Below are 57,671 nucleotides of genomic sequence, written 5' to 3' on the forward strand. Positions count from 1 at the left end.
ACCGGCGCCGTCGATGATCGTGGTGTTGTCCTTGTCGATCACGATGCGCTTGGCCGAGCCGAGGTCGGTGAGGACCGCGTTCTCGAGCTTGAAGCCGACTTCGTCGGAGATGACCTGGCCCTTGGTGAGCGTCGCGATGTCCTGCAGCATCGCCTTGCGGCGATCACCGAAGCCCGGCGCCTTGACGGCGACGATGCGGAGCGTGCCACGGAGCTTGTTCACGACGAGCGTGGCCAGCGCCTCGCCCTCGACGTCTTCGGCGATGATGAGCAGGGGCTTGCCGAGCTGCGCCACCTTCTCGAGGACCGGGAGGAGGTCCTTCATGGCCGAGATCTTCTTGTCGTGGATGAGGATAAGCGCGTTCTCGAGAACGGCTTCCATCTTCTCCGGATCGGTGACGAAGTACGGCGAGAGGTAGCCGCGATCGAACTGCATGCCGTCCACCGTCTCCAGCGTCGTCTCGAGCCCCTTGGCCTCTTCGACGGTGATCACGCCGTCCTTGCCGACCTTCTCCATCGCTTCCGCGATGAGGTTGCCGATCTCGGGGTCGTTGTTGGCCGAGATGGTGCCGACCTGCGCGATTTCCTTCTTGCCCGTGGTGGGCACGGAGATCTTCTTGAGCTCCTCGACGATCTGGGCGACGGCCTTGTCGATGCCGCGCTTGAGCGCCATCGGGTTGGAGCCGGCGGTGACGTTCTTGAGGCCCTCACGGAAGATCGCCTGCGCGAGCACCGTGGCGGTGGTGGTGCCGTCACCGGCGAGGTCGGAGGTCTTGGTCGCGACTTCCTTCACCATCTGCGCGCCCATGTTCTCGATGGGATCGGCGAGTTCGATTTCCTTCGCGACGGTCACGCCGTCCTTGGTGACCGTGGGCGCGCCGAACTTCTTGTCGATGACGACGTTACGGCCCTTGGGGCCGAGGGTGACCTTCACCGCTTCGGCCAGCTGATCGACGCCGCGCTTGAGTGCCGCGCGCGCCTCAACGTTGAAATGGAGTTCCTTGGCTGCCATGGTAGCTGAATGGAGTTAGGGTGCGGTTCAGTTGATCACGGCGAGAATATCGGACTCGCGCAGGATGAGGAGCTGCTCGCCCTCGATCGTCACTTCGGTGCCGCTGTACTTGCCGTACAGCACCTTGTCACCGACCTTGACGTCCATCGGCACACGGGCGTCCTTCTCGAAACGGCCCGGGCCAACGGCAACGATGTTGCCCTGCTGGGGCTTTTCCTTCGCGGTATCGGGGATGTACAGCCCACCGCGCATCTGCTCCGCCTCTTCGAGCGGCTTCACGACAACGCGATCCGCGAGCGGCGCGACCTTGGACATACGGATTGATCTCCTGCGAACAGGGTCAGGGGAACGAACAGGACGAATTGCATTAGCACTCATTCGAGACGAGTGCTAACGGAAGGAAACCTAGGCGACGCCGAGTCGCGCGTCAAGGGGGGCGATGGCCACCTAAACCCATGAATTGCAAGCGCTTAGCAACTTGCCAGTTAGGCAGGCTGACCGCCAAGGTGGCAAGCGCCGGCCCGTACGGTTGGCCACAATGGCAGGTCTTTTGGTTCAGTCGGCGAAGATCAGGGAGCCGCTCTGACACCGTTGGTCGGAGCCATCGTCGCCACGGATGCAGAGGCCCCCGGTCGCGGCAATCCCCGTGACCGTGCCCGCCGCGGGGGCCGTCACGCGGCGCCCCACCGCCGCATCGCGCGCCTTCCATGCCGCCAATTCGGCCGCCGAGAGGGGACCGATAGCGGACGCGGCGCGGCGCAGCGCCGGCGCCACCGCCTCCAGCAACGCCTCGCGCGACACATCCGGACGCACGGCGATCGTCGCGGGAAGATCCGCCGGCACCCGCCGATTGATGCCGACGCCGATCGCGACCCAATCGGGGCGCGCTCCGCGCCAGCGCGCTTCAATGAGCACCCCGGCCAGCTTCCGGCGCTCGACCAGCAGGTCATTGGGCCACTTGAGCGAGATGCGACCGTCCACGCACGACGCGAGCGCCGTGGCCAGTTCGAGTCCGACACGCAACGCCAGCACCTCCACCGCGCCACTGTCGGTGGGCCGCTCGATGAGGGTGCACCACAACCCCGCATCGGGTTCGGATATCCACGACTTGCCACCCCGACCACGACCCGCCGCCTGCGACGCCGCCACCACGAGCGTCCCCGCGGGCGCGCCCTCCGCGGCGAGGGCGTGCGCCACGTCCATCGTGGAGGTGACCTGCCCGTGGAACTCGAGGCGCGCCAGGCCAAGGCGCGCCGCCAGCGAGGGCGCGGGAGCGGTCACGCGCGCATCAGGCGCCGCGCGTCGCCAGCGTGTAGAACACCACGCCCGCCAGCAGCACGCGATAGAGGGCGAAGATGCCGAAGCTGTGCTTGCTCACGTATCGCAGCAGTACCGTGATGGCGAGCCAGCTGCTCACGGCCGCCGCGATCACACCGTAGAAAAGCGGCACCGACACCCCATCGGTTCTGAACGCCTCGGGGGCCTCCTTCACGACGGCGGCCAGGGTGATGGGCATGCTCATGAGGAAGCTGAAGCGCGCCGCACTCGGCCGGTCGAGATGCAGCAGGCGTCCGGCGGTGATGGTTGACCCCGAGCGCGAGACACCCGGTACCAGCGCCAACACCTGCGCGCATCCCACGATGATGGCATCACGCATGGTGATCTCCTCGATGTTGCGCGCGCGGACACTCCACTTGTCGATGGCCCAGAGCAGGATGCCCAGCACGATGAGCGTCGTGCCAATGATGTACGGCGAGCGGAAGGTGGTCTTGGCGAGATCGTTGAGCAACAGCCCGCCGATCCCGGCAGGGATGGTGGCGACGATGAGATACAGCAGGCGGCGCTCGTGCGCGGTCTCGATGCGCCGCGTGCGCGCGATGCGGAACGCGCTGCGGGTCATGTCGATCCACTCGACCCGGAAGTACCACATGAGCGCCATGAGCGTACCAAGGTGCAAGGCCACATCGAATGACAGCCCGGGATCCTTCCAGCCAAGCAGATAGGGGGTCAGCGCAAGATGTGCCGAACTGGACACGGGGAGCAGTTCGGTCACGCCCTGCACGAGACCGAGCACGATGGCCTGAAAGATCGTCACGAGGGAACGGAAAGGGTGGGAAGCGGCGCCACGCCGCCATCGGTGTCCGGACCGGCAGTCGCCGGTGCCGTCCCGACAGTGCGTTCGTAGAGCGCTTCGTACTGCGCCACGATCGCCGCCTCACTGAAGCGCGTCCGCGCGTCAGCAGCAGCGGCGGAACTCATGGCCTGCCATCGCACGGGATCGGCAAGCAACTGGATGCCCGCCTGCGCCATGCTCTCGACGTCCCCCACGGGGAAGAGAAACCCGGTTTCCCCGTGTCGGACGACCTCGGGGAGGCCGCCGGCGTGCGCACCGATCACCGGCACGCCGGTGGCCAGGGCCTCGAGGGCACTGAGGCCGAACGACTCCTTGTCGCTGGTGAGGAGAAACAGATGCGCCCCGGCGAGCAACGGAGCGATCGTGTCGATCTTGCCGAGGAAGTGGACGTGCTCGCTCACCCCCAGCTCCCGGGCCTCGGCCTCGGCCTCCACGCGCTCGGGACCGTCGCCGACCATGATGAGCACCGACGGGACGTCCCGGTCGATCCGCGCGAAGGTGCGCACGATGTCGCGCACGCGCTTGACGGGCCGGAAGTTGGAGATGTGCATGATGACCTTCCGCCCCCGCGTGACATCCGCGGGGATGGGAAACACGTGGCGCGAACGGTCGTACAGCGAAGGATCGATGAAATTGGGAATGACCTCGACCTGACAGCCGACGCAACCGAACGCCCGATACGTCTCATCGCGCAGGTACTCGGACACGGCCGTGACCGCGTGCGACTTCTCGATCGAGAACTTCGTGATGGAGAAGAACGACCGTTCCTGTCCCACGATGGTGATGTCGGTCCCGTGCAGCGTGGTCACCACCTTCACGTCTCGCCCTTCCTCTCGCAGCATGGACCGGGCAATCCACGCGCTGGTGGCGTGCGGAATGGCGTAATGGCAATGCAACACATCGAGCTGATGATCGCGCACCACTTCGTGCATGCGCACGGCCAGGGCGAGGTCGTACGGCGGATACTCGAACAACGGGTACCGCCCCACGTCCACCTCGTGGAAGTAGACGCGGGGCAGGAAGCTGGGGAGACGGAACGGCTGCGCGTACGTGATGAAGTGCACCTCGTGCCCGCGAGCGGCGAGGGCAATCCCGAGTTCGGTGGCCAGCGCCCCCGATCCGCCATACGTGGGATAGCAGGTAATGCCGATCTTCATGCGTTCACTCCCGAGAGCGGAGGAATCCCATCCCACCACGCCAGCACCTGATCGAGGGCTTCGTGGTGTGTGGGGTTCACGTGGGTCACGGAGGCGGCGGGCAACTGATGCCGGAACCAGGTACGCTGCCGCTTGGCATACTGCCGCGTCTCGATGACCACCCGGGCCACGGCGGCGTCGAGCGTGCATCGTCCTTCCACGGCATCCCGCACCGCCCCGTAGCCACTGGCCTTCCAGGCCGGTGCGTCAGGGGGGATCTGCTCCCGCAAGTGGACGATTTCCTCGACGAAGCCGTTGGCGATCATGTCGTGTACCCGACGCGTGATGCGGTCCGCGAGCACGGGCCCGGGATCCACGACAAGGTAACGGGCGGGTCGCGCCGCGGGCTCACTCCGCCCGAGGTGCGCACTCAGGCGGGTGCCCTCGAGGAGGGCCGTCTCGATGGCGCGCAGCCACTGCGTACGCCCCAGATGCGCCCGGGAGGGATCGAGCCGCGTGCACCATCGCTGCAGCTCCGGGGCCGGCAGCGCCGCCAGAAACGGCTCGAGCTGCGCCCGGCGCGCGGCATCGAGCGCCGGCACGGCGTCGAGCGGGTGCACGAGCGCGCGCACGTAGAGCCCCGTGCCGCCAACGATCACCGGCCGCCTGCCGGCGTCGAGGCTGGCGCGACACCACTGGGCGGCCTGCGCCGCCCACTGTCGGGCGGAGTACCGCTCGGCGGGCTCGGCGATGTCGATGCCGAAGTGCGGCACACGCCGCCGTTCGTCGGCCGACGGTTTGGCCGTCCCGATGTCGAAGCCGCGATACAGCTGCCGGGAGTCGGCGCTCACGATGGTCAGGCCACGGGCCTCGGCGAGTTGCATGGCCAGCGCGCTCTTCCCCGCCGCCGTGGGCCCCACGATACACGCCACCGGAGACGCGAGTGCCGGCTCCGCCGTGTCGGGCGGCGCGGTGGTCACCGTTGCCTCACTTGCGGCCGAAGCGGCGATCGAGTTCATCCCACGACAGACGGACGATGGTACTCCGGCCGTGCACATCGTGCGCGGCCAACCGGGTTTCCGCGAGCGCGATGTAGAGCGCCCGCATTTCGCCGGGAGACAGCGTGTCGCCGGCCTTGACGGCCGCCTTGCACGCGAACGTGGCCGCCAGCCGTTCGTGACGCGCCTGCGTGCTGGGGGCCCGATCCCCGGTCATCGCCGCGAGGGTGTCACGGAGGCAGCGCTCGGCATCGAAGCGCGGATGCGGCATGGGCACGGCGTTCACGAGCAGGGTATGGCCGCCGAAGTGCTCGATCTCGAAGCCGAGCTTCACGAACAGGTCGCGGCTGCTCTCGAACGCCTCCGACTCGGCGGGGGCAAGGTGCAGCGTCATTGGGAAGAGCAGACGCTGCGACGGTGCCTCGCCGCGTTCGAGCACCCCCAGGAACTGCTCGTAGAGCACGCGCTCGTGCGCCGAATGCTGGTCGATGAGAATGACGCCATCGTCGTGTTCGAACATGAGATACGTCCGCCGCAGCTGCAGCAACGGCGGCACGACCATGGGCTCGTGGGGCGTGGCCACGTGGGCGTCGCCCTCGAGCGGTGCCGGCGCGGGCGCGCCCACGCCGCCCACTTCCTCCGCGAGCGATTCCCAGGGCGGTGTGTCGAAGGCGGGGGCCGCCGCCGCGTCGTGTGGTGCGAAGAGGCCATCCAGCGCCTTCGGCGTGCGCAAGGTGGCCGGCTCAATTGCCACGGGGGCGCTGCGCCATGCCGTCGACGTTGCCCCGGTCGGCGACCAGGTGCGCCAGCCACCGATATCGGCCGAGGCCTCGAACACGCCGAGCGCGCGCCGCACGGCCTGTTCGACCGCCCGTTCGATGGGCCAGCGATCGCGGAACCGGACCTCGGCCTTGGCCGGGTGCACGTTCACGTCCACATCGGCCCCCGGCACATGCACCATCAGGACCAGTGACGGCCGCACGCCCGCCGGCAGTGTGGACTTGTAGGCCGCTTCCGCCGCCCGTACCAGGCCGAAATCGCGCACCAATCGGCCGTTCACGATCAGCAGCACGCGCCGGGAGGCCGTGCCCACATCTGCCGGTCGTTCCACGAGGCCGGTCACGTGCACCGGGCCCTGCACGTCGTCGACATCGACGAAGCGTTCCAGCTCGCGCGCGCCCCAGAGCGCGGCCAGCCGGGCACGCAGGGTGGGCACCGCCGGCAGATCGAGCGCCACCTTGCCGTCGTGGCGCAGCACGAAGTGCACATCGCGACGCAGTGTGGCAATGGCGTGCATGGCGTCGAGAATCGCACGCCATTCACTGCGCGCGCTGCGCAGGAATTTCTGCCGAGCCGGCGTATTGAAGAACAGGCGGTGCACCGACACCGTAGTGCCACGGCGTCGCGCGGCGGCACGCGTTTCCTGCAATGCACCACCGGCCACGCGCACGAGGGTGCCGGCGCCATCCTCAGGGGCGGTCTCGATCTGCAACTCGGAAACCGACGCAATCGCCGGCAGCGCCTCGCCACGAAAACCGAAACTGCGCACCCCGACCAGTTGCTCGGCAGAGGAGATCTTGGACGTGGCATGACGCGAAAGGGCGAGCACCGCGTCGGTGGTGTCCATGCCGGAGCCATCGTCGGCAATGCGGATGAGCGCACGACCGCCGTCCTCGACGGTCACATCGACCGTGGTGGCGCCGGCGTCGAGCGCGTTCTCCACCAACTCCTTGACCACCGATGCCGGACGTTCGACCACCTCGCCAGCGGCGATCTGGTCGGCAACAGCACTTGGCAGAACGGCGATTCGCGACATCCCGAAGTCTATCGGGTGGCGGAACGGTCCACGAGCGGGGCGAGACGGGCCGCGGGGATCCACCCGGTGCGGTCGTCGGCAAGCGCCACGCTGGACCAGCCCTCCTGACTGGTCAGCAGGCGAACGACATCGCCCGTGGAGACGCCACCCATCGTTGCCGCCTCGAAACCGGGGGCCGTACGCAGCGTCTCGGGACGACGCACCACGGCCAGCGCCGAGGCGTCGAGGGCCCGGTGCCCCCACCACGCGGTTGCTCCCGCCGCCAGCGCTGCAGCCACCAGCACGGTGGCGAGTGACGACTGCCAGGTGCCGCCACGGTCCGTGCGCCATACCCATGCCAACAGCAACCAGCCGGCGCACCATGACACCAGCGCCATGAGAGCCAACGGTACCACCGGGATCATGGGAATGTCGGCGAGGCCGTTGCGTGCGCCGCTCGGCAATAACGACAACGCGCCCTGGATATCGGCGGCAAGCGGATCGAGCCGGGCCGCACGCTGCCAGGCGATGACGGCCGACACGGTATCGCTGGCCGCCCATGCTGCTGCGCCCCAATTGACCAGCAGGTCGACATCACCCGGGCACGTGGCTACGGCACCGGCGAACCGTTCGGCGGCGCTGCTGAAGCGTCGCGCCTGGTACGCGGCGGTTCCCTCGCCCACCAGGAGATCGAGTACCGAAGGGGCCGCCCCGCGCGCCGCGTCGCCCGCGGGGCGCTCACACGCGGCCGAGGGCGGTGATGACGCCGGCACCGGCTCCTGTGCCCCGGCCGGGAGCGGTTTCCAGAGTGCCGCCGGCGCGAGGATGAGGGCGACGCCCACGAGACGTCGCCCGCGACGGGCCAGGAGGCGCGTGCGGCCATGTGTCACGGCTTCCTCGTGGACGCGTTCGAGCAATCGGGCGGCGCGTGATTCGAGCGATGACGGCGCGGCATCGGTGTGCCCGTGAGGCGCGAAGCCCGCCACCGCCAGGTCGTCGAGCAGCTGCAGCAGCTCGCGCGTCGTGGCGCGCGTCACGCCACGGCGGCGCACGATGCGTTCGACATCAGCCGGCGTGACGAGATCGGCCACGGGTGCCTGCAGGCGTGCGGCGAGCTGCCCCAGCACCGTGCGACGGGTGCGGCGGGCCACGCCGGCCGCACTGTGGTCGTCCGGTTGTGCCTCGCGCTTGCGGGCAGTGCCGGGTGCTGGCGCCAACGCGGCCCGTCGCCGGCGCGCCCGCTGCCAGCGCATCACGAAGGCCGGCAGCGGCGCCAGCACGAACAACGCCAGCAGCACCATGCGCCACCCGGCGGTCACGGTGTCAAGGGTGACGGGGGTGCGATGCCGCCAGGGACGCAACGCCGTCTGTTCACCGTCCTCGACCGTGGCGTTCTCGGCCAGATCTCCCGCGGCGACGCGCACGTCGGCGGGGCGCGTCTCCGCCACGAGATACGCTTCGCGATAGGGATCGAAGTACGGATAGCGCACCACGGGCAGCGTGACCGGCCCATCGCGCGTGGGGGTGAGCAGGTAGTCGAACTCCTTCACGCCGCGCACGAGCGTCCCCGTCGTATCGACCCGCACACGTTCACTGCCCCGCACCACCGTGGCCCAGGAGAGTTCGAGGGCCGGCGCGGGCAGCAGGCGCACGTTCCCCACGCCTTCGAGCCGCACCGTAAAGAGAAGCGGGTCACCCACCCGCACGGCGCTGCTGTCGAATCGCGCCGTGGCACTCAGCACACCGACGGCGCCGGTGAAGTCGGTGGGGCGGCCCTCGGTGGGCAGCGGCCGCACCACGACGTGCGCACTCTCGGCGCGCACCACGTAGCGGTCTTCCCGGCTGAAATAGCTCGGCGATTGCGGCAGGCTGTACGTGAGCTGCGGCGCGGGGACCTGCAGCAGCCCTGCGGTCACGGCGAAGAGCGCGCGCTGAAAGACATGCGCCTCGTACGCGAGCCCGCCGCCGTAGCTGCGGGCGGCGACCCGCCTCGGCGTGCCGAGCTCAAAGGCCAGCATCCCGCGCAGCTCCGGCGGCAGAAACTCCGGATTGCGGCGCAAGCGGCTGCGCGCATCGTCGCTGAGCAGCACGGCCACCTGGTAGGTGACCTGTTGCCCCACGTAGACGGAATCGGGGAAAACGGCCGCGTGAAAGTCGATGGGGCGATTGCCGGTGCTCCGAATGCGATTCACGATGGCCGTGGGCGAGGGCGCGGGCTGCGCCGCGCTCACCGCGGGCCACATGGTACACGTCAGCAGCGCGAGCACCCGCCGCGCCCGCTGCCAGAATACGGGGCTCACCAGTCCTTCCCACCGGGAGGGACGCGTCCCTGCCGTTGCTTGCGTCCCTGCACGTCCTTCTCTTCCCGTGCCGCGCTGTTGAGCAACGCATCAGCCTGCCGCTGGTCGAGCCCGCCGTCGGACTGTGGCTCCTGCTGCTGGTCGTTGTTCTGGTTGTTGCCACCGCCGCCCCCGCCCCCACCGCCTCCGCTCTGCGGCGGCTGCTTGCGAAGCGCCAACTCGTAATTCCACTTCGCGTCGGCGTACCCGGGCCGTTCGGTGAGGAACGCGCGATAGGCGGCGCGCGCGGCAGCCAATTGCTGGTCCGCGTCGGGATTGTCCGGCAGGCGTCCCTGCTTGAGTGCGGCCAGCCCGGCGTTGAATCGCGCGCGGGCGCGCACGTCGCCCTCGCTGTTCTTGCGCACCGCGTCCAGAAGCGCCTGCGCTTCCGCCAGCGAGTCGGCGCCGAGCACGGCCGAACCCAGGTTGTACAAGGTACGCGCGGAGCTGTCACCTTGGGCGACCAGGGCACGATAGGCCGCCACGGCTTCCGCGACGCGCCCCTCGGCGAACAGGGCGGCAGGATCCGGTTCGCGGCTGCAGGCCACGCCGACAGAGGGGATGAGGGCGAGGAGCATGAGGGTGCTTACCGGCGCCCCCGCTGGCTGCCGCGCCGGGTGACGGCGGGGCATGACGAGCCGCCACGTGTCCCAGCACAGCAGCAGCAACGCCGGTACCAGCAGCCACAGGAAACGCGGGACGTGATCTTCGCGCGTATCGATCGACCGGCGGGCCGTGCGCAGCGTGCGCAGCGTGGCCCGAATGCGCGAGGCTTTGTCGGACGCTTCCGCGGGAATGAAGGTGCCGTTGGCTGCCGTGGCCGCCTGTTCGAGCAGCGTGGGGGAATAGCGGGTGACGACCACGTTGCCCTCGTCATCCACCTTGTTCTTCACCACCGAACCGTCGCGCACGGGAATGGTGCTGCCCGCCGTGGTCCCGAAGCCCACCGTGACCACGCTGATGCCCTTGGCGCCGGCTTCGCGCGCCGCCGTCTCCACGTCCTCGGCGGTGTCGAACGACTCGCCATCGGTCATGAGCACCAGGGCCCGATCGGCGCTGCCGTCGCTGGCGAGCAGCAGTTCCGTGCCCTGGCGCAGTGCCCTGGCCAACGAGCTGCCGGCCTGCCCCACCACACTCGGATCGAGGTTCTCCAGGAACAGTTCGATCGCGCCGTCGTCGGAGGTGAGCGGCGTGAGGATGTAGCTGCGACCGGCGAAGGCCATGAGGGCCACGCGATCTGCCTGCGACATGGCCCGCAGCCGCCGTACTTCCTGCTTCATGCGCTCGAGGCGATTGGGCTTCTCGTCGGGCGCCATCATGGAGAGCGACGCATCGAGCGCAATGGCCATGTCGATGCCCCGCGCACTGACCGGTCCGCTGGCGAGCCCCCAGCGCGGGCCGGCCATGGCAAGACCGATGCACACCGCAGCCAGGACCAGGCGCCAGGTGCGCCGGCGGTCGCCTGCCGCCTGCGGCACCAGCCGCTGCAACGCCTCCGGCTCGGCAAAGCGGGCCAGCCGCTGGGTGCGCTGGACGCGGCGCTGCCGCCGCAGCCACCACACGGCCCACGGCAGCATCACGGCGAGCACCAGCAGCCACGGGGCGTCCAAGACCAGCGGCGGCACATTGTCGCCGAGCGGGACGGTGAGCGGCGCGAGCAGATTCATGCGGTTCTCACGGCAGCACCCCGCGCCGCGCGCGAAGCCAGAGCTCCCCCAGCAGCGCGACCACGCCGAGCAGCAACGGCCAACGGAACTGCTCGGTATAGCGGATGAACGACTTCGCCTCCACGGCAGAGCGCTCCAGCTGATCGATCTGGTCGTAGATGGCCTGCAACGCGGCCGCATCCTTGGCGCGGAAGTAGCGGCCTCCCGTGGTGGAGGCGATTTCGGTGAGCAGCGGTTCGTCGATCTTGACCGGCCGGTTTTCGTAGCGCAGACCAAAGAGTCCACGCCCCACGGGCACCGGGGCCATGCCTTCGCTGCCAACGCCGATGGTGTAGATGCGAATGCCGAACGCGCCCGCGGCTTGCGCTGCCGTGCGCGGGTCGATGGCGCCGCGGTTGTTCTCGCCGTCGGTGAGCAACACCATGACCCGCGACCGGCCCGGCGAATTGCGCAGCCGGTTGGCCGCCGTGGCAATGGCCGTACCAATGGCCGTGCCGTCTTCGAGCTGGCCCACCTGCAGATTGTCGATGGCGGCGAGCACGACGGGATAGTCGGTCGTGAGCGGCACCTGCGTGAGCGCTTCGCCGGAGAAGGCCACGAGCCCCACGCGATCGGTCGTGCGGGCCATGACGAAGCGCTTGAGCTTCTCGCGCGCCACCTCCATGCGGTTCTGCGGCTGGAAGTCTTCGGCGAGCATCGAGCTCGAAATGTCCACCGTGAGGGCGATGTCGATCCCCTCGCTGTTGACCGTGGACGCCCGAGCCCCGGAGCGGGGCTGCGCCACGGCGACGATGACGCCGGCAAGCGCCAGCGCGCGCAGCCAGGGGATCCACTTCACGAAGCGCAACGCGGGACGCGGGCCAAGCGCGAGCATGTCGGCGCGCGAGAACGGAATGGTACGCCGTGAGGCTTCGTGGCGCCGCAACCACCAGAGCCAGAGCGGCAGGAGGAGCAGCAACAGCAGCGCCCACGGCCGAGCGAACGAGAGACCGAAGAGCGAAAGGCCGGCGAGCTGCTCGAGCCAGTAGGCTCCGAGCGAATCGGCGGTGTTCATACGCCCGCTCCGGCCTTGGGCCCGCGTGGCCCTGTGGACGCGCGGCGCGCCGCGTCCTCGCTGTCCCGACGCTCACGTGCGGCGGCTTCGAGCGCGGCCCGACGTGCCGCCTCGGCCGCCGCCTGCCGCGCCTGCTCGACCGCCTCGATCTCATCGACGATCACGCGCGCCGTGCCGGCAAGTTCCCGCGCACGCGCCGGCGACACGAGGCGTGCCGCGAACTTGATGCCGTCGACATCGGTGAGCAGTGACCGCAGGCGATCGCGCGGTACGCGTTCGTCGTCACCGATGGCGGCGACCAGCTCGCCGGAGGTCAGCGACAGCGCCGCCGATGGCAGACGTTCAGCGAGGTACAGACGCAGCACGTCGAGCGCGAGGGCCACGTATCGTCCGGCCTCGCCGGCATCGGCGAGGCCCAGGCGCTCCAGTCGCTCGAACTCATGCCGGGCTCTGGCGAACGGATCGAGGGTGTCACGCGCCACGCTGACGGCCGGCGCCCGGCGCCGACGGCGGCGATACCACCAGAGCGCGCCCAACGCCGCCAGCACCAGCAACGCCGGCCACCACTGCTGCCACCACGGCACCACACGCGGGAAGAGCTCACGCGCCGGCTTGGGAATGTGCTGCGTGCTGTCGCCGGGGAGCACACTGCGCACGAACACACGGGCGTTCGTGAGCGGCACGCGCACCACCGCCGTATCGATGCGCACCACGACGTCGGGCATGTCGATGGGGAGTGCCCCGACATCCCATGCACTGAGCGTGTACACGGCGCGCTCGCGGCGTTGCCCGTTGACCATCCCCTGATCGGTGATGCGCACCGGTTCGCGCATGGCCACGGTGGCCGCCGAGTCGGCAATGCTGGGCCACTCGACCCGTGCGCCCTCCGGCACGGCCACCGTCACGACGAACGTGATGGGGTCGCCGACTTCGACCGTGTCGGGTTGCACGAGTGAGCCGGCCTGCACGCGGCCTCCGCTGCGCGCGGTGAGGAAGGCGGTATCGGCAGCCGCGGGCGGCTTCGCCTGCGCCGCGAGCCCGGCCGGCCGCATCGCCGTGGCCGGGCCGCAGGCGAGCGCGACGCCAACCGAGCGGCACAGGCGGCGCCACGTCATCGGCGCGTGACCGTGCGCGTTTCCACGGCCAGCGCCGCGTCACCGAGTGCCCCACGGGGACCGGTGCGTACGGCGCCGTGCGGTCGTCGAGAGCGGGCCCGGAAGAAGGCCAGCAACGCATCGACGTAGCCGTGCTCGGTGTGCACGATGATCTCGTCGAGTCCCAGGCGGCCGAAGAGCGTGCGCCGCGCCTCGTCCTCGGCGGCCACGCGCTGCGCGAAGGCACTGCGCACGGCCGGGTGGGACGTGTCGACTTCCACCACGGTTCCGCTCTCGGGGTCCTCGAGTCGTGCGGGGCCCACGTCGGGCAGCACCCGCTCGGCCGGATCCTCGAGCGTCACGGCAATGACATCGTGCCGCTGGGCGAGTCGTGCCAGGGGCTTCTCGACATCGGCCGCAATGAAATCGGAGGCGAGGAAGACCACGCTGCGGTGCGGCAGGAGGCGCATGAGCCGGTCGATCGCCACCGTCATGGAGGTGCCCCGCCCCTTCGGCTGCACCGTGAGCAGATCACGAATGAGGCGCAACGCGTGCTTGCGACCCTTGCGCGCGGGGAGCGCATGCTCGACCTGGTCGCTGAAAAGCATGAGCCCCACGCGATCGTTGTTGCGCACCGCGGCGAGGGCGAGCACCCCGGCCAGTTCGATGGCCAGGTCGTGCTTGAAGCGCGCCCGCGTGCCGAAGCGCGACGAGCCTGACAGGTCGAGGGCGAGCATGATGGTGAGCTCACGCTCCTCCACGTAGCGCTTCACGAAGGGGCGCCCCATGCGCGCGGACACGTTCCAGTCGATCGAGCGCACCTCGTCGCCGGGCTGGTACTCGCGCACTTCCGCGAACTCCATGCCCTGCCCCTTGAAGAGCGACCGATACTCGCCGGCGAAGCGTGAATCGACCAGGCGGCGCGTACGCACCTCGATGCGACGCACCTGCCGCAGCACGGCTGCCGGTGCGATGGACAGGACGCTCACGGGACCGTCCGGCTTCTCAGCGACCGCGATTCACGGCGCGTCCACCACGGCGAGCAGGCGCGCCACGATGGTATCGCTGGTGACCCCCTCGGCGTCGGCCTCGAACGACGTGAGCACGCGATGGCGCAGCACATCCGGGGCAATGCTCTTCACGTCATCGGGGGTGACGAAGGCCCGGCCACGCAGGAAGGCATGCGCGCGCGCCGCCTGCCCGAGGGCGATGGTGGCGCGCGGCGAGGCGCCGAACTCGATGAGCGGCTTGAGATCGGGGGCGCCGATTTCCGCGGGATGGCGGGTGGCGTGCACCAGGTCGACGATGTAGTCGACGATGCGCTCGTCCATGTACAGCTCGGCGATGCGCCGGCGCGCGTCGAGCAGTTCTTCGGGGGAGGCCACGGGCACGATGGTGGTCTGGTCGCCGCCGGCCATGCGCCGCAGGATCTCCTTCTCCTCCGCCCGGGTGGGGTATCCCACGCGCAGCTTCATCATGAAGCGGTCGACCTGCGCCTCCGGCAGGGGATACGTGCCCTCCTGCTCGATGGGATTCTGCGTGGCGAGCACGAGGAACGGCTCGGCGAGCTTGTACGTCGTGCCGCCGATCGTGACCTGCTTTTCCTGCATGGCTTCGAGCAGTGCCGCCTGCACCTTGGCCGGCGCGCGATTGATTTCGTCGGCGAGGATGATGTTGGCGAAGATGGGGCCGTGCTTGACGCGAAACTCCCCCGTAGGCTGATCGAAGATCTGCGTGCCGATGACGTCGGCGGGGAGCAGGTCGGGGGTGAACTGAATGCGCTGGAACGAGGTGCGCACCGTTTCGGCCAGGGTGCGCACCGTGAGCGTCTTGGCCAGGCCTGGAACGCCCTCGAGCAGGACGTGGCCCCCGGTGAGCAGGCTGATGAGCAGGCGCTCGACCATGTACTCCTGACCGACGATGCGACGCGCGACTTCGCGCACCACCCCCTGCACCAGAGCCGCGTCATGCGACGTGGCGACACTCGTGGTCACGGATCCCTGCTCCTCTGACTGAAGAAGTTGTGCATGCCTGCGCCTCCATACCCGGCAACGTTCGGTCTGCTCCGCGTGCCGCCGCGGTACGGCTAGCGCTGGGCGATGAGCGCGTCGAGCACCGTGCGTTCGGCATTGGTGAGGGCCCGGGCCTCTCCCGCCGCCAGGGTGCCGAGCTTTACCGGGCCAAAGCTGACGCGCACGAGTCGCTCCACCTCGAGCCCCAGCGCGTCGCAGATGCGCCGCACCTCGTGGGTCTTGCCTTCGGTGATGGTGATCTCGAACGCCCACCGCCGAGAACCCAGCGGATAAGCCTGAACGTCACGCGGCACGACCAGACCGTCCTCCAGCTGTACGCCGTCGCGCGCTTCGCGGGCGGCCGTGGAGGCGTCGCCGCGGACGGTGGCGACGTAGGTGCGCTCCACCTCGCGGCTCGGATGCGTGAGGGCGTGGGCGGCGGTGCCGTCGGTGGTGAGGAGCAGCACGCCCTCGGTCATGAAGTCGAGCCGTCCGACGTACACGAGCCCCGGGACGTCCTCGACGAGGTCGAAGACGGTGGTGCGGGCCTGCGGATCGCGGCGGGTGGTCATGACCGCGGCGGGCTTGTTGAGCACGATCCAGCGGTGCTCGGTCACGTGCGTCTCGACCCGCACGCCATCGAGGGTGATGACGTCGCGCCGAGGATCGACGACCTGCCCAATCTGCGCCACCGTGCCGTTGACCTGTACCCGCCCGTCGGCGACGGCCTGATCGGCGCCGCGGCGCGAAACGACCCCGACCCGCGCCAGGGCACGCTGCACGCGCATGGGGCCTTCGTCGCGTGCCTTGGTGGTGCTGCCGGCCTTGCCGGCGGCCGCTGGGGCAGACGTGCCGGTCTTCTTCGCGCCGGTCCGCGCCGCGCCGCGCCGCGCTTCCACGCGGGCGGCGGCGAAGTCGCGGTTGGTGGGTGACGCGCCGGTCGGAGCACCGCGCCCCCGGGCGGGCGCTACCGTCCCGGGACGCCCATCGCCCGGCTTCCCGCGCGTCTTGCCGCCCGTGGACTTGCCGCCGGGGGCCTTGCCGCCGGGGGCCTTGCGGCCACCGCCGTCACCGCCGGACCGACGTGGCGGCGTCACTCGGGCACGACCGCGGCGTTCCCCGCGCCGCGCAAGGCGATGGCCAGTTCATCGGCGCGCGGAAGCTCTTCGAGGTGACGCAGGGCAAACTGCTCGAGGAACTGCGGTGTGGTGCCGTAGAGCAGTGGGCGACCGATGCCTTCGCTGCGCCCCACGATATCGATGAGGTTGCGTTCGTGCAGCGACTTGAGCACCGACCCCACGGCGACGCCGCGAATCTCCTCGATCTCCGCGCGTCCGATGGGCTGCCGGTAGGCCACGATGGCGAGCGTCTCCAGCGCCGCAGCGGAGAGCTTCTGCGGGCGCACGGCCACCTGAGCGCGTTCGATGGCTTCGGCGTATTCGGCCCGTGTCAGGATTTGCCAGCCCACACCCTGCTCCACCAGCTCCACGCCGTGGCCATCCACGTCGTAGTGCTCGCGGAGTTCATCCAAGGCGGCGGCCACGGCGGCGGGGCTCGACTCGGGATCGAGGGCCTCCAGCGCCGTCAGCGGAATGGGCCGCGGGGCGGCGAACAGCGCCGCTTCAAGCAGCTTCGCTAATGGCGTCACGGGTAATCTCCACGGAGGCGAACGGACGGTGCTGCGCGATACGCAGCTCACCGAGCTTCGCCATTTCGAGCAGGGCCAGCAGCACGGACAGGATTTGCCACGGCTCCGCATCACGGCCGATCAGATCGGTCCAGCGCGCGTGCTGCCGCGTGGCGATGATCTTGCGGATGGTGGTCATGGCCCCCGCCACATCGAGTGCCCGCGGCACGACGTCGTGGAACTTGGGTTCCTTGGTCGTGCGCAGGACGCGATCGACCGCAGCGAGCAGTTCGCCGAGCGACAGGGCCAGTGGGGCATTGAGCGGCGTGATATCGGCCGCGACATGCACGTAGCGCCTGGCGAACTGGTGCCGGCGCTCTTCACCGCGTCGCTCGAGGAGGTCGACGACCTCCCGCATCTGCTGGTACTCGAGCAGGCGGCGCACCAGTTCGGCACGAGGATCCTCCCACGAGTCCTCCCCGTCGGCACGTGGCAACAGCATCTGTGCCTTGATGCGCAGCAGTCGGGCGGCCATTTCGAGATAATCGGCCGCCTCGTCGAGCCCGAGGGTGCTGATGCGCGCGAGAAACTGCTCGGCGATGCGGGCAATGGGAATGTCGTAGATGTCCACCTGCTCGTCGCGGATGAGCGACAACAGCAGGTCGAGTGGGCCGGTGAACTGGCTCAGCTCGATGACGAACGACGACGATTCGGACTCGACGGGGCGAAAGTTGGGAGCCATCACGCAGCGTTCACGCGTCGAAAGGGTTGGGGAGCAGATACGGAATGTACACCTGCTGGGCGAGTCGGGCGGTGGCGAACGCGGGACTCATCCAGGCATTCACGAGCGGCCGCCCAAAGGAGAGCAGCGCGAAGAGGAGCAGGAACCCGACGGCGCCGATGCGCTGGTACTGCAGCGACCACTGCGGCGGCAGCAGGTACTTGAAGACGTGCGACCCGTCGAGCGGCGGGATGGGAATGAGATTGAACGCCGCCAGCACCAGGTTGAGCACGATGCCCTGCATGAACATGAGCTGCAGCACGAAGAGCGGCCGCAGCAGTTGCGGGAACTGCTGCCCCAGCAGCCCGACGCCCATGATGAGGGGGACGCAGGCGAGGGCAATGAGCACGTTGACCGCCACGCCGGCGAGCGACACGATGATGTCGCCGCGGCGGTACTGGCGATAGTTGCGCGGGTTGACGGGAACCGGCTTGGCCCCGCCGAAAATGGGACCGCCCAGGAACGCCAGCATGACCGGGAGGATGATGGTCATGAAGGGGTCGATGTGCCTGATGGGATTCCAGGTCAGGCGCCCGAGCTGGTAGGCGGTCATGTCACCCTGCCGCATCGCCGCATAGCCGTGCGCATACTCGTGGGCGACCATCGAGAAGAGCAGGACCGGGAAGACGAGGGCAAGTTGCTGGGCGAAATCCACCGCGGCAGCCGGGAAGGAAAGGAGGCGTTGACGGGGGAAGCAGCGGCTTCGACCCGGAACGCGAATGCAAGCAAATCGAGCATGGAAGTCTAGCCGCCGGGAGACGGCAAGTCAAAAGTATTCCACACGGAAAGTTATCCACATGGCGTGGGAGGCCCGCTCTCGGCTTCCCGCTTCCTGCCACCTGCCCCCCGCTTCCTCCCCGTGCCCCCCACGAGGGAGCAGGCAGCGGGAGGCGGGAAGCAGGAAACAGGCGTGCGAAACGGCTCTTCGCGCAGCAGTAGCAACGGCTTGACCCCCGCCTCGGGTTCGCCTAAGTTCACCAGTCTGTTCCGCCGTGGCCGGATTCCATCCGTCTGCCGGGTGGTGTTCTGTCACTGTCAAACAAGTTCCCAGGAGTTTTTTCGTGCCGAATATCAAGTCCGCGAAGAAGGATTTGCGGAAGTCGCGTGCGGCAGCGGTGCGCAACCGCGCCCAGCGCTCGGCGCTGCGGACTGCCGTGAAGAAGGCGAAGGCGGCGGCGGCGGCGGCGGATGACCGTCTCAACGCCGTGTCGTTGCTCGATCGCGCGGCGCGCAAGGGACTCATTCACAAGAACGCGGCGGCCCGTCAGAAGAGCAAGATCGCCAAGCAGGCCAACAAGGCCGCTGCCGCGTAACGCGCGGTCGCCGGTTGGCTCAACGCAGAAGGCCGGTCTCTCGCGAGACCGGCCTTCTGCGTTCCGGCTGAAAGCAACCGCCAGCGCACTCGTATCAGAACGCCGCCAACTCTCCCCCGCACCGCTCGCAGTACCACTCGGTGGGCAGGTTCATCGTGCTGCACTCGGTGCAGCGCAACGTCTTCTGTGGCTCGGCCGAGGCAGCGGTGGTGGGGGCAGCGCTGCCGAACGGACCGGCCCCTGGCGGCGCCGATTCGGGGGCCCCATTGGGATCGATGACCGATCGCAGAAACGCCAGATCGTCGAACGGATCGGCGGCCTTGGGGGCGGGCTTGGGGGTCACGGTTGCGGTGGAGCGCTCCCGGCGGGTGTCGTGTTCGGGCTCGATGCCCTGCAGCGACTGCACGAACTGCGCGTCGGCCGGCCCCGTGGCGCTGCCGAACATGGCCAACGCCTGGTCCACCTCGGCCTGCTGGGCCACCGCCTCCGCCGACAGCGCCGGCGTGGCGATGGGCGCTGCCGAGGGAGCGGCGGGTGACGACCGCTCCGGCTCCGGGACGGCCGCAAGGCTCGAGGTGTTGAAGAGCGCCACCACGTCGGCGAGCACGCCTTCGTGGCGCGCCGCCGCAGGCACGGGGGTATCGGCCATCCCCGGCCCATCGATATCGAGCAGGGGCGGCTCTGGTTCCGTGGCGGCACGCTCTTCTTCCGCGGGGGAACGAACGAGGGATGTGGGCTCGAGGGAGAGCGTGACGACCGGTGTGGGGACCGACGCCTCGAGCGGAGGCTGCGCCTCGGCAACGGGTGCCGGCGCGGCTGCCGGATTGCTCGGCTGCTTGTCGGAGAGGGGGGGCGATCCTTCAGGCAGCGGCGCCAGTGTCGCCACGGTCGCCCCGACCGCCGGCTCGGCCTTGGGCTCGACGCGGGCGCTCGCCAGCAATGCGCGCACATCCTCCACTTCTGCCAACAGCGTGCCGCGTTCCTCACCGAGCGTACCGATGCGGGCCTCGATGTCCTGCCGCACCGCGTCCCAGCGCTCGTGGTCGTACTCGCCCACCAGATTGCGCAGCATCCCTTCGGCGAGTTCTTCTTCCAGCGCCGACAGTCGTCCTTCGAGGTCACCGAGTCGCTGCTCGATTTCACCGCCGAACGCGGCGAGGGCGCCCACGTGCGCCCGGAGCTGCGTCAACACCCCCGTGCGACGGGCCACGTAGTCCCCGTGGACCCGTTCGAATACGCGAGCGGGGGTCTCGGCGCGCTTGGCCTCGAGGGCAGCAAGCCACTCGTCATAGCGCTGGCGCTCCGCGACCAGCGCGCGCACTTCTTCGATGGACACGACGGCTACTCCGCGAGGATGGACAAGGGGTGAACTCCGGAAAGCTCACGGGGACGAACGGATGACGCTAGCACCACCTGCCTGACTGCCGACGATGAGCGGCACCCGCTGTCACGCCGAGGAGAGTGACGGACGTTACCGCTTCGCTCGCGGCGCCATGGAATGTGACACCATGAACCGGGAGCGCACGCCCCGCCAGCCGCGCAGCGTGACCGGCGTCACCCCGCGCGTCCCCTCCCGCAGGACCGGTCAGGCGCTGTAGACGAGGCGGCCGCCGACCACAGTATGTACCGCCTGTCCGGTAAACGCATGACCGGCGTACGGCGTGTTCCGCCCTTTGGACTTGAAGCGCGTGGGATCACAGCTCCAGCTGCGCGACGGATCGAAGATGGTGACGTCGGCGAGGGCGCCCCGGGCGAGCGAGCCCCCCGGCAAGCGGAAGATCTTCGCCTGCTTGCAGCTCATGGCATCGACCAGTTGCGACAGCGAAATGATGCCGCGGTGCAGCAGGTACGTGGTGTTGACCGCCAGCGCCGTCTCGAGCCCCACGATGCCATTGGGGGCATCGGCGAACTCACGTTCCTTCTCATCGTAGTGGTGCGGCGCGTGGTCGGTGACGAGCAGGTCGATGGTGCCATCGGCCACGCCCTGCTGCAGTGCCTCCACATCCTCGGCGGTGCGGAGCGGCGGGTTCATCTTGGCGTTGGTGTTGTAGCCGTCCACCGCCTCTTCCGTGAGGGAGATGTGGTGCGAGCACACCTCGGCGGTCACGTTGATGCCACGCTCCTTGCCCCACCGCACCAGCTCGACCGAGCCCTTGGTGCTGAGGTGGCACAGGTGAATGTGCCCGCCGGTGCGCTTGGCCAGCAGGATGTCCCGAATGACGTAGATCTCCTCGGCCTCGGCCGGGATGCCCTTGAGCCCGAGCTTGGCGCTCATGATGCCCTCGTTCATGCTGCCACCGCGCGCGAGCGTCATGTCTTCGCAGTGCTCGGCAATGGGCACATTGAAGGCGCGCGCGTACTCGAGGGCCGTGCGCATGAGCTGCGCACTTTCCACCGGCTTGCCGTCGTCGCTGAAGGCCACCGCGCCCGCGCTCACCATTTCGGCAATCTCGGCGAGTGTTTCCCCCTTCTGGCCCACCGAGATGGCGCCGTACGGGTACACGCGCGCGAGCCCGGCGTTCTCCCCCTGGCGCTTCACGAAACCCACCACCGCCTGATTGTCGGTGACCGGCTTGGTGTTGGGCATGGCGCACACGGCGGTGATGCCCCCGGCCACGGCGCTGTGCGCCCCCGACGCCACGGTCTCCACGTCTTCGCGTCCCGGTTCGCGCAGGTGCACATGCACATCGATGAAACCCGGTGCGACCACGAGGCCGGAGGCGTCGAGCACCTCTGCCCCATCGGGCGTGCCGAGTGAACCGCCGCAGGCCTCCACCACGCCATGGCGCAGCAGCACATCGCCCACGGCATCGAGCCCCTGCGAGGGATCGATGATGCGTCCGCCCTTGATGAGCAGGTCGCGCGTTCCGATCGGGTGCGCCATTTATGCGTTTCCTTTCTTGGCTGCTTCAGCCAGTTCAGGCTTGCCACCGGCAAGCAGGTAGAGCACCGCCATGCGAACGGCCACCCCATTGGTGACCTGGTCGAGAATCACCGAATGCGGACCATCGGCGACATCACTGTCGATCTCGACGCCGCGATTCATGGGACCGGGGTGCAGGATGAGCAGATCGCGCGACGCCTTCTCGAGGCGCGCGCTGGTGACGCCGAAGACGCGATTGTATTCGCGCAGCGACGGGATGTAGCCGGCCTGCATGCGTTCGAGCTGCAGGCGCAGCACGTTGAGCGCATCGGCCCACTCGATGGCTTCCTCGATGCGGTTGAACACCGAGACCCCCATGGCCTCGATGGCATTGGGGAGCAGCGACCGCGGGCCGCACACCGCCACCTCGGCGCCGAGCTTGGTGAGCCCCCAGATGTTCGAGCGCGCCACCCGCGAGTGGAGCACGTCGCCCACGATGCAGATGCGCTTGCCCGCGAGGTCGCCGAACCGATCGCGCAAGGTGAGCAGGTCGAGCAGTGCCTGCGTGGGGTGCTCGTTGGTCCCGTCGCCCGCATTGATCACATTCGACTCGATGCGCTCGGCGAGGAACTGCGCCGCACCGGAGGCCCCGTGGCGGATGACGACCATGTCGATCTTCATGGCCTCGAGATTGCGCGCGGTATCGACGAGCGTCTCACCCTTGCTCACACTGGAGCCGGCCGACGCCACGTTCACGGTGTCGGCGCTGAGCCGCTTCTCGGCGAACTCGAAGGAGATGCGCGTGCGCGTGGAGGCTTCGAAGAACAGGTTGACGATGGTGGCGCCGCGCAGCGTGGGCACCTTCTTGATGGCGCGCTCGGAGATCTCGCGAAACGGCACGGCGGTGTCGAGCACCAGCCGGATCTGCTCGGCGGAGAGCGGCGCGAGTCCCAGCAGATCCTTGCCGAGGGGGCCAGGCACGGGTCAGCTCTCCTCGTCGCGGGAGACGATGAGCACTTCGTCGCGGCCATCGAGTTCCTCGATGCACACATCCACGCGCTGACCGGCGGCGACATCGATGCGGCGCCCCACGATGTCGGCGTGGATGGGGAGCTCGCGCCCCCCGCGATCCACGAGGACCGCGAGCGCAATGCGCGCCGGCCGACCAAAGTCGGCCAATTCGTCGAGCGCGGCGCGCACGGTGCGTCCGGTGTACAACACGTCGTCCACGATGACCACACGCTGATCATCGAGTGCCCAGGGCAGCGAGGTCGCCCCGACGACGGGGCGCGGCCCCACCGTTTGCAGGTCGTCGCGGTAGAGCGTGATGTCGAGCGCCCCGGAGGCCACCGTGACCCCTTCCTGTGCCGCGATGATGCGGACGATGCGCTCGGCGAGTTGCACGCCGCGGCGTTGAATGCCGACGATGACGAGGTTGTCGCAGCCGGCGTTGAGCTCGATGATCTGGTCGGCCATGCGACGCAACGTGCGGTCGAGCGCACGTGCGTCCAGCACGGTGGTTGGCTTCCTTGGCATGGCGGACAAGTTAACAGCGCCACGCACGAAGCGGCGGGCGCCCCCCCGGACGCCCGCCGCTCCCCTACCCTTACGTCCTACGTGGAGATCCGGCCATTGCCTACCATTCGTGGTGCGATCGCGGCTGCTCGTTGGGCTTGGGCTTGGGCGACCAGAGACCATGCAGCGGCGACAGATGCCGGGCGGCGGTACGCGCGGCCCGGAGCCGTGCCTTGTCGATGGGCGGCACGTACGAGGTGGCTGCGTACATGGCGATGTCGGCGGCCGCCTCCATGGTGGCCTGCGCGAAGCCGAGCGACCAGTCCGGGCCGTACGGGTGCGAATCGGCACGTTCCTCGACGCCACGTCCGAAGGCCACGCACTTGTCGGCCGCTTCCTTGAGCGAGCGGCTCGAGGCCAGGTGCGCCACCACCACATGCAGTCCGTCCCGTCGTCCCATGTGATACGTGGGCGACTGGAGCGCATCGCTGGCCGGCGCCTCGACCACCCCCGTGGCAATCCCCGTCAGCAGCACGCAGTGTTGCGAGAAGTAGCTGCGAATGGGATCGACCGGTGGTTCTTCGAGGATCGGGGACATGGCTGGTTCCGGCAGAATGGTGTCCTACGGTCGCGGCAATTGCCGCCTTCACCACGCCGGTAGGGCAAGCGGTGTGCCGCCGTCGGGGCCTTCGGCCCAGCGCCTGTTTCCCTCTGAACACGCCAGTTTTCGGTGCCGGCGCGGCCGGCCGGGACCGCCGGACGTTGCAACAACACGACCGGCAGTGCGGCGTGTGCGCCACACCCACCGGCGGCGCTGCGGTCTCTGCAGGCGCCCGACGGCAGGTCAGCTCGCGTACAGGTGCAGGTCGGTCCCCACGAAGTCGGCGAGCGCCTTGCACGTGTCCCAATCGGGGTGCCGAAGGGTCACGTAACCGTCCGACAGCAGCGTGCTCTTCCAGTCGCGACGGGGCGTGCCAACCGGCAGGAGATCGATGGCGCAGAGGGCATCGCCCAGCCGGCTCTTGATGCGATCCAGCCCTTCGATGCGCTGGATGCGCCCCTGACCGTGCGCCCGCTTCGTGATGCAGGCGCAGTTGTACTTTCGCTCGACGACCGGGGAGAAGGTGCCGTGCAGTTCGGCCTCGGCCCATCCGGCGAACAGGTCGATGTCACTGGCGAAGTTCATCAGGTCCACGGTGCGGGCGCCGGGCGGGCGGGCACCGATTTCCCCGAAGACCACTTCGCCGTCGGACTTGCGGTACCATTCCATATGCGTGAACCCGGTGTCGTAGCCGAGCACCCGAATGACCTGCTCCCCAAGGGCGATGCCGTCGGTCACCCAGGGGTTGTCGACATGGCGGTACGAAAGCGTCTGGGGCGAGATCCACTCATTGGTGCGGGCAATGAGCGGCCGCGGGCGGTAGTGTCCCACGTGGAAATACTTGATCTCACCGCCGGCGCAGATCGTGTCGTAGGTGAACTCCTCGCCGTCGATGAACTCTTCCACGTCGACGGTTTCAATGTGGCCGAGCTGACGGATGGCCGCCGCCACCTCCGTGGCGTCGTCGCAGCGGAAGGTGTCCATGGACCCGGCGCCGGCGATGGGCTTGATGATGAGGGGATAGCCGACCACTTCGGCGGCCGCCCACACCTCGGCCGCGCTGCTGGCCACGGCGTGATGGGGGACCCGTACCCCGCCCTCGGCCAGCGCCTGCTTCATGAGGTCCTTGTTGCGGAACTTGACCGCCTGCGCGAAGCGCTGGCCGGGCACGTCGAACGCCTCCCGCAGGTGGGCCGCCAGCTCGACGCCCGGCTCCCAGAGGCAGCAGACGCGATCGAGCGTGCGGCTGCCCAGCCACCGACGGATCTGCAGGATGGCGCTGGCCGTATCGCTGAAGAGGTCGGGCACCTGCAGATAGTCGCTGAGATGCCGGCGTGCCATTTCCGGCAGGTCCTGGGCCGGTCCATTCGCCACCCCCAGCACCTGCGCCCCCTGCAGGGACAGCCCGCGCGTGAAGAGCGGCATTTCCCCGGGGAACCCCGGGGTGATCATGAGAACGGTCTGCGACATGGAATCCCGATGAACGGTCGGAGGAGGGTGAGGCGGGAGCGGGAGGACGCCCCTACCTCAGCACCACGCGGATAGTGGAGATGATACGCGCGAGCGCGGCCTGCACCACCCCGGTGTCGGGATGTCGCACGATCATGAACCCCTCACCCTCGTAGCTCCCGGTGGGTGACTGGCCCAGGTGCGGCAGGCGGTAGTCGCAGATGAGGTGCCCCCACTCACGCTGCACCTGGTCGAGTCCCTCGACGGCGGCCACAGTGCCCTGCCCCTGGCCCCGCAGGTAGGCCGTCCCCACGGCGTAGCGGCGCTCGGGAGGCGTGAACGTGCCGTCCACCATGAGGCGTACCCAGGCGCCGACAAAGTCCATGTCGTTGGCCCGCGAAATCATCGTGGTCATGTTGGCCCCCGGCGGGCGGGCGGCGATCTCGCTCACCGCGACGGAGCCGTCGGGACGCCGGAACCACTCGCAATGCGAGACCCCCGTGGTCATGCCCAGTGCACGCAGCGCCCGATCCCCCACGGCGCGGATATCGGCGTAGGCGGGATCATCCACCTCCCGGGGCAACAGCACCGTCCACTGTATCCACGGCGTCTCCAATACCTCGAGCGGCGTGGGCGCGTAGCGGGTGAGCGAGTGCCAGACGGCGTGTCCGTTGATGCTCACCGTTTCCAGGGAGTGCTCGGTACCGCGCAGGAACTCCTCGGCGAGCATGGGATCGTGCGCCGACGGGGCGTAGCGCTGCAGCACCTGCTCGAGTTCAGCCACGGTGCGCACCCGTTCCGTGGCCTTGGCCCCAGCACCGGCGGGCGGCTTGACCACAATGGGGAAGCCCACCTCGTGCACGAAGCGCCGCGCGTCGGCCGCTTCGTGCACGAGCTGGTGCCGCGCCACCGGCACGCCGGCGGCGCGCAGGACGTCCTTCATGCGGGCCTTGTCGCGGAAGTTGTGCGCCGCGGCGGCCGGCAGCCCGGGGATGCCCAGGCGCTCGCGCACCTGCGCCAGCGGGAGCTGGCACTGCTCATAGGCCGCGAAGCAGCGGGCCACGGCACCGTGGGCGGCGGCAATGGCGCTCACGGCCCCCGCCAACTGATCGGCGTTCGTGACATCGGCCACCTGCCAGTGTGCCACCAGTCGCGAGCCCACGGCGGGGGCAAGCTCCGCCAGCGGCTGCTGCGCGACAACGGCGAGGCGGACATGTGTCAGGTTCAGGGCCGCCTCGATCATCTGGGTGGCGGCCGGCGAGAAGAACGGACAGACAAAGATGACGAGCATCAACGCTCCAACTTGAACCCCGGATCGATGCCCGGGCGCTTGGGGGCATTCGCCACGAACCATCCGGTGAGATACATCCACTGGGTCATGCGCGTGAGCTTGGGATAGTCGATCCGATCCGGCTTGTCACGCGGCGTATGGTAGTCATCGTGCAGATTGGTGGTATACATGACCGCCGGGACGTTGAGCCGTGCATACGGGACGTGGTCGCTGCGGAAGTACCACCCTTCGGGGTGCATGGGACGGTCCCAGAGCGAGTCGAGCGAGAACTTGCCGGTCAGGGCGTTGGCCCGAAGCGCCATGTCCACCAGCTCCGTCGAATTGCGATGCGGCGGCTGCACGCCGAGCAGGCTGGCGGAGTCCGGGTGGTTGCGGCCCATCATTTCGCCGTTGAGCACGGCCACGATGCTGGCGAGCGGCACCACGGGGTGCGCGGCGTGCCACCGGGATCCCAGCAGACCACGCTCCTCGGCGCCGTGATACACGAAGAGCACCGAGCGCTTGCCGGGCTGTCTGGCGAACGCGCGCGCCGCGGCCAGCAGCGCCACACTGCCCGTACCGTTGTCATCGGCCCCCGCCCACACGGAATCGCCGTCGATCAGGTACCGCACCCCATCGTGATCCTGGTGGGAGCTGTACAGGACGTATTCGTTGCGCAGGACCGGATCGGTGCCGCGGATGACGCCCACGATGTTGGTGCTGGGGGTCTCGAAACGTTCGAGTCGCACCTGCAGCGTGAGCGTGGGGGCCTGCTGGAGGCGAGCCGCCATATCGCCACGCACGAGGAATGCGGGAGTCCCGGCCTGGCGTGCGGGCACCGGCAGCTCGGCCCGGTTCGATTGATTGGCGAAGCGGCGTGCGGCGCCATCCACGTCGTAGGTTCCCCGCGCCCGCAGCATGGCCAGGGGATCGAAGGCGCGATCGGCCACCGTATCTGCCACGATGAGCAGCGCGAGCGCCCCCCGTCGAGCGAAGCGCTGCTGCATGGCCGCCACGGCGGCCTGGGTGTAGCGCACTTCCGGACTGTTGGTCGTGGTCCGGATGCTGGCCGAAAAGGGGCGAAGCATGGGCGTGGCGACGACCTTGCCGCGCACGTCAACGGTAGAATCGGCACTGTTGGCAATCCACACCACGGGCCCCTGCACGTCGGCGCCCGCACTCCCCAGGGGAATGAAATCCTTCCACACCTGCAGCGGCTGCTCACCGAGGGTGCCCATGGACGAAACCGTGGACACGCGCGTGCGGTACATGGTGAACCACTGAAAGTACGACCCGTCATCGCCCAACGGCTTGACGCCGATGGTGCGCAGCTGCTCCGCCACCCACACGGAGGCGCGCATTTCATCGGGGGTGCCGGCTTCGCGGCCGCGCATGGCATCGCTGGCCATGGCGTACAGATCGCGCCGGATGTCCGCCTCACGGATGAGGGCGTAGGCGGCGGGGAGCTGGCCTGCACGTGCCGAGCGCGGCGGACCTGCCTGTGCGCCGAGCGGGCTGAACGTCCACGCGGGCAACGCCATCGCGACAGAGAGGAGTGCTGCGGCACACGTGCGCGTGGTCACGGTCGCGTGCTTGGGGCGCAGGGATCTGGGCATACCCAACGCTACGGCCAAAGTCGCTTTGGCGCTGGGGGGGTGGCGCCGGCGCAGGATACGGCGTCAGGCCGGACTCGTGATGGCCGCGGCCGACGGTAGATTTCCCGCATGACCGAGTCCCCGTACATCCAGGACATCACCACGGCGTCGTTCCTCGAGGCCGTCGTCACGCGATCGCACAGCACGCCGGTGCTGGTGGATTTCTGGGCCACCTGGTGCGGCCCGTGCCGCGCGCTCGGGCCGGTACTGGAGAAGCTGGCCGTGGAGTACGACGGCGCCTTCGTGCTGGCCAAGGTGGACACCGACCGGGAGCAGGCGCTGGCGATGCAGTTCCAGATCCGCTCGATTCCCACTGTCATGCTGTTCAAGGATGGCAAGGCGGTCGCCGGGTTTCCGGGAGCGCTGCCGGAGGGCCAGATTCGCGCCTTTCTCTCACAGCAGGGTGTGCACAGGGGCGACCGGGCGGAGGTGTGGGCCGACGATCCCGTGGCGCGGGTGGCGCAATTGCAGGCGGCCGTGTCAGCGGACGGCGCACGCGACGACCTTCGGCTCGAGCTAGCGCTGTCGCTCCTGCAGGCTGGCGAGTGGGCCACGGCCGGGAAGGCCCTGGAGGCGCTGCCGGCGGCGCTGTACGGCGACGCGCGGGCCGTGCGAGCGCGCGCGACGCTGGCCCTGCGCGAACAGGTGGCGCATCTGCCCGAGGTCGATCCCGTACGGCGCGGCCTCGAGGCGGTGCTGGCCGGTGCGGCGCCGGAGGGTCTCGCCCAGCTACTCGAGGCGCTCCGTGACCAAAAAGGCGACGACGCTGCGCCCGCCAAGGAGGCGCTGGTGGCAGCACTGCAGTACCTGGACGATGAGGCGCTGGTGCGCGAGACGCGGCGGAAGATGGCGGCGGTGCTGTTCTAGCGGGGGGCTGGCCGCAGTCGATGGAGAGGGGAGCGGCCCGCGCGTGGCCCCCGGGAGCGGTCCGTGCTCCCGGGCCGTGCGACGAGCCCTTCAGAACCTCCCGAACCGAAACACCAGGGTGCCGCTGGCGCCGCTCAGCCGCTTGTCGGCAAGCCGGTCGGACTCGCTGCCGAACGCCGCGCGATAGCCGCCGGCTGCGCCCACACGAAACCACTGCGTCACGTTCAGCTCCAAGGCGACCTGGGGCTCGACGACGCCGAAGGTGTCATCGGCGTCGTTCCGGTCGCGCGGACGCATGGCGTCGGGGTAGACCGACACGGTGCCGCCGCCGAGCAGCGCGCCGATCGTGGCATGCACGAGTCGTGAGGGGCGGGTGATGATCTCGAAGGTCACCCCGCCGTAGCCGATGTCCATTTCGCCGCGCCGACGAGTACCGTCGAACACCGCGTCCACCGCTCGCGTGCCCGCGAACCCGGCACCGCCGATGGCGAATCGCCGGTCGATGAGGAACGCACCACCGGCGCCACCCATGACCATGGTCTCACCGGCGACGGTGGTGACGCGGGCCATCGGGCCACCGAAACCACCGAATTGCCTGGTCCCCGACCGGATGAGCGTCTGGTCCTGCGCCAGCAGTGTCGACGGTGAGATACCGAGAACGAACAGGAACCCCATTGCCGCGACCCTTCGGCGGGGACCACGAATGGATGCAATCGATGCCATCATGCCAAACTGCTCCGTCTGAGGGAATAGCTCCACCTGAGGCCAACCGCCCCCGGTATCTCAGCGTACGGAGAGCCTGAGAGACAGGTTTCGCCGGTTCCTCTTCCCCCAAATGAGAGGCCCCGCCACAGCGGGAACGCTGCGGCGGGGCCAGCGGATGAGGGGGGATTCGAACCCCCGAGACGCTTTCGCGCCAACACGCTTTCCAGGCGTGCGCCTTAAGCCACTCGGCCACCCATCCGGGGAAGCAGGAACGCGCCACCGCGGCAGGCCGTGGCGGCGCGTTCGAGCTGGATACTGCCAACAGCGGACAGGGTGAGATTCGAACTCACGATACCGTTGCCGGTATGCCGGTTTTCGAGACCGGTGCCTTCAACCACTCGGCCACCTGTCCTCGGACCCACCCCCGCGTGAACACGGCGGCACTCCAAGAGCCGCGATAGTTAACCGGCGGGAGGGTCCGGATCAAGCCCCTCGAGCCCTGCGAGGGCGCCCCACGGGACCTTGCCGGCGGTCGGCGTCGCGCGCCGCACAGGTGCACCGGCTCCATTGCCGAACCGCCGCCCAGTCGGCACGTTACCCCGCCGCGCCCGGACGCCACCCGAGGGTCCGCCACGCCATGTTCGGCGAGTACACGGGTACGGCACATCCACCGGCATCGCCCCTTCTGGGCTCCCGGCAGCAGCACCTGCCGGACGACTTTTCGCGGGGCACGCAGTGACCGTCAGGGATTCGGTAGTTCACGTGGGGCTGCTGGGGGCCGGGGCCTGGGCGCAGGGGGCGCACCTGCCGGGGTACGCCCGTGACCCGCGCTGCAAGGTGGTCGCCATTGCGGACCCCGTGCGGGAGAAGGCCGAGGCCTTCGCGCGCGAGTTCGGCATCCCGCATGTGTACGACTCGCACGAGGCGCTGCTGGCCCATCACGGCCTCGATGCCGTGGACGTGTGCACGCCGAGCGCCACGCACTTCGCCTTGAGTTGGGCGGCGCTCGAGGCCGGCAAGCATGTGCTGTGCGAAAAGCCGGTGGCGTATGACTATGCCGAGACGCGGCGCGCCGCGGCGCTCGCGGCGGCAAAGGGGCTCAAGACGAAGCTGGGGTTCACGTTCCGCTACAGCCCCGGCATGCGGTACATGAAGGCCCTGATCGACGAGGGGTTCATTGGCGAACCGTTCATCTTCAACGGCTTCGAGCAGAACTCGCAGTGGCTCGATCCGCAGAACCCGCTGCGACAGGTGGATCATACCGCCGACCAGTCCCGCCTCCAGGTGTCGTCGCTCGAAGGCTATGGGGCGCCGATCATGGACATCGGCCACCTGTGCATGGGGAGCCGCTTCGCGCAGGTGGTGGGCACAATGAAGAACTTCATCCCCGAACGCATGGTGCGCGCGACGGGCACCATGATGCGCATGAACATCGATGACGGCGACATCTTCATTGGGGAGTTCGCCAACGGCGCCATTGGCTCCATCCAGACCAGCTTCGTGACGGTGGGCAATTACCCGGGAATCGAAGCGCGGGTCTATGGCAGCAAGGGGGCGCTCATCTGCCGCATGGTAGAGGAAAACGGCGTGGCCGAAACCCTCAAGGCAGCGAGCGCCGACGCGGTGGAGTTCCGGGAGCTCGAGATTCCACAGCGCTTCTACCCCACCGGCGGCAGCCCGCGGGAGTCGTGGCGCTCACTCTTCTATGCGAACCTCACGCATTCGTTCATTTCCGAGATTCGTGGTGACGTGGCGGGGAACGAAGGGAACTTCGAGGACGGCGCCCACGTGCAGGAGTTGATCAATGCGGTGGAGCGCTCCTATCGCCAACGGCGCTGGGTCTCCATTCCGCTCGAGCGGGACGGGGTGGCATGAACTCCCCCATCGAGCAGTTCCTCGAGCAGTACTTCTTCCGGCATCCGGTGAACGCGACGTTCACCGGCGTCCGCCTCTACGACCACGAGTTGCCCGATTGGACGCGCGAGGTCCGCGACGATGAGCAGGACGAATTCGAAGCGCTGACGATCGCGCTCGATGATGCCTACCCGCCATCGGAGGCGTGGGGCGAACTGGCGCGCAACCCGGCGCACCTCGACGCGGAGCTGGCTCGTGCGAGCATGGACGTGCGGCAGCTGGAGTTCGAGAGCCGGTTCTTCCACGACAAGAACCCCGCCCTGTGGACCGGCGAAGCGCTGTTTGGTGTGATCGGGCTCATGCTGCGCCCACCGGCCACGGTCGAAGAGGCGTTTGCCTCCATCGCCATGCGCCTGCACGACCTGCCACGCTTTCTGGCGGACATGCCGCATACCCTCACGGAGCCGATGCCACCGCAGTGGGTGGCGCGCGCCGTGCGCGAGTGCGCCGTGGGCGCCGATCTCTTTCGTTCCAAGCTGGCGATGTGGCTGGATGCCCACGGTGCCGACGAGGCCTCCCGGATGTGGGTGCTGGAGGCGGGCGAGGTGGCGGCCGCGGCACTCGACACCACGGCCGCGTGGCTCGCGGCACAGCCCGTTCAGCATGAGGCGTCGATGAGCCTTGGTGCCGAGGCGTACCACGTGCTGCTGCGTCGCGGGCATTTCTGCGAGGTGAGCGCCGACGCCCTGCTGGAGCGGGCGCAGCAGGCGCTCCCCGACGCACGCGAGCGGTTCGAGTCGCTGGCCATTGAGGTCGCCGGGAGCGTGGAGGCGCTGGCCGAGGCGCTCGCCGATGACCACCCTGCCCCCGCCGGCTACCTCTCCGCCTTTGCCGAGAAGTGGGAGCAATGCCGCGAGTTCGCGGCCGATCATGATCTCGTGACGTGGGGCGCCTGGCCACTGCGCTACGTGCCCATTCCGGCGTGGGCCGCCGATGCCGCTCCGCAGCTGTACTTCCTGTTCTACCGGTCTCCTGCCCCGCTCGAATCGCGCGACGACCACGTGTACCTCGTCTCGCCCATCGACCCGCCGGTGGGCGAGGCGGAGCGTGAACGTCGGCTCCGGCAGTGGAACCACAGCGCCATCACGCTCAATCACGTGGTGCACCACGGTGCACTGGGGCACCATGTGCAGAACTGGCACGCCACGCACCGGTCCACGTCCCGCATTGGCAGCGTGGCGGCCGTGGACTGTGCCAGCCGTATCGGTCTCTTCCAGGGCGGGGCCATGGCGGAGGGATGGGCCTGCTACGCCACCGAGCTCGCCGACGAGCTCGGCTTCCTCACGCCACTCGAGCAGGCGTCGGAGCAGCAGAGCCGCCTGCGCATGCTGGCGCGGGCCATCGTGGACATCTCGCTGCATACGGAGCGTATGACCTTCGACGACGCCGTGGAGTTTTACGAAGCCGAAGTCGGGATGCCGCACGGCGCCGCCACGGCAGAGGCGGTGAAGAACTCCATGTTTCCCGGCACCGCGGTGATGTACTGGCTGGGCACCCAGGGCATTCTCGACCTGCGTGAGGCCGTGCGCGCGCGCGACGGCGCCGCGTTCTCGTACCGCGCCTTTCACGACGCGCTACTGAGCCGTGGCTCGATTCCCGTCCTGCTGGCGGCGCGGCTGCTGCTGGCGGAGGACTGACCCCATGCCCATGCCCATGCGCCGGTGGTTGTGGTCTGCGTGCACCGCGCTGACGGTGACGGCCTGCGGCGGCAGCGACGCCCCTCGCGGGACCGGCGCCAGCAACGACCTGCTCGTGATCGGCTACGACCGCGAGCCGGATACGATGAACCGCTATGCCACCCACATCCTCGAGGACATCGAGTCGTGCGTGGTGGAAGGACTGGTCACCAACGACGAGCAGATGCGCATCGTGCCGCTGCTCGCCGCCGGGATTCCGACCGTGGAGAATGGCGGTGTGACGCTCCGTCCCGACGGCGGCATGGACGTGACCTGGAAGCTGCGGCCGGGCGTGACGTGGCACGACGGCGTGCCGCATACCTCGGCCGACGTGCAGTTCACGGTGGACGCCATCAACAAGGGAGACTGGAAGCCGGAGAGCGTAGACGGCTTCGATCGCATCACCGGCGTGGACACTCCCGATTCCCTCACGGCCGTGGTGCACTACCGCGAGCGGTACGCCCCCTACCAGCTGCAGTTCGTGCGCGGGACGCTGCCCCGCCATGTGCTGGCCGGGCGTGATCTCAACACCGCCAACGACTACAACCGGGCACCGTTGGGGACCGGACCCTACCGCGTGAAGGAATGGAAGACCGGCGAATACGTGCTGCTCGAGGCGGTGCCGCGCTACTGGCGCACCGGCCGCGCACCGAAGATTCGCCAACTGCTGTTCCGGTTTCTCACCAACACCACCACGCGCATCAACCTGCTCAAGTCCGGCGAGGTGCACATGGTGGCGCTGGTGCCGTGGGATCAGGTGCGGGGCCTGCGCACCGTGCCGGGGCTCCGGCTCAACACCGTGGTGGGGAACGGCTATGAACACGTGACGCTCAACCAGCGGCAGGTTCCGGCCTTTGCGGATGTGCGAGTGCGACGGGCGCTGGCGCACGCCGTGGACCGGCCGCTGCTGGTGAAGACGATTCTCGATGGGCAGGTGGAGATCGTGAACGGTCCCATTCAGCCGCTCAATCCCGCCTACGAACCAAACGTGGCGCGGTACGACTACGATACGGCAACCGCCAACCGCTTGCTCGACGAGGCGGGGTGGCGTCGCGGCGCCAGCGGCCTTCGTGCGAAGGCGGGCACCCCGCTCGCCTTCACGCTCATTACGCAGTCGGGGTTCGCGATTCGCGAGAATGTGTCGCAGTCGCTGCAGCAGGCCTTCCGTGCCATCGGGGTGGACATGCAGATCCGGCTCATCGACGGTACCGCGATCAGCAGCCTGTGGTTCAAGGGCGAGTTCGACGCCATGCTGCACTGGTGGCAGATGGGCGCCGACCCGGAGCTGACGCTGTTCTTTGCGCATGATCGAACACCGCCGGCAGGGCGCAACATCAACTTCGTGAACGACACGGCGTTGTCCGGGCTGCTCTACGCCAGTGATCGTGCCATCGAGACGACGACGCGGCATGACCTGCTGCGCCGCGCGCAGCGTCGCATTGCCGAACTGGCCCCCGAGATCGTGCTCTACAACACCGCCAAGGTGGACGCCGTCCCAGTCACGCTGAACGGCTTTACGGGAAACCCCACCAACGCGGGCCCCTTCTGGAACGTTCACGCGTGGGAGATCGTCGCCCGGTGAGGATACGGGCCACGGTGCCGGTGCCAGTGGCGGAGCGCTGCCGGTGATGCGCCTCGTGTGGCGGCGCCTGATACAGAGCGTGCCGTTGCTGCTGGTGATTTCGGCGCTCGTGTTCTTTCTCATGCGGGCCGTGCCCGGTGGGCCACTCGCGGCCTATCTCGAAAACCCGAACGTCCGCCCCGAGGACCTCGAGCGTCTGCGCGTGGCGATGGGGCTCGACGCGCCACTGGGTGTGCAGTATCTGCGCTGGCTTGCCGCCTTCGTGCGCGGCGACTGGGGGTACAGCTTCGCCGACGGCCGACCCGTGCTGGATCGTATTGTCGAGCGCGTCCCGGCGACGCTGGAGCTGGTGTTGAGCTCCACGGTGCTGGCGCTGTGCCTGGCGCTTCCCGCCGGCATGCTGGCCGCCACGCGCGGGCGTGCCGACCGGTTCACGCGCTTGCTCACCACCGCCGGCGTCTCGCTGCCCGTGTTCTGGTTGGGGCTGGTGCTGCAGCTGGTGCTGTCCATCCAGCTGGGGTGGTTGCCCTCGTCGGGGCGGCAGTCGTTCGGGAGCAACAGCGTGGGAGACCGTGTGACGCACCTGGTCCTGCCGGCGCTGGTGCTGGCCGCCGTACAGGGCGCAGCGTGGACGCGGTATCTGCGCCGCGCCCTGCGCGACACGCTGGCCCTGCCCTTCCTGCGCGCGGCCCGACTGCGCGGCCTGTCGGAGTCCCGTGTGATGTGGCGCCATGCGCTGCCGAACGCGGTCGGTCCCTTCGTGACCGTGGTGCTCCTCGATGCGGCCATGCTGGCGTCGGGGGCCGTGGTCACGGAAAGCGTCTTCGCCTGGCCGGGCGTGGGCAGCCTCTTCACCGAGGCACTCGTGAAGCGTGACTACCCCGTGCTCATGGCCTTTCTCATGCTGGCCGCGGCCGCCGTGGTGGTGCTCAACCTGCTGGCCGACATGCTCGTGCAGCGCCTCGACCCGCGTACGCGAGAGCGCACGTGGGAGCGCACGTGACCGTGCACGCCCCGGCAGTCTGGCCCGGGCGGTGGTCGCCTGCGCTGCTCGTGCTGGCGGCGCTCGTGCTGTGTGCCGTCGCCGCGCCGCTCATTGCCCCGTACGCCCCCGACGCGCTGGATCTGGCCAACCGTCGGGCCGCGCCGTCGGCCGCGCACTGGTTCGGCACGGACGAACTGGGGCGCGACGTGCTCACCCGCGTATTGAGCGGGGCACGCGTGTCGCTGGCCATTGGCCTGCTCTCGGCGCTCGTGAGCGCCGGGCTGGGGACGGTGATTGGCAGCGCGGCGGGCATGCTGGGGCATTGGGCTGACGACGTGCTGATGCGCGTCACCGACGCCATGCTCTCCATGCCGCGGCTGCCGTTGCTCATGCTCGCCGCGGCGATCGTACAACCCACGGTGCCGATGCTCATCGGGCTGGTGGCCCTCAGCGGCTGGATGGAAACGGCGCGCGTGGTGCGGGCGGATGTGCGGTCACTGGCAACGCGCGACTTCGTGCAGGCGGCACGAGCGGTCGGTGCCGCCCCGTTTCGTGTGTGGCGCCGCCATCTGCTGCCGGCCGTCGTGCCCACCCTGTCCGTGGCGACCACACTGGCCATCGGACGCGCGATCCTGCTCGAAAGCACGCTGAGCTTCTTCGGCGTGGGCGTACAGCCCCCGACCGCCAGCTGGGGCAACATGCTCTATCAGGCGCAGAGTACGATGAGCTCCGAGCCCTGGCTCGCCATCTTCCCCGGGCTTTTCATCTTCATCACCGTGCTGGCGTGCAATACCGTAGGCGATGCCCTCGGCGAGACGCCACGTCGCTCCAGCCCCTGAGACACCATGACTGCCACGCCAGCACCCGCCGGCCTCTCGCTCTCGCTTCCATTCGTACCTCGGCGCGTGGTCATTGGCGCCAGTGCACACGCCGACATCGCGGCAATGATTCGCGCGGCGCGCCCGGAGCTCGAGGTGCGCGGTGCGCCGTTCACGGAGATCACGGCCGCCGATCTCGCCTGGGCCGACACGTACATCGGCTTTCGCCGGCCACCGGCTGCCCACGACATGGGGGCGGTCCAGTGGGTCCACAGCACCGGCGCGGGGGTCGACGGCTGGTTGGGTCAGGGGCTCGATACGGGCATCCTGCTCACACGCTCGCCGGAATCGTTCGGGCCAATGATTGCCGAGTGGGCCGTCGCGCGCGTGTTTGCGGTGCAGCAGCAGCTGGTATCGCTCATGGACGCACAGCGTGAGCAGCGGTGGGCGCCGCGGGACATCGCCCGTGTGGCGGGTACCCGCGCGGTGCTGGTGGGCACTGGTGACATCGGCACGCACATCGCGGCAGCGTTTGCCGCCCTCGGCATCACGGTGACCGGTGTCTCGCGCACCGGGCAGGCCTCACACCCGGCATTCAGGGCCGTGCACACGGTGGACAGGCTGGCTGACCTCGTGGCCGACGCGGATTGGCTTGTGCTGTCGGTGCCGGACACTCCGGCGTCGCGCGGGCTGGTGTCGCGCGCGGTGCTCGAGCGCTGCCGTGGTGCGGTGCTGCTGAATGCCGGACGTGGCGCGGTCGTGGACGAAGCCGCGCTTCCCGACGCCCTCGACAACGGCTGGCTGCGGGCGGCGGCCCTCGATGTGTTCGTGACCGAGCCCCTGCCGTCCACGTCGCCGCTCTGGGGACATCCACGCGTTCTGGTTTCGCCGCACATTTCGGGACTCACCACGGTGGCCGGCGCCGCCGAGGGGTTTCTGGCATGCGCAGAGAGCCTCGGGCGCGGCGTGTGGCCCACCTGGGTGGTGGACCGCGCCCGAGGCTACTGACCGCCGGGGCTCAGCGCCTGAGCGTGGCGCCGCCGGGAAGTCGGGCCAGCTCGACTTCGGCGGCAATGGTGCCGAACGCGCCCCACTGCCCTCCCGCCACGATGCGCCGCCAGAGGGCTTCGGCCTCGACGCGCCGTCCGTTGTACCAGTGCCAGTTGGCCACGCCGTAAGCTGCCGAGGCATCCTGCACCGACAGTTCGCCGGTGGGCGACGCCGTGAGTACGGAGTCGGGGGGGAGCAGCCCCTTGTAGAGCAGCATGAGCTTGTGATACGCCTGATTCTCGATGATGCGCATGTCACGGCGCATGGGCTGCAGCACCCGGGCCGCTTCCGCGTTCCGCCCCGCGCGCCGCAATGACATGTAGAGCCAATGCGCCATGGACACCCGACGATCGTCGTTGGTGGCCGCGTTCACTTCACGCTGCGCCACCGTGGCGGCTTCTCCCCAGCTGCCGTTGAGGTAGTAGGCGAGCGCCAGATGGTAGCCGATGTTGGACTTGAGCGTGCCGATGGGCGTATTGGCCGCATTCGGCTGTCCATCGGGTTCGACTTCGTCGGGCTTGTCACGCGTGAGGTCGTCGGCCCGCTTGAGGTCCCGAATGGCGGCGTCGAAATCCCGTACGGAAATCCAGCGGTGTCCGCGATGACGCAGCAGCCACGGATTGTCGGGATAGCGCGCGAGCCCGCGCGTGTAGATCTCGATCGACTGCCGCAGCTGGCCAAGGTAACCGAGGCGTCGTGCGTACCAGATGATGGAGTCGAGGTTGGTGGGCGCTGCCACGTACGCGCGCCGTGCCTCCGCCAGCTGGCGCTCGTAACGCGCCCGCACGTTTGGGGCGAGCGGAAAGTCGCGCAGCGTATCGCCGAGTTGGGAGATGGCCTGAAACCGTGGAGAGGCGGGAGGGCGGCTGTCGGCGGTTGCGGGTGCCGGCCGGCCTCCCGGGCCAGCCTGAGCGCAGAGTGTCCCCGCGGGAATCACCACCAACGAGGTTCCCACCAGCGCGCCGGCAACCACCACGGCACGGCGCGCGCTCCGACCTACAGAGAATGAGGTTGTCATGCGCTGAAAGTGCCGCCTGACCCGTCATCCGGCAAAGGTTACGTCGTGCCGTCGGACCTGAGGCGCCTCAGCGGCGCCGAGCGAAGAACTCCTGCAGCAAGGCGGCGCTTTCCTGCTCCAGCACGCCGCCTCGGACCTGGGGCCGATGATTGAGGCGCGGGTGGCGGACCAGATCACCCACGCTTCCGCACATCCCCGCCTTCTCGTCCCAGGCGCCAAAGACCAGCGCGCCCACACGCGCCAGTACGATCGCCCCCGCACACATGGCGCAGGGTTCCAGCGTCACCACCAGGGTACAGTCTCCAAGCGCGCGATCGCCCAGCGCACGGGCCGCATCGCGCAAGGCGAGCAGTTCGGCGTGCGACGTGGCATCGGCGTCGCGGCGCATGCGATTCTGGGCGCGGCTGAGGACGTTGCCGGTGGCCGTGTCCAGCACCACCGCTCCGACCGGCACCTCATCGGCCGCGGCCGCGGCGCGCGCTTCCTGCAGCGCCTCGTGCATGGCCGCCTGCAGCACCGGGGAGACGGGGACCGACGGATTCACCGTCGCGGCACCCATCCGTAGTGCCGTTCCAGATAGACGAGCAGCGCATCGACGAGCGATCGGGCAAAGGCCCCGCGACTGGCGGCGGTGTCGCGAATACCGGGGAAATGACATTCGATCTGAATGGCGTCCACGGCGGAGCCGTTGCGGGACCCGTGGCGTCCGGTATTGTAGCCGCCGTCGAAGAACTCCTGCCCAACCAGCGGCGCGGGATCGTTTGGAGAGGGCACCGAAGGGACACCGCGCGTGCCCAGCAGTCCGCCCAGACTGAACGGCCCGCGCAGCAAGGCCACCCCGCGATCTGACAGGCTTCGGGTACCGGACGCGGCGCGCGCGATGCTGCTGGTGTTCATGGTACCGGCCGCCTGCAGCGCGGCATCACTCTGTCGCAAGGTGGCGGCGGAGAGCAGGTACCCCAGTTCCAGTCTCGGTACGGTATGGCCATGGCCGTGCAGGTCGATGAGCAGGCCGTGGCCGCCGTTCGCGGCGACCCGCTGCCGCGCGGAGTCGATGGCCGAATGCAACCACAGCCAGGTAGTATCGAGGGCGCGTGTGCCACCCGTGGCCTCATCGCGATCACGATTGGCGTCGAACTTCCGCCGATGCAGTCGATTGACCACCAAATGCAGCCGGGCACCGGTACGCACCTGAAACGTGTCGGCGATCGCGCGCGCGAGTTCCTGGGTGTTGGCATCGGTGACGGTGACGCACCCGCTGCAGCTGCGATCGGGAATGCCGGCGGGCTGCAGGGCCCCACCGTGCGGCGCCACCAGCACGAGCGGCGCATCTCCCGGGGTGTACTCCACGAACTCCGACCGGTCGGTGTATGTCTGCCCGACCACCAGCGGCCCCACCGGCCCCGTGGGCTGCGCCGGGGTCAGCGGTGGCGTGGGGCCGGGACCCGTGGGTGTGGGCGCGCCTGCCGGCGATGGCGCCGACTCGCCGCCGCACGCGGCCAGCAGGAGGCACAGCGCCGCCGCAAGGCGGCGCCGGCCAGTCCGTGCCACGGAACGCCAGCACACATCATGGGCACTCGTCATGCCCTGCAAACTACGCCGTGGGCTCGCCGGCGTCACCGTGCGTGAAGTCGAGCGTGTCGGCGTCGGGGCGCACATCGGCCACGATCGCATCACCCTCCTTGAACCGTCCCTCGAGCACCGCGAGCGCCAACGGGTTCTGCAGCAAGCGCTGCACGGCGCGCTTGAGCGGACGGGCGCCGAAGACGGGGTCGTAGCCTTCGTCGGCCAGCTTCTGCCGCGCCGCCTCGGTGAGCCGCAATGTGAGCTTGCGGTCGGCGAGCAGCTTGCGCAGGTGCCCGAGCTGCAGGTCGACGATGAAGTCCAGCTGTTCGCGGCCCAGTGGATGGAACACCACCACATCGTCGATGCGGTTGAGGAACTCGGGCTTGAAGACACCGCGCAGGGCGGTGAGCACCTCCTGCTCCGTGCGCTTCCAATTCTCCGCGCCCCCGCTCTGCCCGCGCTCCAGAATGAGGTGGCTGCCCACGTTGGAGGTCATGATGACCACCGCATTGCGGAAGTCGACCGTGCGCCCCTGCGAGTCGGTCAGGCGACCGTCATCGAGCAGCTGCAGCAGGATGTTGAAGACATCCGGGTGCGCCTTTTCGATTTCGTCGAAGAGGATGACGCTGTACGGGCGCCGGCGCACCGCTTCGGTGAGCTGCCCCCCCTCCTCGTAGCCCACGTACCCTGGCGGGGCGCCAATGAGGCGCGCCACCGCGTGCTTCTCCATGTACTCCGACATGTCGATGCGCACCATGGCGTGTTCGTCGTCGAACAGGAACTCGGCGAGTGCCTTGGCCGTCTCCGTCTTGCCCACGCCGGTGGGGCCGAGGAAGATGAAGGAGCCGATGGGACGGTTGGGATCCTGCAGCCCCGCCCGCGAGCGACGCACGGCATTGGAGACCGCCTTCACCGCCTCCTGCTGTCCGATCACGCGCGTCCCCAGTACCTCCTCGAGCCTGGTGAGGCGTTCCCGCTCGGACTCCAGCATGCGGGTCACGGGGATGCCGGTCCAGCGCGCCACCACCTCCGCCACGTCGTCGGCGGCCACCTCTTCCTTGAGGAACTGCGGGCGACCACCGTGGCTTGCCAGCTTCGACTCCGCGTCCTTCATGTCACGCTCGAGCTGCGGAATGCGCCCGTAGGTGATTTCGGCCGCCTTGCTGAGATCCCCCGCGCGGGTGGTCTGCTCCGCCTCGAACTTGGCCTGTTCAATGGCCTGCTTGATGCGCCCCACGGCGCCCAGCGTGTCCTTCTCCTGCTGCCACTGCGCGCGCATGCCGGCCGCCTGTTCCTTCTTGTCGGCCAATTCCCGTTCGAGATTCTGTCGGCGCTCGAGCGACGCGGCGTCGGTTTCCTTCTGCAGGGCCGCCTTCTCGATCTCGAGCTGCACGATGCGGCGCTCCACCTCGTCGATTTCCTGCGGGACCGAATCGATCTCGATGCGCAGGCGTGACGCGGCCTCGTCGATGAGGTCGATGGCCTTGTCGGGGAGGAAGCGATCACCGATGTAGCGGTTGGAGAGCGTGGCGGCGGCTACGACGGCGCCATCGGTAATGCGCACCCCGTGGTGCGCCTCGTAGCGTTCCTTGAGGCCGCGCAGGATGGCGATGGTGCTCTCCACACTCGGTTCGCCCACGAAGACGGGCTGGAAGCGCCGCTCGAGGGCGGCGTCCTTCTCCACGTGCAGGCGGTACTCGTCGAGGGTGGTGGCGCCCACCACGCGCAGCTCGCCACGGGCAAGCATGGGCTTGAGCATGTTCCCCGCGTCCATGCTGCCTTCGGCCTTGCCCGCCCCCACGAGCGTGTGCAGTTCGTCGATGAAGACGATGTAGAGCCCTTCGGCGCTGGTGATTTCCTTGAGCACCGCCTTGAGGCGCTCCTCGAACTCGCCGCGGAACTTGGCGCCAGCAATGAGGGCGCCGAGGTCGAGCGACACGAGCTTCTTGTTCTTGAGACCCTCGGGCACGTCGCCGCTCACGATGCGCTGGGCGAGCCCCTCGGCGATGGCGGTCTTGCCCACGCCGGGTTCGCCAATGAGCACGGGGTTGTTCTTGGTGCGACGGGACAGCACCTGGATGACGCGACGGATTTCCTCGTCGCGACCAATGACCGGATCGAGCTTGCCCTTGCGGGCGCTTTCGGTGAGATCGCGCGTGAACTTCTGCAGCGCCTGATACTGCTGCTCGGGGCTCTGGTCGGTGACCTTGTGCGCGCCGCGCACCAGCTTGAGGGCGTCGAGCAGCGCCTGACGATGGGCACCGACGCTGGTGAGCACGCGCGTGCTGTCGGTGCCCTTGGCATCGGCGAGCGCCAGCAGCAGATGCTCGGTGCTCACGTACTCGTCGCCGAGCGCCTTGGCTTCACGCTCGGCGGCATCGACGACCTGCGTGAGTTCACGGCTGAACGTGGGCTGGGCGTCGCTCTGCCTGGCGTAGCGCGCCGCCTCCTGCTCGGCCGCCGTGCGGACGGCCGTGACATTGGCTCCCACACGCTGCAGCACCGGGACGACGATGCCTTCGTCCTGCGCCAGCAGGGCCAGCAGCAGATGCAGATCGTAGACGAGTGGGTTGCCGTTCTTGCGGGCCAACGCCACGGCGTCGTTGAGCGCCTCGGCGCTCTTCACGGTGAGACGGTCGGGATTGATCATGCCGTCACTAGAGGCAATGAGGATGCCGGTTGCGGACTGCCTTATCTGCAGGGAGCAGGAGGCAGGAAGCCGGAAGCAGGGAACCGGCGTGTGACAATACTGCAGCCTGATGGCAATGTGGCGGAATCGCACCGCGAACGGCGACAAAAAAGAGCGCCCCGGGTCCGCTCACCCGGGGCGCTTCTTCACCTGGTACATCGGGTCTCGTGGTGCTCGACCAGCAACTGCTTACTTCACCACGATCATCTTCTTCACCAGCGGCACGCCATCCACCTCGAGGCGATACAGATACACGCCTGAGGCGGCCTCCCGCCCGGTTGCTTGGACTTTGCCATCCCAGTAGGCGACGTAATCACCGCATGGGACCGCGATTTTTTCCAGCGGTTGACCACCGGCCACTCCGCTTGTTCCGCCCTGCAACACCGGGGTTGCCACCACGTCCGACAGGACGTTGTAAATCTTGAGGCTGACCCGGTACTGCCTTCCAGGCTGCGAACAGGTGGGCGCATCGCCCACGCTGAACGGAATGCGAGTTTCCGGATTGAAGGGATTCGGGTAGTTCTGCCCGAGGCTCGCTCCGGCGCGGCGCTCTCTCCCGTCTTGCGACGGTTGAGCCTCCGCGACTCGTGGCATGAACACGCTGAGAGCGAGCACCAGACCCAGTGCTCCCCACAAACGTTTCATGGTGCTTCTCCGACTGACGAATCAGGTTCTGAGTCGACGTCTCCTTTAAGGGTGAGAAACATGGATTCGCGAATCGAATCCACTGTGAAGCTTAGGACGCACACCCCTGCCCGTCAAGCAACATTCCGGGCAGCGCGTCGCTCGCAAACCGCCCCAATCACGGCGAAAAACCTACAAGAAATACGACATCAAGCAGTTAGCAAACGGACCTCATGTACTACTTGAGGTTGGTCTCCCATTGTCCCTGTTCCCAGACCTGATAGGCCTTGAGCGGCCGCCGCTCCGGCAGATGCTCCAGGAGAAACTCCCGCAGCAGGCGCTGGTGCGCCCGTGCGGCACTGGCGTCGAGGGGCACCGGGTGCCCGCCGAGCCACGCCTCGAGCGCCGCCCGGGCGTCGGGGGGAAGCAACCGTCCCCCCGGTGTGCGCCGCGCGCAGGCGGCACACACCGTGCCCCCGGCCATTACCGAAAACCGCGCCGTCAGCTGGGCCTCTACCGGAGCGTGGCATTCCGCGCAGTGCCCCACGCTGGGGCGAAAGCCCACTTCGGCCACGAGCCGCCAGAGCACACCCACGGTGACGGTGACGGTATCGTGAGGGGCAGCCGTTGCGAGCTGATCGAGCCCCTCCACGAGCGTTCCGTACGCAACCGGCGCCGCCTCGTCATGCACCAGCCGCAGGGCGCACTCGGCGATGGCGCTGGCCGCCGTGAAGCGACCGAGGTCGAGCGCCAGCGCCGGTCGCGCCGTCGTCACGTCGAAGCCCTGAAGGGCGTGCAGGTCGCGCCCCGGCTTCGTCTGGATCTGCGCCTGCCCTTCGGCGAACAGGTCGACGGCGCTCCCGAACCGTTTCCGCGAGGAGCGCGCCCCGCGCGCCACCACCGACTGCACCCCGGCCTCCCGGGTTACCAGCCTCAGGATGCGGCTGGACTCCAGGTAATCGGCCACGTGCAGCACGATGGCGTCGGTTTGCAGCAGGGACATGCAGCAACGTTAGCCACACGGTGGAGCAATGGGCAGAACGACGTGCCGGTTCAGCGCAGGGCGAGATCCACGCCGCCCTGCCCGGCCGGTACGCGCCGGGTCTCCACCAGCGCGGGAGAAAAGACGATGAGCGAGGTGGCGGAGCCGGCGCCATTGACGATGCAGTGCAATCTGCCGAGTGCGTCTGCCTGTCCGCTGCCACAGGTCACCGGGGCGCCCGCGGCGGTACGCAGGTCCAGCCATGGGGTGGTGCCCGTGGTCACGACGGAGAGGTCGTCAGCGCGCAGCTTGAGGATGCGGCTGGTGAAGGTGGAGAGGTTCTCCGAGAGACTCACGTACAGGAAGCCGTCGAGTCCGCGCCTGGTGCCGGCGCCGAAGGTCCCGGCCGGCATGGGGCGAATCGTCTGCACGCGGCGCGCGGCCAAATCCACCTTGGCCACGGCGCCCGAAGCGATGAGCGAGAACGGGAAGCTGGCAAAGTTGGCTTCCCCGCCGGCGCTCACATACGCCACCTGCCCGACAATGACCGCCGACGCCCCCGACCCACGTACTCCTGGAAGCCTGATGGTATCCCGGGTGCCGCCGCTCGCGGGTATACGAATGAGCCGCACGTCGCCCTGCACCGCGTAATTCGTGCGACAGTTGCTGTTCGCATCCACCACCCACGTGGCATTGTCGTACTGGAACATGTCGGTGGGACAGAGCCCCGCATTGGCGATGCGCGCAATGGTGGGAGCGGCCGTACCGGCCACCGACACCAGGGCGATGGCACTGGAGTCACGCAGCGCCGCGGCAATGAGGGCCTGCCCGTTGCTGCCGCGGAAGAGGCGCGCCCGCGAGGGATTGCTGCGCGGCGGCAGCTGGACGCGTCGGGCACTCAGGGCGCCGATATCGACGATGTACAGCAGGTCGCCAGCGCCGCGGCTCGAGACCGTGAGGACCGTATCGCGTTCGAGCGTGAAGCCACCAGCGTCGAGTTCCGTTGGTGGGGCGAGCGGCAGCCGCGACGTGACCTGTCCGGTGTCACCGAGGAAGGTGAGACCGGGCTGAATGAAGCCGTCGAGCACGACGATACCGCGCGGGGGCTGCGGCGGAACGGCGATGGGCGTGGACTCCCCGCAGGCGGCTACGCCGAGCAGGGCGCTCAGGAGCGCGAGTTCACGCACGTGACGGGAAAGAGATGGGGCTTGAGGCCTGCGTGGCGGATGGACCGGGCGCGCATTACGCGGAGCGACAGAGAATTGGGTAGGCACAAGAGTGGCTCGGGGGGAGTGAACGGATCGGTCCTACTGGCCAGTCGCGGTGTGCGTAACCACCCCGCGAACGTCGCCGCGCGTTACGTTCGCGGCTGCAGCGTGAGCGCGGCGGACCAGCCGCGTCCTGGCATGGGGAACCCACGTACCGACTGCCACCGCACCCCGGTGACGTTGTCGATGGTGAGGGAGACGAGCGCCTCGACCTGCGCCACGCGCTGTCGCCGAGCCCAGGCGACATCGGTGAGCGTGACCGATGGCAATTCGAAGCGTGGATCACGAGGGCCGGCCGTGAAGGGCCGACGCCCCTGATGCCGCACATTGGCACTGAGCGTGTGGGCACCGAAGCGCCAGAGCGCCTGGACCGCGCCGCTGTGCAGCGGCACGTAGGGCGTGGGAATGGTGAGGAGCCCGCTGCGCAGCGTGGACGCGTACCGCGTATGCCAGGCCGACAGGGTGATGGCGGGCGTGGTGAGCTCGACGCGCGACTCGGTCCCGCGCAGCCGCTCACGCCCCACGTTGGCCGGACTCCAGCCGAAGTTGCCGGGGAACCACACGATGGCGTCGCGCGTGTCGCGCGCCACGAGCAGCAGCTCGCCGGTGAGCCGACGATCTCCACGCTGCCACGCGCCCTGCGCCCCAGCATTGGCGTCGAGGGTGACCCGTTCGGCGCGCAAGGCGCGCACGAAGAGTCGTTGCGGCGAGGAGAAGTACAGATCGTAGAGGGTGGGCACGCGCACGGCCTGTGCCCCACGCGCCAGCAGCACCACGGAGGACCCACCCTGTGCGCCCCGCGCACGCCAAGCGAGGCCGGCGTTGGCCGTGGGCTGCACCCCGTTGCGTTCCACCGCATCGGCCCGCACGCCGATATCAAGATCGAGTCGCGGGACCCGCCCCGCGGTGCCGCTGGTGGCACGCTGCCACCCCCACGCGGCAAAGCCACGAGCGCGGCGCTGCGACAGGGCGCCCGTTCCGGTCAGCCCGTCGGCGCCGGTACCCACGCGCCACATGCCGTGCCAGGCCGCACCGCGCCACTCCACATCGCCCGCCCACGCGCGGGCCTGGGCATCGAGGGCGGGGCGCGCGGGATCGCGGTAGCGCAGGGCAAAGTGCCGCACGCCGGAGGTCAGCACGGTCGTGCCCCATGTGGTCTGTCCACGCAGCATCGTGCGTGTCGTCATCGACCGATCGTTGTCGAATGCCCGCACGTTGGCCGGTCCCACCATGCCGCGCTCACCGGTGGAGACCAGCAGGTTCCACTGCGTGCGTGCGGCAATCAGCCCGCCACTGATGACCGCGCGGCGCTCGTCGTTGTTGATCCGCTGCTCCCGCACGGGTGCGGCGCCGGCCTCGTTCGTGAACGCGAAGTCGTTGGCCGCCTGCTGGAATGCCGCCGTGGCGTTCCACCGCACGCCCATGGCGCTGGCGGCCCACGCGGCTTCGGTGGCCACGTGACCGAAGGCACCGGTGCGCACGCTGACGGCCCGCTGCGAGGCGCTGGAGAGCGCCAACACGCCGCCCGCCGCGCCGCTGCCCGTCCCGACCGGGTCGGCGCCAGGACGCACGGTAGCCGACTGCACGGCCACCAATGGCAAGTCGGCCACGTCTGCCAATCCGGTGGCCGGGTCGTTGAGTGGCAAACCATCGAGCGTGATCACGACCTGTTCGCGCCGTGCACCGCGCAGCGACAGTCCCGACTCACCGCGCGCCGACCGGATGCTGGTATACGGCAGCAACGTCACCACGCCGTTCATGCTCACCACACCGCGCTCGCGCGCCGACGTGGCGGTGATGGTGGCGGTGGTGGCTCCGGCGGGCGCCGTGGGCGCGCGCGCGATGATGCGTTGCGTCTCGAGCACCGCCACGGTGTCGGCGGCCGCTCCCGCGTCGAGGCGGCCGCGGGAGGGCTGCAGATACAGCCGCAGCGTGTCGATGGTGGCGCCGGCCCGCCCGGTGTTACGTGCTGCGGTCGCGGACGGTGGCACGACGACACGCTGCGGCTCGTAGCCAATGCGCGCCACCCGCACCACGCCGGCGATGGATACCCGCCCGCAGCTGCTGGTGAGAACGCGGGAGGCCGCGCGTTCTTCGCGCACCGTGACTCCCACCACCGGGGCTTGCGTGACGGCATCGCGGAAACAGAGCGCCACACTGTCCGAAACCGCCAACGCCGGTGTCATGGGCGCCTGCAGCAGCCACCATGCGGCGGCGCTCGTGGGGCTCATCATGACGCTCATCATGACGCCCATCATCGCGTGCGCCCCCGCCCCCGCAGCGGCAACAGCGCGGGCGCCCCCACCGCGGGGTCGCGTGTCACGACGAGTGGCCAGTCGTACACCGCCTCGAGAATCTCCCCGCGCATGACCGCGTCGGCATCGCCGGCGGCGGCCACGCGGCCCCGATGGAGCAGCACGATGGCGTCGGCGAAGCGCGCCACGAGGTTGAGCTGGTGACTCACCAGCAGCACCGTGCGCCCCTCGCGCGCGAGGGCGTCCACGAGTTCGAAGACCGCCATTTCGTGCGCGATGTCGAGGAACGTGGTGGGTTCGTCGAGCACCAGCACCGGCGTGTCCTGGGCGAGGGCCCGGGCAATGCGGACACGCTGCCATTCGCCGCCGGAGAGCGAGTCGGTGGTGCGGTCGATGGCATCGGCAATGCCGGCCCGCTCGACCGCCTGCTCCACCTGACTTCGGTCCTCGCGGGACGCGCCGCCGAAGGCACCTCGATGCGGGTGCCTGCCCAGCATGACGAACTCGCGCACCGAAAGCGGCATGCCTGGCTCCTCGCGCTGCGGCACCACGGCCACCTGCTGCGCCATGGCGCGTGACTCCATGGCCGCGATGGGTTCGCCTGCCAGCAAGATGCGCCCCGATGCCAGGGGCACGCGCCGCAGCAGCGCCCGCACCAGGCTGCTCTTGCCGCTGCCATTGGGCCCCACCACCGCCGTCACCAGCCCCGGCTGCGCAACAAAGGACACATCCTGCAGCGCCGGCTGCGGGCGCCCCGGGTAGTGCACGCCCAGCGACTCGAAGGCCAGCGTGGCCCCCTGCCCCGACATCGTGGCGGTCACGGGGTCACCTTGCGCAACTGCGACAGGAAGAACGGCACCCCGACGAGCGCGGTCACGGCCCCCAGCGGCAGTTCGGCCGGTGCGCGCAGCGTGCGCGCCAGCAGGTCGGCGGCCACGAGCAGCACCGCACCATACAGGGCCGACAAGAGCAGCATGGGGCGATGCCGGCGTGCGCCCAGCGCTCGCGCGAGATTGGGCACCACCAGACCCACGAACCCAACCAGCCCGGCAGCGGCAACGGTGGCCGCCGCGAGCCAACTGGCCACCAGAAACAGCGTGCGCGATGCGCGCTCCACATTCACCCCCAGTGCAGCGGCCGGTTCGCCCCCAAGCGCGAGCACGTCGAGATCGCGCGCGCGCCAGACGAGCACGCTGCCCAGCAGCGCCAGTGCCACGGCACTGCGCCCCACGGCGCTCCACGATGCATCGGCCGCGCTGCCCATCATCCACCAGAGCGCCCCGCGCAACCGTTCCGGCGGCGCATCGGCGAGCGCCACGAGGATGGCGGCATTGGCAAAGGCCCCCACGACCACTCCGGCCATGAGCAGCAGGCGGGTATCACCGCTCCCTCCCACCACGCGGGCGAGCGCCGTCACGAGCAGCGTCGCCGCCGCGGCGCCGGCAAAAGCGCACCCGGTGATGAGCGCCGGTGCGTCGACGCCCAGCGCCATGGCGGTCACCGCCCCCACGGCGGCCCCGCCGGATACCCCCAGCAGATACGGCTCAGCCAGCGGATTGCGCATGGTCCCCTGCAGCGCGCCGCCACTCATGGCGAGCCCGGCGCCCACCAGCGCGGCCAGGAGCACCCGCGGCAACCGCAGCTCCCGCACGATGGACACACTGGCCGCATCACCCGATCCACGCAGGGCATTGATCACGGTGTCGAACGGCAGCGACACAGCACCCAGGGCGATCGCCAACAGCGACACGATCACGAGCAACACGACCCCAAGCACCCACGGCCAGGCCCCGCGGCCGGCCGCTGTGTGGGGGCTCACCTCGGTCCGTGTCATGGGAGCGAATCGGCGAGCGTGGGGTGCAGCGCACGGGCGAGCTGCACGGCGGCCATGCCGAGCACCACCGAGGGGCGTCCGGTCACGGCCGGATCATGACGCACGAACTGCTGCGCCCGCACGGCGGGGAGCGCCCGCCACGTATCGTCACGGCCCAGCGACGCCATTTGCGTGTCGCTCGCCATCACGTACTGCGGCGCCCGCGCGATGATCTCTTCCATGCTCACGCTTGGCGATGGCTGGGGGGCGTCGTGGAAGACGTTGCGCGCTCCGGCGATTTCGAGCAGCTCGTCCATGTAGCTGCCGCCACCGATCACCATGGGGGGCGTGCTCCACACCGGCCATACCACGGCCGGCCGGCCGGCCAGTCTCGCTGTCTGCGCACGCACGCGATCGAGGGTGCGCTGCACGGAGTCACTCACCACTGCAGCCCGCGACGACGCCCCGAGCGCCACGCCCAGTACGCGCAGCTGCCGGTGGAAGTGCGCGATGCGATCCACGCGCAGCGCGATGGTGCGCACACCGGCCCGCGTGAGCGCGTCGGCCACGGCACGGTTCTCGGCCGTGGCGTAGAGCACCACCAGCGTGGGGCGTGCGGCCAGCACCGCCTCCAGCGACGGGCGGAGGCCATCGGCAATGGCCGGCACGCGCGCCACCGCGGCGGGATAGCGATCCCATCGGGAGCGACCAACGAGTACGGAGTCGGCACCGATCGCAAACACCGCCTCGGTGGCCGCCGGATTGAGCGACACGACCCGCCGCGCGTAGCGCGCGTCGATGGGCAGCGCCACACCGAAATCGTCGGTATCGGCCGGTGCGATGGCACGTACGCCATGCGCCACCGCGGACGGCACGCGCGAGGCTTCGGCAGCGCCGGCCGCGGACGACGAACGGCTGGAATCGCCGCACGCCGCAACGACGATGCCCGGAACGAGCACCAGCCATCGACGTGCGCGGCGTACCAATCGTGGGTGAGGAAACACGAACGGGCATCCTCTCCCACGAGAAGACGCCCGAGCACCCATGACCCACGCCACGCCAACGACGTTGTCACGTTTGCACGAGCCCCCCCTCGAGGGTCTTCGTCAAAGAATGAGCGCGGGTCGTCTCCTGGCTCCGGGCCACGACACTCACCTTCCCGATCGAACCGATCAGTGGTGTATGGAGTGCCGCTGCTGCAGCGCCTATCGCGATGCAGAGCCCGTTACAGTGGCGGGGCCGCGCCGGTGTTGCACCGGCTTCCGTGTCCCGCGCTCGAAATCAGTTGTGCGTCACGCCCTGTGCGTGACAGTCCGAACCTACCGTCCAGCCGGCGCTTCGGCAAGCGCCTGCGCCAGCGCCGCCTTGAGCTCGGCACGCCGAGCTTCGTAGGCGGCGGTGACCGCGTCACTTGGTGATTCCTGCCGCGCGTAGATGGCATCGAGTGCCGCGATTTCCTGCGCCAACCGATCAGCAAGCGGCACGGTGGGCTCCGCGGGGCGCAGGGAGGGCGCTACGACACCGCGCTTCGCCGCCGCGCGCTGCATGCTGCGCGTGAGCGCCAGCATCATGAGCAATCCCACCGCGACGAGCAGCCCGGCGATATAGAGATTGCGCCCGGGGGTCGCGCCGGCGGGGACCTCCACCACGAGCTCCGCATCGGCCTTGAGATCCTGGGCGAGGAAGCGGCGGAAGTTGCGTCCTTCGAGCGCGACCGGATCGACCGCCGTGAAGCCCTGCCCCCGCACGAACGACTGGGGTTCCTCCACGAGCACCTCGAACACCACCACGGGTGACTCGGAGCGGACGCGCAGCGGGAAGCTGCTGGCGGGCAGCTTGTACGAAAACGCCACCTGCTTGACCCCGGGGGCGATAGGCGCAAACACCGACACGCGCCCGTTCTGGGCCGCGAAGGCGTCGGGTGATATCTCGCCTTCATTGGCACGCACATCGACCGCGGCTGCAGGGATCGCCACGCTCCATGTGGGCGCCGCCCCCGTGGCTTCGCTGGCCACGAGCGTACGCACGCTGTCGTTCGACAGTTCGAATACCTCCACGACCGTACGCATCTCGTTGCTGTCGGCCTTGCTGACAATGAAGTGCCGTCCCTTCACCGACAGGGGAAAGGTCCGGGACGTGGTGTCGAACACGGTGATTTCCGTATCGGCGCCGCTGGCCGCCGCCACGCGCAGCGGGGCCGTGAAGTACGCAATCCCGCTGTAGGTGGTGGATGCGAAGTACACCGCCTCACCGGCACCGAACGGCGTGTAGCGAAACCGGTACCGTCCGCCGGCATCGCTGCGCACCGAGTCTATTGGCCCGGCCGAATCCTTTCCCACGCGATGCAGCGTGACCCACACGTTGGCCGCGGCCCCCATGCCCGTGGAGTCGCCACCCCTCGACACCGGGATGCGCACCCGACCATCCACAGTGCGGGCTGGGCTCCCCGCGCCACCTGCTGACGTGGCGGCGGCGCTCTGGGCGCTGGCGTCGGCGGCGACCAGGAGCGTGGCACCGGCCAGGAGGGCCAGCGGCCGCCGAATGAACTCGAACCAACGGGCGCGATGCATGGAGGGGGAGAGAGAGGGGCGTGGACTCACGGATTGAACTTACCGAAGTCTTCCGGGCGAAGGGTCTCGAGATAGGCCTGCAGCTGTTCGGGGGTCAGTTCCTGCCCCGAGGTCGAATCGGCGGCGAGCGCACGGTCACTGCCTTCTTCGTCTTCCAGGTCCATCGCGGTAAGCAGTGCCTCGGGGGCAAAGATGGGAGACGCCAGCCGCAGGGCAATGGCAATGCTGTCGGACGGTCGGGCGTCGAGCGTCACGAGGCCATTGGCCCCATCGAGAAGCAGCTCGGCGAAGTAGGTGTTCTTCTCCACGCGCGCAATGGTGACGCGACGCAGCGCTCCGCCAAGGGCGGTGATGAGTGACTTGCACAGGTCGTGCGTCAGTGGCCGCTCACGCTTGAGCTGGTTCATCTGCATGAGAATGGACTCGGCCTCGGGCTTGCCGATCCAGATGGGCAGCACGCGGGTTCCGGCCTTCTCGCGCAGGATGACCACGTACGAGTTCGTCGCACTGTCGAGGCCGAGGCGGGATACCGAGAGTTCCACCATGTGTTTCCTCCGGGTGGGGGCGACGATCGGATATGCCTCCCGAATCGTGAAGACTCGGGTTCATATACACCAAACCGACCGCCGGTGGGCCATGCTGCACGGACGATGCAGCGCCACGCCGGCGGTCGGTTGGCCCCACATGGTTCCCTTACTTGACGGCCTTGCGCAGGGCGGCCACGCGGTCGGTCCGCTCCCACGTGAACGTGGTGCGCGCCGAGGCGCCGCGTCCGTGGGTTTCCGGGGTGCGGCCAAAGTGCCCGTAGGCCGCGGTCGCCTGATAGATGGGCTTGCGGAGATCGAGCGCCTTGGAGATGCCGCGCGGGGTGAGGTCGAACACCTCGTTCACCGCCGCCTCGATGGCCCGGTCGGACACGGCACCGGTTCCGAAGGTCTGTACGTACACCGACACCGGCTCGGCCACGCCGATGGCGTAGGCCACCTGCACTTCGCAGCGACGCGCGAGCTTTGCGGCTACGATGTTCTTGGCCACCCAGCGCGCGGCATAGCACGCCGAGCGGTCCACCTTGGACGGATCCTTGCCGCTGAACGCGCCGCCACCATGTCGGCCCATGCCACCATAGGTGTCGACGATGATCTTGCGCCCCGTGAGTCCGGCATCACCCTGGGGGCCGCCAATGACGAAGCGTCCCGTGGGGTTGATGTGTGTCTTCATGCGGCGGCCAATGAACTCTTCCGGGATGACCGCGTGGATGACGTCGTCGAGGATGGCCCGACGCAGTTTGGTGTTGGAGATCTTCTCGTCGTGCTGCGTGGAGATGACGACGGTGTCCACCGCCACGGGGCGGTCGTCCTCGTACACCACGCTCACCTGGGCCTTGCCATCGGGGCGCAACCAGGGATAGGTGCCGTCCTTGCGCAGCACGGCCAGCTGGTGCGTGAGCGCGTGCGCCAGCTGGATGGGCATGGGCATGAGCTCGGGCGTTTCGTCGGTGGCAAAGCCGAACATCATGCCCTGATCCCCGGCGCCGCCGGTGTCCACCCCCTGCGCGATGTCGGGGGACTGGCGGTCAATGGTGCTCATGACGGCGCAGGTCTTGGCATCGAAGCCGAAGTTGGCGTCGGTGTAGCCGATTCCCTCGATCGTCTGTCGCACGATATCGGGAAGATGCACATACGCCGACGTGGTGATCTCGCCGGCGATGACGGCGAGTCCCGTGGTCACCAGCGTCTCGCAGGCCACACGCGCCGCCGCGTCCTCCCGCAGGATGGCATCGAGCACGGCGTCGGAGATCTGGTCGGCGATCTTGTCCGGGTGCCCCTCGGTGACGGATTCCGAAGTGAAGAGATGACGATCGGCCACGGTGCGCAGCGCTCGCGTTGATTGAGGGAGAAAAACAGTCAGCGTACACTAGTCCGGCGAAGCAGCCGGGACAACTGGACGCCCCCCGCCCCGCCGCCGACCCGCTGTGGCGGCGCCCTGTTCAGCCCAATTCGGCGCGGAGACGGCGTCGCAGCAGCACCTCGGCCTCGCGGGCGGTGCTGCAGGCCATCGCCGCCATGGCCGCGTCGGCGGCAACGTCGGCGCGTACGCCACGAATGATGCGTTTCACGTCGGCCACGGCCCGCGGGGCGACGCTGAGTTGACGCAGCCCGAGCCCCAGCAGGGCAAAGACGGCGAGCGGCTGTGACGCCATCTCCCCACACACACAGACGTCGATGCCATGAGCCGCCCCGGTAGCCTGGACCTGCGCCATGAGGCGCAGCACCGCCGGGTGAAAGGGCGTGTAGCGGGGCGCCAGGTTGGCGTTCCCCCGGTCGACGGCGAGCATGTACTGCACCAGGTCATTCGACCCGATGCTGAAGAAGTCCACGTCGCGGACCAGGGTGTCGCAGGCCACGGCGGCGGCCGGCGTCTCGATCATTACCCCCAGCGGCACATCATCGCGAAACGGGACGCGGCGCGCCGCCAGCTCCTCGACGCATTCGCTGATGAGCTGCCGTGTTTCCCGCACTTCGTCCACGGTGACGACCAGCGGCAGCATGATGCGCAGGTCGCCGTGCACGGCGGCTCGCAGGAGTGCCCGCAGCTGCACCTTGAACAGCTCACTCTCGTCGAGGCACATCCGGATGGCGCGCCAGCCAAGAAACGGATTGGCCTCATGCGGAAAGCCACCCACCGGCAACTTGTCGCCGCCCACGTCGTAGGTGCGAATGACGGTGGTGCCTCCGCCGAACGCGAGCACGACCTTCCGGTAGGCGCGGTACTGTTCCTCCTCGTCGGGCATGCTGGCACGCCCCACCACCAGGAACTCGGTGCGCATGAGTCCCACCCCCTCGGCACCGCTGTCGGCTCCGGCCTCGGCCTCCTCGGGGATATCGACATTGGCGCGCACGACGAGGCGCACGCCGTCACGCGTGACCGGCTCGCTCATGGCGAGTTCGCGCAGGACGTCGGCGCGCCCCTCCTCTTCGGCCACGCGCTGCCGCGCCTCCTCCACTTCATGGTCGGTGGGGGCGATGACCAGCGTCCCCTCCGTGCCATCGAGGATGGCCACCTCACCGCCCTGGAGGACGGACAGCGCCTGTCGCAACCCGACCACGGCGGGCAGGCCGAGCGACCGCGCGAGGATGGCCACGTGCGCGGTGGCGGTACCGGCCTCGGTGGCAATGGCCACGATGCACTCCCGATCGAGCTGCATCGTGAGGGATGGCGTGAGGTCGTGCGTGACGAGGATGGTGTTGCTGCCGCGCGGCACATCGACCGGGTCGTGGTCGGGCAGATCGAGCAGCAGCGACAGCACCCGGATGTGCACGTCGGTCAAGTCGCCCACCTTCTCGCGCAGCATGGGCGCGCTCGAGCGCGCGAAATGCTGCCGCCATTCGAGGAGGACGATATCGAACGCCTTCTCCGCGCCGAGATTCTGACGGATGAGCGCGATCGTGCTCCTGATCAGCTCCCCATCGTCGAGAATGGAGAGTTGCACATCGAAGATGGCGGCCTCCTCCGGCCCCGCCTGGGCTTCGGTGCGGGCGCGCAGGTGACGCAGGCGCTCACGCGCCCGCTCGACGGCCGCGTGGAAGCGGGCGATCTCCTGGTCGATATCGCCGTCCTCGATGACCCGATGACGAACCTCCGGGACCTCCCAGCGCAGCAGGTGCACCGGACCCACGACGATCCCCGGCGACGCGGGGATGCCGCGGAGGACCGAGAGCATTCAGCTCTCTCCGAACCGGGCGGCGACCAGCGCCGACAGGGCGTCGAGGGCGTCGTCGGCGTCGGGGCCGGTCGCCTTGAGCGTAATGGTGGCACCATACTCGGCGGCCAGCATCATGACCCCCATGATACTCTTGCCGTTCACCTCGAGGTCATCACGCGAAATGGTGATGTCGCACTTGAACTTCGAGGCCGCCTTCACCATTTCGGCCGCGGGGCGCGCGTGCAACCCATGCTTGTTCACGATTTGGACAGATCGTTCAGCCATCAACGGACCACCGAGTAAAGGACGAAGGCCGCGAGCAGGAGCAGGACAACGCGCCACCCCTCGGCACGGCCCTGCAGTCGCACGAGGAGTACGGCCAGCACGGGAGTGGCCACCGCCACCCCCATTGGAATGGGCGACAGTGGTTCCTGACCACCGATGGCCCGATGCACCGCCAGGGGCAGCGCCATACCGCCGAGCACTGCGGATACCCGTCCAATGTAGCGTGGTCCGTGCTGGAGCACCGGGTGCCCCATGGCGGTAGCCACGCGCAGGCCGTGTTTCCAGCCTGCACGCAGCCCCCAATCACGTAGTCCCAGGTGCCCGACGTTGTACAGCACAAGGAAACCGAGGATGACGGCCGGCGGGGACCAACCGAACCCGAAGAGCAGGAGCGCCACGAGGGAACAGGCGGGCAGCCATGCCGCCCACACGAGGCGGTCACCGAGGCTGCCCAGCGGGCCGCACAGCGCGGTACGGAAACGTTCGATGCGGGCGGGCGGTACCTGCTCGAGTTCGGCACGCGCCAGTGCGCCCACGGCCAGGGAGGCGAGGTACGGATGCGCGTTGAAGTACACGGCTTGGCGAGCGAGCGCCTCGCGGTAGGGCCGCCCGTCGATCCCGCCGGGCAGCCGGCGCAGCGCCGGCTCCACGCAGAATCCCATGCCGTTCCCCACGAGGATTTCGTAGTTCCACGACCCCTGGATGGCCAGGCAGCGCAGCAGCATGGAGGCCCGGAGCGATGCCGGCAACTCCGCGAGCGGCTGCGTGGCAGGGACGGGCATGCTCACCGTGTCGGTACGCAGCGCGGGGTTGTCGAGTCCTGTCTCAGGCACGGGCCACCACCAGGAGCGTGCCCACCGCCAGCGAGGCCACGAAGAGACGCCGAGTGCCGGAAATGGCGTGGAAGTCCTTCCATACCGCGGCCGCGGCCACCGCAGCCACGGCGGTGACCACGATGGCGCGGGACACGTCCTCACCGACCGTCCA

The 57,671-nt window shown here is 68.9% G+C and carries 52 protein-coding genes, 2 tRNA genes and 1 riboswitch (1 of these 55 running past the window's edge); of the genes, 8 read left to right on the forward strand and 46 right to left on the reverse strand.

The window, feature by feature from the left end:
- The 17 genes from groEL to LW840_RS07360 all read right to left on the reverse strand — a co-directional run.
- On the reverse strand, window positions 1-1,011 hold a 1,011-nt coding region (gene groEL, locus LW840_RS07280), incomplete at its 3' end, for a chaperonin GroEL (RefSeq protein ID WP_291276720.1).
- Window positions 1,012-1,038: 27 nt separating this feature from the next.
- Window positions 1,039-1,326, reverse strand: a complete 288-nt coding sequence (locus LW840_RS07285; RefSeq protein ID WP_291260161.1) for a co-chaperone GroES — start codon at window positions 1,324-1,326, stop codon at window positions 1,039-1,041.
- A gap of 240 nt (window positions 1,327-1,566) precedes the next feature.
- Window positions 1,567-2,292 carry a biotin--[acetyl-CoA-carboxylase] ligase gene (locus LW840_RS07290; RefSeq protein WP_291273501.1) on the reverse strand — a complete coding sequence of 242 codons (726 nt, stop codon included), beginning with the start codon at window positions 2,290-2,292 and terminating at the stop codon, window positions 1,567-1,569.
- Window positions 2,293-2,299: 7 nt separating this feature from the next.
- Window positions 2,300-3,106 (reverse strand): undecaprenyl-diphosphatase UppP, encoded by an 807-nt coding sequence (gene uppP, locus LW840_RS07295; protein ID WP_291276721.1) that lies wholly within the window; start codon window positions 3,104-3,106, stop codon window positions 2,300-2,302.
- Window positions 3,103-4,302 (reverse strand): N-acetyl-alpha-D-glucosaminyl L-malate synthase BshA, encoded by a 1,200-nt coding sequence (bshA, locus tag LW840_RS07300; RefSeq protein WP_291260164.1) that lies wholly within the window; start codon window positions 4,300-4,302, stop codon window positions 3,103-3,105. Before bshA ends, uppP begins: the two co-directional genes overlap by 4 nt.
- Window positions 4,299-5,300 carry a tRNA (adenosine(37)-N6)-dimethylallyltransferase MiaA gene (miaA, locus tag LW840_RS07305; RefSeq protein WP_291276722.1) on the reverse strand — a complete coding sequence of 334 codons (1,002 nt, stop codon included), beginning with the start codon at window positions 5,298-5,300 and terminating at the stop codon, window positions 4,299-4,301. The genes bshA and miaA overlap by 4 nt, the downstream gene beginning before the upstream one ends.
- Entirely contained in the window at window positions 5,269-7,095 is a 1,827-nt protein-coding gene (gene mutL / locus LW840_RS07310; RefSeq protein ID WP_291268054.1) for a DNA mismatch repair endonuclease MutL, read from the reverse strand. Before mutL ends, miaA begins: the two co-directional genes overlap by 32 nt.
- Before the next feature lie 8 nt (window positions 7,096-7,103).
- Complete coding sequence (locus LW840_RS07315; RefSeq protein WP_291276723.1) at window positions 7,104-9,374, reverse strand: SH3 domain-containing protein; 2,271 nt, start codon at window positions 9,372-9,374, stop codon at window positions 7,104-7,106.
- Window positions 9,371-11,080 carry a VWA domain-containing protein gene (locus LW840_RS07320; RefSeq protein WP_291276724.1) on the reverse strand — a complete coding sequence of 570 codons (1,710 nt, stop codon included), beginning with the start codon at window positions 11,078-11,080 and terminating at the stop codon, window positions 9,371-9,373. Before LW840_RS07320 ends, LW840_RS07315 begins: the two co-directional genes overlap by 4 nt.
- A 7-nt stretch (window positions 11,081-11,087) precedes the next feature.
- Window positions 11,088-12,134 carry a VWA domain-containing protein gene (locus LW840_RS07325; RefSeq protein ID WP_291260169.1) on the reverse strand — a complete coding sequence of 349 codons (1,047 nt, stop codon included), beginning with the start codon at window positions 12,132-12,134 and terminating at the stop codon, window positions 11,088-11,090.
- Window positions 12,131-13,249: a hypothetical protein gene (locus LW840_RS07330; protein WP_291268051.1), complete on the reverse strand. Its 1,119-nt coding sequence runs from the start codon at window positions 13,247-13,249 to the stop codon at window positions 12,131-12,133. Before LW840_RS07330 ends, LW840_RS07325 begins: the two co-directional genes overlap by 4 nt.
- Complete coding sequence (locus LW840_RS07335; RefSeq protein ID WP_291260171.1) at window positions 13,246-14,217, reverse strand: DUF58 domain-containing protein; 972 nt, start codon at window positions 14,215-14,217, stop codon at window positions 13,246-13,248. The genes LW840_RS07330 and LW840_RS07335 overlap by 4 nt, the downstream gene beginning before the upstream one ends.
- Window positions 14,218-14,247: 30 nt before the next feature.
- On the reverse strand, window positions 14,248-15,222 hold the full coding sequence (locus tag LW840_RS07340; RefSeq protein ID WP_291268050.1) for an AAA family ATPase: 975 nt from the start codon (window positions 15,220-15,222) through the stop codon (window positions 14,248-14,250).
- 92 nt (window positions 15,223-15,314) lie between these two features.
- Window positions 15,315-16,337 carry a pseudouridine synthase gene (locus LW840_RS07345; protein WP_291276725.1) on the reverse strand — a complete coding sequence of 341 codons (1,023 nt, stop codon included), beginning with the start codon at window positions 16,335-16,337 and terminating at the stop codon, window positions 15,315-15,317.
- Window positions 16,334-16,888, reverse strand: coding sequence for an SMC-Scp complex subunit ScpB (gene scpB / locus LW840_RS07350; protein WP_291263693.1), 555 nt, complete (start codon window positions 16,886-16,888; stop codon window positions 16,334-16,336). Before scpB ends, LW840_RS07345 begins: the two co-directional genes overlap by 4 nt.
- A complete protein-coding gene (locus tag LW840_RS07355; RefSeq protein ID WP_291268069.1) occupies window positions 16,863-17,609 on the reverse strand; it encodes a ScpA family protein in 747 nt (248 codons plus the stop codon). Before LW840_RS07355 ends, scpB begins: the two co-directional genes overlap by 26 nt.
- A gap of 10 nt (window positions 17,610-17,619) precedes the next feature.
- On the reverse strand, window positions 17,620-18,303 hold the full coding sequence (locus LW840_RS07360) for a site-2 protease family protein (protein ID WP_291263694.1): 684 nt from the start codon (window positions 18,301-18,303) through the stop codon (window positions 17,620-17,622).
- A gap of 406 nt (window positions 18,304-18,709) precedes the next feature.
- Here LW840_RS07360 and rpsT point away from each other — a divergent pair, with 406 nt between their 5' ends.
- The gene (rpsT, locus tag LW840_RS07365) at window positions 18,710-18,961 is read left to right on the forward strand and encodes a 30S ribosomal protein S20 (RefSeq protein ID WP_291263695.1); all 252 of its coding nucleotides are present in this window, start codon (window positions 18,710-18,712) and stop codon (window positions 18,959-18,961) included.
- Window positions 18,962-19,055: 94 nt separating this feature from the next.
- On the opposite strand, the gene LW840_RS07370 is transcribed toward rpsT, so the two are convergent.
- From LW840_RS07370 to LW840_RS07405, 8 genes are all read right to left on the reverse strand, one after another.
- Complete coding sequence (locus tag LW840_RS07370; protein WP_291276726.1) at window positions 19,056-20,297, reverse strand: hypothetical protein; 1,242 nt, start codon at window positions 20,295-20,297, stop codon at window positions 19,056-19,058.
- A 249-nt stretch (window positions 20,298-20,546) separates the two neighbouring features.
- The gene (locus LW840_RS07375) at window positions 20,547-21,845 is read right to left on the reverse strand and encodes a dihydroorotase (RefSeq protein ID WP_291268046.1); all 1,299 of its coding nucleotides are present in this window, start codon (window positions 21,843-21,845) and stop codon (window positions 20,547-20,549) included.
- On the reverse strand, window positions 21,846-22,805 hold the full coding sequence (locus LW840_RS07380) for an aspartate carbamoyltransferase catalytic subunit (RefSeq protein ID WP_291268045.1): 960 nt from the start codon (window positions 22,803-22,805) through the stop codon (window positions 21,846-21,848).
- Window positions 22,806-22,808: 3 nt separating this feature from the next.
- On the reverse strand, window positions 22,809-23,360 hold the full coding sequence (pyrR, locus tag LW840_RS07385; protein WP_291263699.1) for a bifunctional pyr operon transcriptional regulator/uracil phosphoribosyltransferase PyrR: 552 nt from the start codon (window positions 23,358-23,360) through the stop codon (window positions 22,809-22,811).
- A 100-nt stretch (window positions 23,361-23,460) separates the two neighbouring features.
- Window positions 23,461-23,937, reverse strand: coding sequence for a hypothetical protein (locus LW840_RS07390; RefSeq protein ID WP_291263700.1), 477 nt, complete (start codon window positions 23,935-23,937; stop codon window positions 23,461-23,463).
- 246 nt (window positions 23,938-24,183) lie between these two features.
- Window positions 24,184-25,410, reverse strand: a complete 1,227-nt coding sequence (locus tag LW840_RS07395; protein ID WP_291263701.1) for an ATP-grasp domain-containing protein — start codon at window positions 25,408-25,410, stop codon at window positions 24,184-24,186.
- A gap of 52 nt (window positions 25,411-25,462) precedes the next feature.
- The gene (locus tag LW840_RS07400; RefSeq protein WP_291268044.1) at window positions 25,463-26,680 is read right to left on the reverse strand and encodes an ATP-grasp domain-containing protein; all 1,218 of its coding nucleotides are present in this window, start codon (window positions 26,678-26,680) and stop codon (window positions 25,463-25,465) included.
- Window positions 26,680-28,275, reverse strand: coding sequence for a M28 family peptidase (locus LW840_RS07405; RefSeq protein WP_291276727.1), 1,596 nt, complete (start codon window positions 28,273-28,275; stop codon window positions 26,680-26,682). The genes LW840_RS07400 and LW840_RS07405 overlap by 1 nt, the downstream gene beginning before the upstream one ends.
- A 108-nt stretch (window positions 28,276-28,383) precedes the next feature.
- Between LW840_RS07405 and trxA the strand changes: the two genes are divergently transcribed.
- A complete protein-coding gene (gene trxA / locus LW840_RS07410; RefSeq protein WP_291268042.1) occupies window positions 28,384-29,181 on the forward strand; it encodes a thioredoxin in 798 nt (265 codons plus the stop codon).
- Window positions 29,182-29,271: 90 nt separating this feature from the next.
- Here the strand turns inward: trxA and LW840_RS07415 are convergent, their stop codons facing one another.
- The 3 genes from LW840_RS07415 to LW840_RS07425 all read right to left on the reverse strand — a co-directional run bounded on the left by LW840_RS07415 (window position 29,272) and on the right by LW840_RS07425 (window position 30,298).
- Window positions 29,272-29,856 (reverse strand): hypothetical protein, encoded by a 585-nt coding sequence (locus LW840_RS07415; protein ID WP_291269989.1) that lies wholly within the window; start codon window positions 29,854-29,856, stop codon window positions 29,272-29,274.
- Between the two features lie 202 nt (window positions 29,857-30,058).
- Window positions 30,059-30,145 (reverse strand) — tRNA-Ser (locus tag LW840_RS07420).
- A 66-nt stretch (window positions 30,146-30,211) separates the two neighbouring features.
- Window positions 30,212-30,298: transfer RNA gene (locus tag LW840_RS07425), tRNA-Ser, on the reverse strand.
- A gap of 350 nt (window positions 30,299-30,648) precedes the next feature.
- On the opposite strand from LW840_RS07425, the gene LW840_RS07430 reads away from it, so the two are divergent.
- From LW840_RS07430 to LW840_RS07455, 6 genes are read left to right on the forward strand one after another with little or no spacing between them, the layout of a single operon-like run.
- A complete protein-coding gene (locus LW840_RS07430) occupies window positions 30,649-31,761 on the forward strand; it encodes a Gfo/Idh/MocA family oxidoreductase (RefSeq protein ID WP_291276728.1) in 1,113 nt (370 codons plus the stop codon).
- The gene (locus LW840_RS07435) at window positions 31,758-33,437 is read left to right on the forward strand and encodes a DUF885 family protein (RefSeq protein ID WP_291276729.1); all 1,680 of its coding nucleotides are present in this window, start codon (window positions 31,758-31,760) and stop codon (window positions 33,435-33,437) included. The genes LW840_RS07430 and LW840_RS07435 overlap by 4 nt, the downstream gene beginning before the upstream one ends.
- A gap of 4 nt (window positions 33,438-33,441) precedes the next feature.
- Window positions 33,442-35,058: a peptide ABC transporter substrate-binding protein gene (locus LW840_RS07440; RefSeq protein WP_291276730.1), complete on the forward strand. Its 1,617-nt coding sequence runs from the start codon at window positions 33,442-33,444 to the stop codon at window positions 35,056-35,058.
- 46 nt (window positions 35,059-35,104) lie between these two features.
- Window positions 35,105-36,061: an ABC transporter permease gene (locus tag LW840_RS07445; protein ID WP_291276731.1), complete on the forward strand. Its 957-nt coding sequence runs from the start codon at window positions 35,105-35,107 to the stop codon at window positions 36,059-36,061.
- On the forward strand, window positions 36,058-36,882 hold the full coding sequence (locus LW840_RS07450; protein ID WP_291276732.1) for an ABC transporter permease: 825 nt from the start codon (window positions 36,058-36,060) through the stop codon (window positions 36,880-36,882). The genes LW840_RS07445 and LW840_RS07450 overlap by 4 nt, the downstream gene beginning before the upstream one ends.
- A 6-nt stretch (window positions 36,883-36,888) precedes the next feature.
- On the forward strand, window positions 36,889-37,869 hold the full coding sequence (locus LW840_RS07455) for a D-2-hydroxyacid dehydrogenase (RefSeq protein ID WP_291267647.1): 981 nt from the start codon (window positions 36,889-36,891) through the stop codon (window positions 37,867-37,869).
- Between the two features lie 10 nt (window positions 37,870-37,879).
- Here LW840_RS07455 and LW840_RS07460 read toward each other — a convergent pair whose 3' ends face one another.
- The 18 genes from LW840_RS07460 to LW840_RS07545 form a co-directional block, all read right to left on the reverse strand.
- Window positions 37,880-38,929, reverse strand: coding sequence for a tetratricopeptide repeat protein (locus LW840_RS07460; RefSeq protein WP_291267648.1), 1,050 nt, complete (start codon window positions 38,927-38,929; stop codon window positions 37,880-37,882).
- A gap of 67 nt (window positions 38,930-38,996) precedes the next feature.
- Window positions 38,997-39,488 (reverse strand): nucleoside deaminase, encoded by a 492-nt coding sequence (locus LW840_RS07465; RefSeq protein ID WP_291276733.1) that lies wholly within the window; start codon window positions 39,486-39,488, stop codon window positions 38,997-38,999.
- Entirely contained in the window at window positions 39,470-40,513 is a 1,044-nt protein-coding gene (locus LW840_RS07470) for a hypothetical protein (protein ID WP_291267649.1), read from the reverse strand. Before LW840_RS07470 ends, LW840_RS07465 begins: the two co-directional genes overlap by 19 nt.
- A gap of 10 nt (window positions 40,514-40,523) precedes the next feature.
- Window positions 40,524-43,145: an ATP-dependent chaperone ClpB gene (gene clpB / locus LW840_RS07475; protein WP_291267650.1), complete on the reverse strand. Its 2,622-nt coding sequence runs from the start codon at window positions 43,143-43,145 to the stop codon at window positions 40,524-40,526.
- Between the two features lie 228 nt (window positions 43,146-43,373).
- Entirely contained in the window at window positions 43,374-43,829 is a 456-nt protein-coding gene (locus tag LW840_RS07480; RefSeq protein WP_291261623.1) for a hypothetical protein, read from the reverse strand.
- A 217-nt stretch (window positions 43,830-44,046) separates the two neighbouring features.
- Complete coding sequence (gene recO / locus LW840_RS07485; protein WP_291276734.1) at window positions 44,047-44,811, reverse strand: DNA repair protein RecO; 765 nt, start codon at window positions 44,809-44,811, stop codon at window positions 44,047-44,049.
- 50 nt (window positions 44,812-44,861) lie between these two features.
- Window positions 44,862-45,977 carry a hypothetical protein gene (locus LW840_RS07490; protein WP_291276735.1) on the reverse strand — a complete coding sequence of 372 codons (1,116 nt, stop codon included), beginning with the start codon at window positions 45,975-45,977 and terminating at the stop codon, window positions 44,862-44,864.
- 170 nt (window positions 45,978-46,147) lie between these two features.
- Window positions 46,148-48,304, reverse strand: a complete 2,157-nt coding sequence (locus LW840_RS07495; RefSeq protein WP_291276736.1) for a TonB-dependent receptor plug domain-containing protein — start codon at window positions 48,302-48,304, stop codon at window positions 46,148-46,150.
- 8 nt (window positions 48,305-48,312) lie between these two features.
- Window positions 48,313-49,134, reverse strand: coding sequence for an ABC transporter ATP-binding protein (locus tag LW840_RS07500; RefSeq protein WP_291276737.1), 822 nt, complete (start codon window positions 49,132-49,134; stop codon window positions 48,313-48,315).
- On the reverse strand, window positions 49,131-50,147 hold the full coding sequence (locus LW840_RS07505) for an iron ABC transporter permease (RefSeq protein ID WP_291276738.1): 1,017 nt from the start codon (window positions 50,145-50,147) through the stop codon (window positions 49,131-49,133). Before LW840_RS07505 ends, LW840_RS07500 begins: the two co-directional genes overlap by 4 nt.
- Window positions 50,144-51,130: a helical backbone metal receptor gene (locus LW840_RS07510; protein WP_291276739.1), complete on the reverse strand. Its 987-nt coding sequence runs from the start codon at window positions 51,128-51,130 to the stop codon at window positions 50,144-50,146. Before LW840_RS07510 ends, LW840_RS07505 begins: the two co-directional genes overlap by 4 nt.
- A 99-nt stretch (window positions 51,131-51,229) precedes the next feature.
- A riboswitch (cobalamin riboswitch) is annotated at window positions 51,230-51,445 on the reverse strand.
- Window positions 51,446-52,696 (reverse strand): hypothetical protein, encoded by a 1,251-nt coding sequence (locus LW840_RS07515; protein WP_291268114.1) that lies wholly within the window; start codon window positions 52,694-52,696, stop codon window positions 51,446-51,448. It lies immediately after the preceding riboswitch.
- A 26-nt stretch (window positions 52,697-52,722) separates the two neighbouring features.
- Window positions 52,723-53,241, reverse strand: a complete 519-nt coding sequence (locus tag LW840_RS07520; protein WP_291268113.1) for a bifunctional nuclease family protein — start codon at window positions 53,239-53,241, stop codon at window positions 52,723-52,725.
- 148 nt (window positions 53,242-53,389) lie between these two features.
- A complete protein-coding gene (metK, locus tag LW840_RS07525) occupies window positions 53,390-54,562 on the reverse strand; it encodes a methionine adenosyltransferase (RefSeq protein ID WP_291268112.1) in 1,173 nt (390 codons plus the stop codon).
- 121 nt (window positions 54,563-54,683) lie between these two features.
- Entirely contained in the window at window positions 54,684-56,417 is a 1,734-nt protein-coding gene (ptsP, locus tag LW840_RS07530) for a phosphoenolpyruvate--protein phosphotransferase (protein WP_291261613.1), read from the reverse strand.
- On the reverse strand, window positions 56,418-56,684 hold the full coding sequence (locus LW840_RS07535; RefSeq protein ID WP_291261612.1) for an HPr family phosphocarrier protein: 267 nt from the start codon (window positions 56,682-56,684) through the stop codon (window positions 56,418-56,420).
- Window positions 56,684-57,517 (reverse strand): PTS system mannose/fructose/sorbose family transporter subunit IID, encoded by an 834-nt coding sequence (locus LW840_RS07540; RefSeq protein WP_291273488.1) that lies wholly within the window; start codon window positions 57,515-57,517, stop codon window positions 56,684-56,686. The genes LW840_RS07535 and LW840_RS07540 overlap by 1 nt, the downstream gene beginning before the upstream one ends.
- Window positions 57,510-57,671, reverse strand: the final stretch of a protein-coding gene (locus LW840_RS07545; RefSeq protein ID WP_291276740.1) for a PTS sugar transporter subunit IIC. It continues 549 nt past the right edge of the window; the window shows 162 of its 711 coding nt (coding positions 550-711); its start codon lies beyond the right edge, outside the window; it ends in the stop codon at window positions 57,510-57,512. Before LW840_RS07545 ends, LW840_RS07540 begins: the two co-directional genes overlap by 8 nt.

The organism is Gemmatimonas sp. (assembly GCF_021298855.1).
Classification (GTDB): Bacteria; Gemmatimonadota; Gemmatimonadetes; order Gemmatimonadales; family Gemmatimonadaceae; genus Gemmatimonas.

Excerpts from the sequence above, each read along its gene's own strand:
- LW840_RS07395 (WP_291263701.1), bottom strand. The coding sequence starts at position 25,410 with ATGTCGCAGACCGTTCTCATGATCACCCCGGGGTTCCCCGGGGAAATG.
- LW840_RS07355 (WP_291268069.1), bottom strand. The coding sequence starts at position 17,609 with ATGGCTCCCAACTTTCGCCCCGTCGAGTCCGAATCGTCGTCGTTCGTC.
- LW840_RS07330 (WP_291268051.1), bottom strand. The coding sequence starts at position 13,249 with ATGACGTGGCGCCGCCTGTGCCGCTCGGTTGGCGTCGCGCTCGCCTGC.
- clpB (WP_291267650.1), bottom strand. The coding sequence starts at position 43,145 with ATGATCAATCCCGACCGTCTCACCGTGAAGAGCGCCGAGGCGCTCAAC.
- mutL (WP_291268054.1), bottom strand. The coding sequence starts at position 7,095 with ATGTCGCGAATCGCCGTTCTGCCAAGTGCTGTTGCCGACCAGATCGCC.
- LW840_RS07465 (WP_291276733.1), bottom strand. The coding sequence starts at position 39,488 with ATGGGTGCCGCGACGGTGAATCCGTCGGTCCCCGTCTCCCCGGTGCTG.
- LW840_RS07390 (WP_291263700.1), bottom strand. The coding sequence starts at position 23,937 with ATGTCCCCGATCCTCGAAGAACCACCGGTCGATCCCATTCGCAGCTAC.
- LW840_RS07415 (WP_291269989.1), bottom strand. The coding sequence starts at position 29,856 with ATGGGGTTCCTGTTCGTTCTCGGTATCTCACCGTCGACACTGCTGGCG.
- LW840_RS07375 (WP_291268046.1), bottom strand. The coding sequence starts at position 21,845 with ATGGCGCACCCGATCGGAACGCGCGACCTGCTCATCAAGGGCGGACGC.
- LW840_RS07285 (WP_291260161.1), bottom strand. The coding sequence starts at position 1,326 with ATGTCCAAGGTCGCGCCGCTCGCGGATCGCGTTGTCGTGAAGCCGCTC.
- LW840_RS07405 (WP_291276727.1), bottom strand. The coding sequence starts at position 28,275 with ATGCCCAGATCCCTGCGCCCCAAGCACGCGACCGTGACCACGCGCACG.
- bshA (WP_291260164.1), bottom strand. The coding sequence starts at position 4,302 with ATGAAGATCGGCATTACCTGCTATCCCACGTATGGCGGATCGGGGGCG.
- LW840_RS07435 (WP_291276729.1), top strand. The coding sequence starts at position 31,758 with ATGAACTCCCCCATCGAGCAGTTCCTCGAGCAGTACTTCTTCCGGCAT.
- LW840_RS07520 (WP_291268113.1), bottom strand. The coding sequence starts at position 53,241 with ATGGTGGAACTCTCGGTATCCCGCCTCGGCCTCGACAGTGCGACGAAC.
- recO (WP_291276734.1), bottom strand. The coding sequence starts at position 44,811 with ATGTCCCTGCTGCAAACCGACGCCATCGTGCTGCACGTGGCCGATTAC.
- LW840_RS07325 (WP_291260169.1), bottom strand. The coding sequence starts at position 12,134 with ATGAACACCGCCGATTCGCTCGGAGCCTACTGGCTCGAGCAGCTCGCC.
- LW840_RS07535 (WP_291261612.1), bottom strand. The coding sequence starts at position 56,684 with ATGGCTGAACGATCTGTCCAAATCGTGAACAAGCATGGGTTGCACGCG.
- miaA (WP_291276722.1), bottom strand. The coding sequence starts at position 5,300 with ATGAACTCGATCGCCGCTTCGGCCGCAAGTGAGGCAACGGTGACCACC.
- LW840_RS07460 (WP_291267648.1), bottom strand. The coding sequence starts at position 38,929 with ATGACAACCTCATTCTCTGTAGGTCGGAGCGCGCGCCGTGCCGTGGTG.
- LW840_RS07495 (WP_291276736.1), bottom strand. The coding sequence starts at position 48,304 with ATGATGAGCGTCATGATGAGCCCCACGAGCGCCGCCGCATGGTGGCTG.
- LW840_RS07320 (WP_291276724.1), bottom strand. The coding sequence starts at position 11,080 with ATGAATCTGCTCGCGCCGCTCACCGTCCCGCTCGGCGACAATGTGCCG.
- LW840_RS07445 (WP_291276731.1), top strand. The coding sequence starts at position 35,105 with ATGCGCCTCGTGTGGCGGCGCCTGATACAGAGCGTGCCGTTGCTGCTG.
- LW840_RS07400 (WP_291268044.1), bottom strand. The coding sequence starts at position 26,680 with ATGCTCGTCATCTTTGTCTGTCCGTTCTTCTCGCCGGCCGCCACCCAG.
- LW840_RS07440 (WP_291276730.1), top strand. The coding sequence starts at position 33,442 with ATGCCCATGCCCATGCGCCGGTGGTTGTGGTCTGCGTGCACCGCGCTG.
- pyrR (WP_291263699.1), bottom strand. The coding sequence starts at position 23,360 with ATGCCAAGGAAGCCAACCACCGTGCTGGACGCACGTGCGCTCGACCGC.
- LW840_RS07470 (WP_291267649.1), bottom strand. The coding sequence starts at position 40,513 with ATGACGAGTGCCCATGATGTGTGCTGGCGTTCCGTGGCACGGACTGGC.
- ptsP (WP_291261613.1), bottom strand. The coding sequence starts at position 56,417 with ATGCTCTCGGTCCTCCGCGGCATCCCCGCGTCGCCGGGGATCGTCGTG.
- LW840_RS07455 (WP_291267647.1), top strand. The coding sequence starts at position 36,889 with ATGACTGCCACGCCAGCACCCGCCGGCCTCTCGCTCTCGCTTCCATTC.
- LW840_RS07515 (WP_291268114.1), bottom strand. The coding sequence starts at position 52,696 with ATGCATCGCGCCCGTTGGTTCGAGTTCATTCGGCGGCCGCTGGCCCTC.
- LW840_RS07480 (WP_291261623.1), bottom strand. The coding sequence starts at position 43,829 with ATGAAACGTTTGTGGGGAGCACTGGGTCTGGTGCTCGCTCTCAGCGTG.
- LW840_RS07505 (WP_291276738.1), bottom strand. The coding sequence starts at position 50,147 with ATGACACGGACCGAGGTGAGCCCCCACACAGCGGCCGGCCGCGGGGCC.
- trxA (WP_291268042.1), top strand. The coding sequence starts at position 28,384 with ATGACCGAGTCCCCGTACATCCAGGACATCACCACGGCGTCGTTCCTC.